Source organism: Methylibium sp. (assembly GCF_035762065.1).
Classification (GTDB): Bacteria; Pseudomonadota; Gammaproteobacteria; order Burkholderiales; family Burkholderiaceae_C; genus Methylibium.
On the sequence record NZ_DASTPW010000015.1, the window covers coordinates 1 to 56,541 of the forward strand.

The following is a 56,541-nucleotide window of genomic DNA, read 5'->3' on the forward strand; positions in this document are numbered from 1 at the left end:
GCGCACATGCACAAGGTCGTGGGCTACATCCACCGGCACCTGGCGCAGCGGCCGCACGAGGTGGAGCACAGCCGCTGGCGGTATTCGCTGATGAACTGGGGGCACGACCCGACGCGCACCTGAGGCGCCGGCCGTCGTGAACAGAGGCCGTACGGCACCGCCGCACGGCCGGGGCGAGCCTGCGGCGGTCGATCCCGCCGCAAGTCGGTCAGCGGACCCTGCCTTCCTTCCAGGCGCCCAGCAGCTTGTCGTAGTTGATGGTTTCGCCCTTGGGCTTCTCGTTGGCCAGCTTGGCCCAGGGCGCCGCCTTGTCGCTCAGGTACTTAGCCGGGTCGCCCTTGGGGTTCAGCTTGGGCGCGCACTTGGCCATGCCGGCGCGCTCGAGCCGCGCCATCACCTGGTCCATCTCCTCCGCCAGCGTGTCCATGGCCGCCTGTGGTGTCTTCTCCGCCGTCACCGCCTGGGCCACGTTCTTCCACCACAGCTGCGCGAGCTTGGGGTAGTCGGGCACGTTGGTGCCGGTCGGCGACCACGCCACCCGCGCCGGGCTGCGGTAGAACTCGACGAGGCCGCCGAGCTTGGGCGCCATGTCGGTCATGGCCTTGGACCGGATGTCCGATTCGCGGATCGGCGTCAGGCCCACCAGCGTCTTCTTCAGCGAGGTGGTCTTGGCGGTCACGAACTGCGCGTACAGCCAGGCGGCGGCGGTGCGGTTCTCGTCATGGTTGGCGAAGAAGGTCCACGAGCCCACGTCCTGGTAGCCGTTCTGCATGCCCTGCTTCCAGTACGGGCCGTTGGGGCCGGGGGCCATGCGCCACTTCGGCGTGCCGTCGGCGTTGACCACCGGCAGGCCCGGCTTGGTCATGTCGGCGGTGAACGCGGTGTACCAGAAGATCTGCTGCGCCACCTGGCCCTGGGCCGGCACCGGGCCGGCCTCGCCGAAGGTCATGCCAGTGGCCTCCTTGGGCGCGTACTTCTTCATCCAGTCGACGTACTTGGTGAGGGCATACACCGCCGCCGGCGAGTTGGTCGCGCCGCCGCGCGACACGCTCGCGCCCTGCGGGTTGCAGCCGTCGGCGCTGGCGCGGATGCCCCACTCGTCGACCGGCTTGCCGTTGGGAATGCCGATGTCGGCGGTGCCGGCCATCGACAGCCAGGCGTCGGTGAAGCGCCAGCCGAGCGACGGGTCCTTCTTGCCGTAGTCCATGTGGCCGTAGATCGGCTTGCCGTCGATCTGCTTCACGTCGTTCGTGAAGAACGCGGCGATGTCTTCGTAGGCGCTCCAGTTCAGCGGCACGCCGAGGTCGTAGCCGTACTTCTTCTTGAACTGCTCCTTGAGGTCCTCCCGGTCGAACCAGTCCTTGCGGAACCAGTAGAGGTTCGCGAACTGCTGGTCGGGCAACTGGTAGAGCTTGCCGTCGGGCGCGGTGGTGAAGCTGGTGCCGATGAAGTCCTTGAGGTCCAGCCCGGGGTTGGTGAACTCCTTGCCCGCACCGGCCATGTAGTCGGTGAGGTTCATGATCTTCCCGTAGCGGTAGTGCGTGCCGATCAGGTCGGAGTCGCTGATCCAGCCGTCGTAGATGCTCTTGCCCGATTGCATCGAGGTCTGCAGCTTCTCGACGACGTCGCCCTCCTGGATCAGGTCGTGCTTCACCGTGATGCCGGTGATTTCCGCGAAGGCTTTGGCGAGCGTCTTGCTCTCGTACTCGTGCGTCGTGATGGTCTCCGAGACCACGCTGATCTCCTTCACGCCCTTGGCCTGCAGCTTCTTCGCGGCTTCGATGAACCACTTCATCTCGGCGGCCTGCTGCTCCTTGCTCAGCGTGCTCGGCTGGAACTCGGCGTCGATCCACTTCTTGGCTTCGGCCTCGCCGGCCTGGGCGTTCGCGCCGAACAGCGCTGCGGTCGCGAGAGCGAGTGCCGTTTGCTTCGTCTTGTGCATGTCGTGTCTCCTTCGTCGTTGCTTCCCCTGCTCAAGCACCCGATGACTCGGCCCCGGGGAAACGACGGGCCGCATCTTGGAAAGTCTCTGGTCAGCCCTTGCGCATCACCAGCGCCAGCACCAGCATCGAAGCCACGAAGCTAATCCACACGCTGGGTTCGGCTTCGAGCGAGAACCACTGCGCCAATCGGCCCGAGAGGCCGACGAAGGCGAGATTGATGTAGGCCGCGAGCAGCAGGCCGACGAACAGCCGGTCGCCGCGCGTCGTGCTCATCGGCAAGAAGCCTTTGCGCTCGGTCGTCGGCGACTTCATCTCCCACACCGTCATGCCGGCGAGCATCAGGACGATGCAGCCGAAGAAGACGGCGACGGGGGTGGTCCAGACCATCCAGTCAAGCATGGGGGTGGGCCTTTCTGCTGCGCGCAACCGTGCGGAGGTTGGCGCCCGGGCCGGCGCCGCGGGGCGGCCCCCTCCGCGAATGTCCCCCGGCCCGGAGTACCGGGCCTCCTCCTTGACTTCGCGGGGGCCACCCCGCGTCACCGACCACAGCCACCACCGTCCCTTGCGGCGGCTCGACGAGCGCGGTGCCGGATCGAGTGGACGGGGTGCCCTGCGCAGCGAAATAAAGGGGGAGGAGGCCGAAGGCCGACGGAGGACATTCGCGGAGCAGGGCACCCCGTCCGCTCGCTCCCGTGCAGAAAGAAAACGAAGCCGCCGCAACCATCACACCCGCCCCATCGCGAAGCCTTTGGCGATGTAGTGCCGCACGAACCAGATGACGATCGCGCCGGGCACGATCGTCAGCGTGCCTGCTGCCGCGAGCACCGCCCAGTCCATGCCGCTCGCGCTCACCGTGCGCGTCATCGTCGCGACGATCGGCTTCGCGTTGACGCTCGTCAGCGTGCGGGCGAGCAGCAGCTCGACCCAGCTGAACATGAAGCAGAAGAAGCAGGCGACGCCCACGCCCGCCTTGATCAGCGGAATGAAGATCGTCAGGAAGAAGCGCGGGAAGGAATAGCCGTCGACGTAGGCCGTCTCGTCGATCTCGCGCGGCACGCCGCTCATGAAGCCTTCGAGGATCCACACGGCCAGCGGCACGTTGAACACCAGGTGCGCGAGCGCGACCGCGAGGTGCGTGTCCATCAGCCCGAGCGTCGAGTAGAGCTGGAAGAACGGCAGCAGGAACACCGCCGGCGGCGTCATGCGGTTCGTCAGCAGCCAGAAGAAGACGTGCTTGTCGCCGAGGAAGCGGTAGCGGCTGAACGCGTAGGCCGCGGGCAGCGCGACGGCGATGGAGATCACCGTGTTGATCGCGACGTACATCAGGCTGTTGACGTAGCCCGAGTACCAGGACGCGTCGGTGAAGATCGTCTTGTAGTTCGCCCAGGTGAACTGCTGCGGGAAGAAGCTGAAGCTCGAGAGGATCTCGTTGTTCGTCTTGAACGACATGTTGACCATCCAGTAGATGGGCAACAGCGCGAAGAGGATGTAGACGATCAGGAAGACCGTGCGCTTCCGGAAGCGGGCCGCGTTCATTCGACCGCTCCCTTGTCGACCGTGCCGACCCGCTGCATCCAGCTGTAGAGCACGAAGCACAGCAACAGGATGATGAGGAAGTAGATCAGCGAGAAGGCCGCGGCCGGGCCGAGGTCGAACTGGCCGACGGCCTTCTGCGTCAGGTACTGCGACAGGAAGGTCGTCGCGTTGCCGGGGCCGCCGCCGGTGAGGACGAAGGGCTCGGTGTAGATCATGAAGCTGTCCATGAAGCGCAGCAGCACCGCGATCATCAGCACGCCGCGCAGCTTGGGCAGCTGGATGTAGCGGAACACCGCGAGCTTGCTGGCGCCGTCGATCTGCGCGGCCTGGTAGTAGGCGTCGGGGATCGCGCGCAGGCCGGCGTAGCACAGCAGCGCGACCAGCGGCGTCCAGTGCCAGACGTCCATCACCAGCACCGTGATCCACGCGTGGTTGGCGTTGCCGGTGTAGCTGTAGTCGAAGCCGAAGCGCTGCAGCGCTGCGCCGAGCAGGCCGATGTCGGCGCGGCCGTAGATCTGCCAGATCGTGCCGACGACGTTCCAGGGAATCAGCAGCGACAGCGCGACGATCACCAGCACCGCCGAGGCCTTCCAGCCGGTGGCCGGCATGCTGAGCGCGAGCGCGATGCCCAGCGGGATCTCGACCGCCAGCACCGCGAGCGAGAAGCCGAGCTGCCGCAGCAGCGCGCCGTGCAGTTCCTCGTCGCGCATCACCGCGGCGAACCACTCGGTGCCGACGAAGACGCGGCGCTCGGGCGAAATGATGTCCTGCACCGAGTAGTTCACCACCGTCATCAGCGGCAGGATCGCGGAGAACGCGACGCAGACGATCACCGGCAGCACCAGCAGCCAGGCCTTCTGGTTGAGCGGCTTCACGGTGCTCATGCGATCAAGACCTCGTCGCGGTAGTAGCAGGTGTGCGTGCCGGCGATCGAGAGCCAAACGCTCTCGCCGACCGTGGGGATCGCCTGCCCCGTGCCGAGCCGCGCGCGCACGATCGCGGCGCCGACCTTCGCGGCGACGAGCCAGTAGGTGCCGATGTCCTGCGCCTGCGTCACCGTGCCCTGCACCGCGCCGGCGGCGCCGGCCGCCGCGAGCGTCACGTACTCGGGCCGCACACCGAGCAGCGTCGCGCCGGCCGGTGCGCCGGGCGCGAGCGCGGCCGGCAGGAAGTTCATTCCCGGCGAGCCGATGAAGTGGCCGACGAAGCTGTGCGCCGGCCGTTCGAACAGCTCGCCGGCGCTGCCGATCTGCACCGCGCGGCCGCGCGTCATCACCACCACCTCGTCGGCGAAGGTGAGCGCCTCGACCTGATCGTGCGTCACGTAGACGAGCGTGAGCTTCAGCTCGTGGTGGATCTGCTTGAGCTTGCGCCGCAGCTGCCACTTCAGGTGCGGATCGATCACGGTCAGCGGCTCGTCGAACAGCACGGCCGACACGTCCGGCCGCACCAGGCCGCGGCCGAGCGAGATCTTCTGCTTCGCGTCGGCCGCCAGGCCCGCGGCGCGCTGATCGAGCTGGCCGGAGAGTTCGAGCATCTCGGCGATCTGGCCGACGCGCTGCCTGATCTCCCCATCCGCGAGCTTGCGCCCGCTCTTCCGTCGGTTCAGCAGCGGAAAGGCCAGGTTCTCCGCGACGGTCATCGTGTCGTAGACGACCGGGAACTGGAACACCTGCGCGATGTTGCGTTGCTGCGGGCTGGCCGCCGTCACGTCGCGGCCGTCGAACTTGACGCTGCCCTGCGAGGGCGTGACGAGGCCCGAGACGATGTTGAGCAGCGTCGTCTTGCCGCAGCCCGAAGGGCCGAGCAGCGCGTAGGCGCCGCCGTCCTCGAAGGTCATCTTCAGGGGCAGCAGCGCGTAGTCGCCGTCGGCCTTGGGATGGGGCCGGTAGGCGTGCGCGAGGTCGAGGTCGATGCGGGCCATGGCCGTCAGGCTCTCTTGATGCGCTCGGGCGCGACGAGCAGCGCGCCGTCGGCGCCGAACACGTAGGCCTGCGCCGGATCCGCATGCAGCACGACCGGCGCGCCGAGTTCGAAGTCGTGCACGCCGGTCAGCTGCGCGACCAGCTCGCCGACCGCGGTGCGCGCGTGCACGAAGGTGTCGGAGCCGGAGATCTCGGCGAGCTCGACGGTCGCGGGCAGCGCGATGTCGCCGTCGCGCGGCCGCACGCGGAGCGCGGCGGCGCGGATGCCGACGGTGAGTTCGCGCGAAGCGCTCGCCGGCAGCGTCATCCGCAGCGCCGGCGCCTCGCCGCCACCGGCCGGGCCTGCCGGGGCCGTGCGCGCCGCTTCGGCAGGCGCGGCTCCATCCGTCGGGGCGGCGCGCAAGCGGAGCCCGCCGCTCGTCGCCTCGGCCGCGATCAGGTTCATCGGCGGATCGCTGAACGCCCGCGCGACGCGCAGCGACGTCGGCGCGTGGAAGACCTCGGCGGTCCGGCCGTACTGCAGCAGCTCGCCGGCGTCGAGCACCGCGGTCCAGCCGCCGAGCAGCAGCGCCTCGCCGGGCTCGGTGGTCGCGTAGACGACCGTCGAGTCGCCCGCCGCGAACAGCTGCGTCAGTTCCTCGCGCAGTTCCTCGCGCAGCTTGTAGTCGAGGTTCACCAGCGGCTCGTCGAGCAGCATCAGCGGCGCGTCCTTCGCCAGCGCCCGCGCCAGCGCCACGCGCTGCTGCTGTCCGCCCGACAGCTCGGCCGGCAGCCGCGCGAGGAAGGGCTCGATGTGCAGCTTGCCGGCGAGCTGCCGCACGCGCGCGTCGATCGCCGCGCGATCCATCCCGCCGCGCAGCTTCAGCGGCGAGGCGATGTTGTCGGCCACGCTCATCGACGGGTAGTTGATGAACTGCTGGTAGACCATCGCCACGTTGCGCTCGCGCACCGGCATGCCGGTCACGTCGGCGCCGTCCACCGTCACGCGGCCGGCGGTGGGCTTGTCGAGCCCGGCCATCACGCGCATCAGCGAGGTCTTGCCGGCCTGCGTGGCACCGAGCAGCACCGTCACCGCGCCCGGCTGCAAGGCGAGGTCGAGCGGGTACAGGTGCTGCACCGCACCGACCTTCTGCGCCACCTGTTCGAGCAGCAGCCGCATCAGGCCACCTCGCTGCGCGGTGCCGGCGCCGCTGCGGCTCGCGGGGTGGCGAACCACGCGGCGACGCGCTCGCGCGCGGCGGCGTCGAGATGCAAGCCGAGCTTGGAGCGGCGCCAGAGCACGTCGTCGGCGCTCGCGGCCCATTCGTCGCGCTGCAGGTGGCGCAGCTCGGCGTCGTACAGGCCCGGCGCGACTTCGACGCCGAGGTCGAACAGCGACTGCGCATCGCCGAGCACCCGATCGATGCGCGAGCCGTAGGCGCGCGCGAGCCGGCGCGCGAGCGCCGCGGGCAGCCAGCGATGGCGCCGGCCGAGTTCGGCGACGAAGCGCTCGAAGTCGAGGTCGGGGCGCCGGCCGAGCTCGGCGCCCGCGCCGATCCAACGCGAGAGATCGCCGCCCGGCAGCAGCGCGCCGTGCGTCCACGCCCGCCGCGCCTTGCCGACCGCGCTGCCGCCGAGCATGCGGCCCAGGTCGTCGGCCGCGTCCTCGGCGAGCTTGCGGAAGGTGGTGATCTTGCCGCCCCAGATGCTCAGCAGGGGCGCAGCCTCGGTCTGGGCTTCGAGCAGGTAGTCGCGGGTCACCGCGCTCGGATCGCCGTCTTGCTTGTTGTCCTCGTCGGCCAACAGGGGCCGCACGCCGGAGTAGGTCCACACCACGTCGGCCGCCTGCACCGGCTTGCGGAAGTAGCGGTTGGCCTGCGCGCAGAGGTAGTCGATCTCGGCGGCGTCGATGCGCGCGGCGGCGGGATCGCCGCCGTGCAGCTCGACGTCGGTCGTGCCGATCAGCGTGAACGCGCCTTCGTAGGGGATGGCGAAGATGATCCGGCGGTCGGGGTTCTGGAAGATGTAGGCGTGGTCGTGCTCGAACAGCCGCGGCACGACGATGTGGCTGCCCTTGACGAGCCGCAGGCTGCGCGTCGCGAGCGCTTCGCCGGCGGCCGGCTTCGCGACGCCGCGCAGGAAGCTCTCGGCCCACGGTCCGGCGGCATTGACCAGCGCGCGCGCGCGCACCGTGCTGCGCTCGCCGCGCGGGCCTTCGAGCTGCGCGGTCCAGGCGTCCTTCGTGCGCTGGGCGGCGACGCAGCGGGTGCGCGTCAGCACGGTCGCGCCGCGCTCGCGGGCATCGACGGCGTTGAGCACCACGAGCCGCGCGTCGTCGACCCAGCCGTCGCTGTAGACGAAGCCGCGGGCGAACGCCGGCTTCAGCGGCGCGCCCGCCGGATGGCGATGGAGGTCGACGCCGCGCGAGCCGGGCAGCACCTCGCGCCGGGCCATGTGGTCGTACAGGAACAGGCCGAGGCGCACCATCCACGCCGGCCGCATGGCCGCGTCGTGCGGCATCACGAAGCGCAGCGGCCACATGATGTGCGGCGCGCTGCGCAGCAGGCCCTCGCGCTCCTGCAGCGCCTTGCGCACCAGCGAGAACTCGTAGTACTCCAGGTAGCGCAGGCCGCCGTGGATCAGCTTGGTCGAGGCCGACGAGGTGTGCGCGGCCAGGTCGTCGCGCTCGCACAGCACGACGCGCCAGCCGCGGCCGGCGAGGTCGCGCGCGATGCCGCAGCCGTTGATGCCGCCGCCGACGACGAGCACGTCGCAGTCGGTCACCGCGGGCACGGCAGGCTGGGAAGCGAAGGCGGGCGAGGACACGGTTCAGGGGGATCGGGGCTGCCCGCGTCGGCCGCTCGGCGAGCCGCCGACACCACGGGCAGGCCGTGGTTGTAGTTCGCAACGCGCCGAATCGCACCCGCGATAACCCGCGTTTCTTTTCGTTTGTGCGCGCTTAGGCTCCAGCCGCGTTTCGATCCCGCGCGTCGCCGGCGCGACAAGCCCCTCACGATCCGCTCCTCCAATGACGCCGAACCCCCGCCAAGCCCAGCTGATCGACGCGGTGCGCAGCGAGGGTTCGCTGTCGGTCGAGGCGCTGGCCACGCGCTTCGGCGTCACGCTGCAGACCGTGCGGCGCGACGTGCAGCGCCTCGCCGAGGCCGGCCTGATCGCGCGCTTCCACGGCGGCGCGCGGGTGCCGAGCTCGACCACCGAGAACATCGCCTACCGCCAGCGCCAGGCGCTCCACGCCGACGGCAAGACGCGCATCGCGAAGGCGGTGGCCCGGCGCGTGCCCGACGGCTCGTCGCTGATCCTGAACATCGGCACGACCACCGAGGCCGTCGCGCGCGAACTCGCGGGCAAGCGCGGGCTGCGGGTGCTGACCAACAACCTCAACGTCGCGGCGATCCTCGGCGACCAGGCCGACATCGAGGTGATCGTCGCCGGCGGCGTGCTGCGCGGGCGCGACCGCGGCATCGTCGGCGAGGCGACGGTCGAGTTCATCCGGCGCTTCAAGGTGGACGTGGGCCTGATCGGCATCTCCGGCATCGAGGCCGACGGCACGCTGCGCGACTACGACGTGCGCGAGGTGAGCGTGGCGCGCGCGATCGTCGAGCACTCGCGCGAGGTCTGGCTGTGCGCCGACCACAGCAAATTCAACCGGCCGGCGATGGTCGAGCTGGCGCGCTTCGAGCAGATCGACGCGCTGTTCACCGACGCGGAGCCGCCGGCGCCGTACCGGGAATTGCTCGCCGAAGCGGGTGTCGAATGCGTGGTCGCCGCGTGATGACGACCATCCCCATTGCGGCTTCGCCGCTCCCCTTCAAGGGGGCGACGCTGGCGGCCCGGCAGAGCCGGACCCGCGGCGTCCTCTCGCGAAAGAGGCGCTCCGTGCTGGACGCCTGCTTCAAGGAGACCCGTCGGTGACCTACCTGCTCGCCCTCGACCAGGGCACCTCCAGCTCGCGCAGCATCGTCTTCGACCGAGCCGGCCGCATCGTCGCGATGGCGCAGCGCGAGTTCCGGCAGATCTACCCGCAGCCGGGCTGGGTCGAGCACGATCCGCGCGAGCTGTGGGCCACGCAGCTCGCGACCGCGCGCGAAGCCCTGGCCGAGGCGAAGCTCTCGGCGCGCGCGATCGCGGCGATCGGCATCACCAACCAGCGCGAGACGACGCTGGTGTGGGAGCGCGCGAGCGGCGCGCCGATCCACCACGCGATCGTGTGGCAGGACCGCCGGGCCGAGCCGACCTGCGCCGCGCTGCGCGCCGCCGGCCACGAGCCGCTGGTGCGGCGCAAGACGGGGCTGATCATCGATGCCTACTTCTCGGGCACCAAGCTGAAGTGGATCCTCGACCACGTCGAGGGCTCGCGCGAACGCGCGCGGCGCGGCGAGCTGGCCTTCGGCACGGTGGACAGCTGGCTGCTGTGGCAGCTGACCAAGGGCCGCGTGCACGCGACCGACGTCAGCAACGCCGCGCGCACGATGCTGCTCGACGTGCACACGAACCAGTGGGACGACGAGCTGCTGGCGCTGCTCGACATCCCCCGCGAGCTGCTGCCGGACGTCAAGCCGTCCGCCTGCGAGTTCGGCGTGGCCGACGCCGAATGGCTGGGCGCGCCGCTGGTCGTCGGCGGCATCGCCGGCGATCAGCAGAGCGCGCTGTTCGGCCAGGCCTGCTTCACGCCCGGCCTCGCGAAGAACACCTACGGCACCGGCTGCTTCATGCTGATGCACACCGGAACGAGCTTCTTCAGTTCGTCGAACGGCCTCGTCACCACCTCGGCGGCGCAGCGCGAAGGACACGCGCCCGAGTTCGCCCTCGAGGGCAGCGTCTTCATCGGCGGTGCGGTCGTCCAGTGGCTGCGCGACGGCCTGCGCGCCATCAAGGGCAGCGCCGAGGTCGAGGCGCTCGCGCAGAGCGTGCCGGACGCCGGCGGCGTGGTGTTCGTGCCGGCCTTCACCGGCCTGGGCGCGCCCTACTGGCAAGCCGACGCGACCGGCGCGATCGTCGGCCTGACGCGCGGCACGACGGTCGGCCACATCGCGCGCGCGGCGCTGGAAAGCATCGCCTTCCAGAGCGCCGCGCTGCTGCAGGCGATGAGCCGCGACGCGGTTGCCGCCGGCGGGCATGCGGTGGCCGAGCTGCGCGTCGACGGCGGCGCCAGCGTCAACGACCTGCTGATGCAGTTCCAGGCCGATCTGCTCGGCATCCCGGTCGTGCGGCCCCGGTGCGTCGAGACCACCGCGCTCGGCGCGGCCTGGCTCGCCGGCCTCGCCGCCGGCGTGCACGCCGGCACCGAGGAGCTGGCCGCGCAGTGGCAGGTCGAGCGGCGCTTCACGCCGACGATGTCGCGCGACGAGGCCGCAGCGCGCATGGACCGCTGGGCCCGCGCGGTGCGCCAGACGCTGGCCCGCTGAGCCGGCGCGCTCGCGTCGCGGGAGCTTCTCCTGCGCGTTAGCCCCGAGGCCGCGGCCGGAACGCGCGGCGCGCGCGGCGGTCGCAGCCGCGGAGTGCGCCAGACGGCAACGGCGCACGCGCGCCGGATCGGGCCTCGCGGCCCCGCCCATACTGCCGGCCCCCGCCGCTTCTGCCCGCCACCCGCCCCACCGCAAGGACGTATGCCCACCGCCATGAACATGACGCTCTGCTCGCCTTCCCCTTCGCTGCGGCGGCTCGGCCTGCTGCTCGCCGTCGCGGCTGCGCCCGCGGTCGCGCCGGCGGCCGACGCCGGCCGTGCCTTCGTCACCAACGAGAAGGGCGGCGTCGCGGTCGTCGATCTCGCGACGATGCAGCTCAAGCGCGACTTCGCCACCGGCCTCGAGGGCGCGCGCGGCATCAGCCTCACCGGCGACGGCCGCTGGCTGCTGACGGCCAACCGGGGCAGCGGCGACGTCGCGGTGATCGACGCGAAGACCGGCGAGGTGACGCGCCGCATCAAGATCGGCGAGAACCCGGAGTTCATCCGCGTCCGCGGCGACTTCGCCTACGTGAGTTACGAGCCGGGCGAGCGCCCGGGCGGCCCGCCGCCGATGCCGGGCGCCTCGGCGCCGGCCGCGGCCCCCGACAGCGGCAAGCCGGAGGAGGACGACGAGGCGGAGGAGCCGGCCGAAGTCGCGGTGATCGACCTCAAGCGCTGGCAGGTGGTCAAGCGCATCAAGAGCGGCCGCGAGACCGAGGGCATCGAGTTCTCGCGCGACGGCCGGCACATGGTCGTCACCAACGAAGGCGACCAGACGGTCTCGATGTACGACCGCGCCAGCGGCAAGCTGCTGCGCAGCGTGAAGACCGCGAAGTGGGGCACGCGCCCGCGCGGCATCGCGCGCCTGCCCGACGGCAGCGGCTACCTGGTGACGCTGGAGTTCTCGGCCAAGCTGGTGCTGCTCGACAACCAGCTGCGCTTCAAGCGCGAGATCGCCACCGGCAACAGCCCCTACGGCGTCGCCTTCGATCCGAGCGGCCAGCGGCTGTACGTCGCCTCGGCGCGCTCGGACCGCGTCGACGTGTTCGACGCGAAGACCTACGCGCCGCTGATGCAGCTGCCGGTGGGCAAGCGCTGCTGGCACTTCAGCTTCACGCCGGCCGGCGACAAGCTGCTGGTCGCCTGCGGCCGCTCAGACGCGCTCTACACCTTCGACCTGCCGCAGCACACGCCGGCCGCGCGCATCGAGGGCCTGGCGATGCCCTGGGGCATCGTGACCTCGCCGAAGGCCGTCGGCAGCATCGACACCTACTGAGCCGCCGGGCCGGCGCCGCCCACGCAGGCGGCGCGGCCCTGCTTCGCATCCCCGTCGCCGGCTTCGCCGGGGGCGACGGCCGGCCCGCCGGATTCCGCTGCAATGGCGGGCCGTCCTGCCCGACCGCACTCCGATGCATCCGCCCCCGCGCTTTTTCCGTGCACCGACTTACCGGCGAGCGCGGCCCGGCCGATGATTCCCCGCCTTCGCCATTGGTTCGAAGGGGCCGGCTGGTCGCGCACCGGCCTCGAGCATCCGTTCGGCAGCCGGCTCGAAACGCGGCACCAGACCGCCCGCAGCGTCGAGACCGAGCCGCTGCTGGCGCGGCGCCCGCCGCCGGACGAGCTGCCGGATCCCAACATCGCCGTGGTCCGGCCGCACGCATCGGCCGTGCCGCGCGCCTTCGGGTTGACGCCAGGCGCCGCAGGGGCCGGGCCGGCCGGCCCGGCCGAGCGGCGAGCGGCCTGCGAATGGCTCGTCGCCCGCGCGTTCGCCGGCCCTTTCGAGCCGCAGCCCGCCGACCGCGCACCGGGCGCGGTGCCACCCTCGCCGGCCGCGCAGATGCGGATCGCCGCCACCCAGCGTGACGACGCCGGCCGGCTCGCCGAGCGGCTCGGCACCCTGTTCGCGGCCGACCCGGCGCTCGACGGCGTGGTGCCCGAAGCGGCGCTGCTCGTCGAGGCACTGGCCCACCTCGCGGGCCCGCGCGATCCGAGCCGGGCGCTGCGGGCGCTGCAGGCGCTGGAGGCGCTCGACCCGCTCGCGGCCTTCCGGGCGCCACCGGCCGCCGCGGGACCGTCGGCCGGCGCGGGCGAGGACGTCTGGCGTCTGGTGGCGGACCTCGCCACGGTGCCCAGCGGCGCGGCGCTGCTGCAGAGGCTGGTGCGCACGCCGGTGCCCGCGCCGCTGGAGCGCGACTTCATGCTGCTGTTCAAGGCCGCCGCCGCGCTGCCCGACGCGGACGCGCGCGCGCCGACGCCCGCGGCCCTGCGGCGCATCGACGGCGCCGGACGCAGCCTCGCGCGCCAAGCCGTCGTCTGCGCCGCCGCGCGGCTCGCCGGCACCGCGTCGGTGGCGACCGAGCAGCATGCGTGGGCGCTCAACGCGGTGCGCAACGACCTCTACGACACCGCGGCAGGCAGCCCGTTCGCGCAGATCGAATCGCGGCTGAAGAAGGTCGGCGTGTGGATCGAGCGCGTCGGCGGCGACCACGGCCTCAAGCCGCGCCAGCCGTTCTTCGGCAAGTCGCCGTTTCGCGCCCTGCAACGCTACGGCCTGGAACAGGTCGAGCGGGGCGACGATGCGGCGCAGCGGCGCAGCCTCGGCGCGGCGACGCGCACCGCGGTGGCGGCGCTCGGCAACGCCTACGCGAACGCGCTGGCCAACCCGCCGGCGGCGGCACCGCGCGGCGAGGCCGCGCAGGTGCGGCTGCAGTTGCGCCGCGCGGCGCTCGAGCACTGCCTCGCGCAGCCCGGGCCGATGGTGCTGGAAGGGCGCAGGCTCGGCCCGGGGGCGATCGACGACATCGTGGCGCGGCTCGCGGCCGGCGTGCGGGCGCACGGCCCGGCGGCCATCGCGCAGGCCACCGTGGCGGCGACCGAGCAGGCCCTGCGGGCGTGGCCCGAGGTGCAGGCCTGGACCCAGAACCCGCCGCGGCTGTCGCCGGAGCGGCTGGCCCGCTGGGCGGAGCAGGACCTGACGCCGGCCGGCGCGGCGCCGTATCGCGCGGCGCTGGCGCCGGTGAACGACGCCCGGCACGGGCGCGACACCCGGCGCCCGGCCATCGACATCGAATCGGTGCGCGGCGCCTTGCACGAGGTGGTGCGCGACATCCAGGGTTCGTCGCGGCTGCGCTGGACCAGCGGCGGCGTGGCCGGCGTCGGCACCAAGGGACTGACCGGCCTGATCTCGAACATCGCCAGCGCGCTGACCGTGCGAGCCCGCGTCGACGCCCGGGTCAACGGTGCGACGCAGGCGGTGTTCGAGATCGCGATGCCGCCCTACGACATGGAGATCCTGGTCGGCACGCAGCGCCAGACGAGCTGGCAGGTCGGCGGCGGTATCGCGGCCGGGAGCGATCTCGGCGCGGTGAAGATGGTGGCCGGCCCGGACGTGGTGCTGCACGGCCGCGACGACGCGGACCTTCGTGGCGTGTCGCTGCGGCTGCCGCGCCAGCGCGGCCGCGAAGCGCCGCTGCGCGCCGATTTCGCCCGGCTGGTGGACGCGCTCCTCGACCGCGATCCGGGCGCCGACGCCGCCGGCCGCACCCTGCTCAAGCGCCTGCTGCAGGACTTCCCGGAGCTGGCGGTCAACCGCATCGGCCAGGCCGGCGAGCAGCGGCGACGGCGCGGCGGCGGCCTGGAAGCGGTCGCCCGCGCCGAGTTCGGTCCGGTGCGCCTGAGCGGCGGCGTCGGCAGCGGCTACGAGCACGCGTCGCAGCAGCGCACCTACCGCGACGACACCGGCGCGCTGCGCGTGCACCGGGAAGTGCATGGTGACGCCAGCCGGCTGTTCGTCGGCGCGACGGCTGCGCTCGGCGCCGGGGGCAGCGTCGCCAAAGGCTTCCGCGGCGCCAACTCCGAGGCCTCGATCGCGCATCCGTTCGCCACCCTGGCCCCGCAGTTCGACGTCAACGCGCAGGGGCGCAGCTGCCGCGCCGAGTACGTGCTGCGCGACGGCGGCGTCGACCCGGCCTCCTTCATCGAGGTCGAGCACCGCACGCTGGCGAACATGCGTCGCTCGGTCGAGGCCGAGCTCGAGCGCTGGATCGACGCCAAGACGGCCCGTGATCTCCAAACCCGCGCGCCGCCGAACCTCGCGCCCGACGCGATGGCGGCATGGCGCGCCGCGCAGCGCGACGCGGTCCGCGACGAAGTGCGCGACGGCTTCGAGCGTTTCTTCGCGGGGCTGGCGCACAAGGCGTCCGCGGCGCAGAGCTACGCCGAGCGCCTGCAGCTGCGGCCCGAAGCGGCCCGGCAGATCAACCAGCTCGAATCGGCGGCCCTGCTGGCCGGACGCAGCGCCGCGCCCGACGCGCCGGCGCGGGCGCAGGTCTTCCACGCCGAGGCCGAGACGTTGCGCCGCACGACGACCGCCTGGGTGCCCGCGTCGCTGCGCTCCTACGAGCGGCTGGCGCACCAGGACCAGTGGGGGCTGCAAGCGGGCTTGCTGATCACATCGATCCACACCGCCGACGGTTCGCACATCCGCAGCCGTATCGACTGACATCGCGCTGATACGCTGCACGGCGCGCCGGGCCAGCCCCGAGCGCACCGCCCATGACCGCCCTCGTCTACTTCGTCGCGCAAAGCCTCGACGGCTTCATCGCCGGCCCCGAGGGCCAGCTCGACTGGCTGCAGGCCTACGACCGCGCCGACGACGACCACGGCTATGCCGACTTCATCGCCGGGATCGACGGCCTGGTGATGGGCCGCGCCACCTTCGAGGCGGTGCGCGCCTTCGGCCTGTGGCCGTACGGCGAGCGGCCCTGCTGGGTGCTGAGCCGCAGCGAGCCGTCCAGCCTCGGCGCGCTGCCGCCCGGCGTGCAGCCCACGCACCAGCGGCCGAGCCTGATCGCCGCGCGCTGGGAGGCGATGGGGCTCCGGCGCGTCTGGCTCGTCGGCGGCGGCCAGACCGCGGCGCTGTTCATGCGCTGCGGCCTGCTCGACGAGCTGATCGTCGCGACGGTGCCGACCTGGCTCGGCGCGGGCCGGGCGCTGTTCGCCGCCGGCGACTTCGCGCCGCAGCGCTACACGCTGCGGCACAGCGAGCGCCACCCCAGCGGCATCGTCGTCTCGACGCTCGTGCGCGAAGCGGCGGCCGAGGCGCCGCCCGGCGAGGACGCGCCGCCCGCCGGCATCGACATCGACGAGCGCCTCGGCCGGATGCGCCGCGACCCGCTGACGCAGCACGACACCGAGCCGATCGACCTGTAGGCGCCGCGCACCGGCCGGGCCGCGGCGATGCGCGGCGCGCATCGCCGGGCGCACCGATCTCATCGGCCGCGCGCCGAACCCGCGGCGACACTCGGCCGATGCCGCTTTCGCACCTGCTGCTCGCGCTCGCCGTGGTGTTCGTCTGGGGCACCAACTTCGTTGTGATCAAGTGGGGCCTGGCCGAGCTGCCGCCCTACCTGTTCGCGACGCTGCGCTTCGCGCTGTCGGCCTTCCCGCTGGTGTTCTTCATCGCGCGGCCGGCGGTGCCGTGGCGCACGCTCGCGGCCTTCGGCGTGCTGCTCGGCGCCGGCCAGTTCGGGCTCCTGTTCCATGCGATGCAAGCCGACATCTCGCCCGGGCTCGCCTCGCTGGTGATCCAGGCGCAGGTGTTCTTCACGATCGGCCTGGCGATGGCGCTGCGCAGCGAGCGCCCGCGCGCGGTGCAGGCGGTGGCGCTCGCGCTGGCGGTCGCCGGCATGGCCTGGATCGGCGCGCACACCGACAGCGGCGCGCTCAGCGTCACCGGCCTCGCGCTGGTGCTCTGCGCGGCCTTCGCCTGGGCGCTGGCGAACACCGTCGCGCGCAGCGCCGGGCGCGTGGACATGCTGGCCTTCATGGTGTGGAGCAGCCTGTTCGCGACCGCGGCGCTGGCGGCGATCAGCGTCGTCGTCGAAGGCCCGCAGCGCGGCCTCGCCGCGGTGGCCGCGACGAGCTGGGCCGGCTGGGGCGCCGTCGCCTGGCAGGCGCTCGGCAACACGCTGTTCGGCTACGGCGCGTGGAACTGGCTGCTCGCGCGCCACCCGGCCGCCACCGTCGCACCGGCCGCGCTGCTGGTGCCGGTGTTCGGGCTCGGCGCCTCGGCGCTGCTGCTCGGCGAGGCGCTGCCCGGCTGGAAGCTCGGCGCGACCGCGCTGGTGATCGCCGGGCTCGCGCTCAACACGCTGGCGAGCCGGCCCCGGCCCGCGCCGGCCCGCCCCGCACTCGCCCCGGAGGACCCGCGATGACGACGACGATCGAACTGCACCACGCCCCGAGCAGCGCCGCCATGGCGCCGCACATCCTGCTGACCGAGATCGGCCGGCCGTTCGCGCTGGTGCCGGTGGACCTCGACGCCGGCGCCCAGCGCGACGCCGACTACCTGCGCCTCAACCCGAACGGCGTCGTGCCGACCTACGTCGAACGCGGGCCGCAGGCCGAGCCGCTGGTGCTGTTCGAAAGCGCCGCGATCGGCCTGCACCTGGCCGACGCGCACCCGCAGGCGCAACTCGCCCCGCCGGTCGGCAGCCGCGAGCGCGCGCACTACACGAAGTGGATGCTGTGGCTCGCCGGCACGCTGCACGCCAACCTGATCCCGTACTTCTATCCGCAGCGCTGGGCCGCCGAGGGCAACGCGGCCGGCGCGGCCGAAGTCAAGGCCTGCGCCGAGGCGCGCGTCGGGCCGCTGCTCGACCGGCTCGACGCCGAACTCGCACGCCACGGCGCGCCCTGGCTGCTCGGCGAGCACTACCGCGCGGTCGACGCGCACGCGCTGATGCTGTGCCGCTGGACGCGCCGCTTCGCGCACCCGGCGCGCGAGCGGCCGGCGCTCGGCGCCTACCTGGGCCGCGTGCTCGAACGACCGGCGGTGCGCACGGTGTTCGAACGCGAAGCGATCGCGGACCGCTGGGTGTGAGGCGCGGCGGGTTCAGCCCGCCATCACCTTCGCGATCGCATCGGCCGCGCGCACGACGTTGCCGGTGTTGAGCCCGGCCACGCAGATGCGCCCCGAGCGCACGAGGTAGACGCCGTGCCGCTCGCGCAGCGCGTCGACCTGCTCGGGCGCCAGCCCGGTGTAGCTGAACATGCCGCGCTGGCTCAGCAGGTAGCCGAAGTCGCGTTGGGGCAGGCGCGCGACGAGCGCGTCGTGCAGCGCGCGGCGCATCGCGGCGATGCGCCCGCGCATCGCGGCAAGCTCGGCTTCCCACTGCGCGCGCAGCGCCGGCTCGCCGAGCACGGCGGCGACGATGCCGCCGGCGTGGATCGGCGGGCTCGAGTAGTTCGCACGGATCGTCGCCTTCAGCTGGCCCAGCACGCGCTCGGCTTCGGCCGCGCTCGGGCAGACGACGCTCAAGGCGCCGCAGCGCTCGCCGTAGACGCTCATGCTCTTGCTGAAGGAGTTGGCGACGAAGAAGCTCAGGCCCGCGTCGGCCAGCATGCGCACCGCATGGGCGTCGGCATCGAGCCCGTCGCCGAAGCCCTGGTAGGCGAGGTCGAGGTAGGGCAGCAGGCGCCGCTCCTCCAGCAGCGGGATCAGGCGCTGCCACTGCTCGCGCGAAAGATCGACGCCGGTGGGGTTGTGGCAGCAGGCGTGCAGCAGCACGACGCTTCCGGCCGGCAGCTGCGCGAGCGTGGCGAGCATCGCGTCGAAGCGCAGTCCGTCCGGCGCGTAGTACGGATAGCTGTGCGTCGCGAGGCCGGCGCCCTGGAACATCGCCCGGTGGTTGTCCCAGGTCGGGTCGCTGACCCAGACCTCGGCCCGCGGAAACCAGCGCTTGAGGAATTCCGCGCCGACCTTGAGCCCGCCGCTCGAGCCGACCGCCTGGATCGTCGCGACGCGCCCCTCGGCAACCGCGCGGTGGCCCGCGCCGAACAGCAGCGCCTGCACCTGCGCGCGGCAGGCGGCGTCGCCTTCGATCGGCAGGTAGGGCTTGGGCTGCGCGCGCTCGAGCATCAGCGCCTCGGCCTTGCGCACCGAAGCCAGCACCGGGATGCGCCCGGCATCGTCGAAGTAGATGCCGATCGAAAGATTGACCTTGTCGGCGCGCGGATCTTTCTGGAAGGCTTCGTTGAGGCCGAGGATGGGATCGCCGGGGTAGGCGTCGAGGTGCTCGAACATGCGCGCGCTCCTTGGGAAGGCGGCGATTATCGAAGTGCGCCGAGCGAGCGACCGGGCCGTCGCGGGCACCTGACGCGCCGCGTCTGCTGCACCGCCGCGTGAACGGCGCGGGCGCGCGAAGCGTCGCCCGTTTGCGTCGCGCGCGGCACACCGGCGTGACGGGTTGCGCAATCGCCGCGACCCGCGACGCCGGCCTTCGCGCGATGCTTCGCGGCACCACGTTTGCTTACCGCGACGCGTCGCAACGACGAACGAGCAGGCCGGCCGCACGCGGCGCCAGGCCCGCCGCGCAGGAGACGAGCCCCATGACCGGAGTCGACAAGACCTTGCTTCGCCACCTGCTGTGGATCGACGGCAGCTGGGAGATCGAGGATTACCAGATCGATCTGCGCCGCCGGCGCTGCGACGTGTGGATCGGCCCGCAGGTCGAGCGCGGCTGGTTCGGCCGGCCGAAGGCGAAGTCGGCCGCGGGCCAGCAGCAGCACGTGTGGCAGCACGTCGCGCTCGGCGAGATCCGCTTCCACCTGCACGTGACGGTGCCCGAGGGCCGCTCGATCCAGGGCCTGCACTGGACCGGCACGGTCGGCGAGCCCTTCACCGCCTCGCTCGCGCAGCAGGTCTTCACGCTGTTCAACGAGGGGCTGACGCTGCAGGCGATCTGCAGCACGCTGAAGCTGTCGCTCAACGACGTCTGGCGCTACCGCTACGCGCTCGACCACGGGCGCGCGCGCGTGCAGAAGGCCGCTGCCTTGGCCGCGGCCGCGGCCGCCGCCCCGACGGCGCGCCGCACGGGCGATGTCGCCGCCGCGTCGCTCACGACGAGCGAACGCCCGGACAACGTGCCCGACGTGGCCGATCCCGTCTGGCTGCGGCTGGCCAGCGGCGAGCTGCAGATCGACATCCGCGTGCTCAGCCTGAAGCTGATGCTGACCAAGGTGCGCTCGCACCTGGAGATGATTTCCGACGACGAGGTCAAGCTGCTGAAGCTGCGCGATCTGCATCGCTACTTCGTCAAGAACGAGCGCGTGCTCGCGCATGAACTCCAACAACTACGCACGGCATGACGCCATGAACGCACGCCCTTCAACGCTGCGGCCGGCCACCGGCGCGCTGATGTCCGTCGAGGAAGCCTCGGTGCTGCTCAAGAGCGGCGGCTGCTTCTCGGTGGCGGCCGAGGAAGCGCTGCTCAGGAAGCTGCCGCGCGGCCGCTGGATCGGCGGCAGCATCCCCTACTTCATGGGCCAGGACGGCGGGCGCACGACGCGCGAGCTGGTCTTCGTCACGCCGCTGCCCGCCTTCGCCGGCATGACGCCGAAGATCACCGTCCACGACGCCGATGCGCTCGCGCGGGTGTGCGTCGAGGCGCCGGCCAACGGCTGGTCGCTCATCGTGATGCCGGCCTTCACGACGGTGCATTCGCGCTTCGCGCGGGAGGCGCCGCAGTACGAGGACATGTACCTGAAGCCGCTGGCCGGCTGGGTCGCGGGCATCCACCTCGACGATCTCGGCCAGAAGGTGCCGGTGGTCGTCAACGGCGAGACCGGCGGGTTCGAGACCGAGCGCGCGGTGGTCATGCACGTGCCGCTGCCCGACGACCACGTCGCGCGGCTCGACATCGTCAACCTGTTCCGCCAGGGCGAGGGCGACCGCATCCGCTTCGGCGAATCGGGCTTCCATGCGCAGGGCTGCCTGGTCAACGGCCGGCCGATGAACTTCGCCGACTACGTGACGAGCCGCAAGATCGACTCGCGCCTGCCGCTGGTGGCCGACTACTCGGGCGCGATGATCAACGTCGCGATCAAGGCGATCGACGTCGCCGGGCAGCGCGTCGACTTCTACGCGCCGGTGTTCGACGACATCGAGTACCGCTTCGCCGCGCCGATCGGCGACTACGAGCGCGCGCTCGCGAAGGCGCTGCCGCACGAAGACGGCAGCGGCCTCGCGTGGAGCTGCAACTGCGTGCTGAACTACCTCTACTGCGGGCTGGAGGGCAAGCGCTCGGCGCAGATCACCGGGCCGATGACCTTCGGCGAGGTCGCCTACCAGCTGCTGAACCAGACGATGGTGGTGCTGACGATCGACAAGCACTGAGCTTGCTCGGTGCTTGCGTCGAGGCTGGCTTGGCGCAGCCAAGTCGAGGGCCGCAGGCCCGGCCGGAGACACCGGCACGGAGCGGCTCAGGCCGGCGCGGCCAGCGCGGCCTCGATGTCCTTCTTCAGGGCCTCGGGCTTGTCGTTCGAGCCGTAGCGCTCGATCACCTTGCCGTCGCGGCCGACCAGGAACTTGGTGAAGTTCCACTTGATCGACTGCGTGCCCAGCACGCCGCGCGCTTCCTTCGTGAGCCACTGGTACAGCGGGTGCGCGCCGCGGCCGTTGACCTCCACCTTGGCCATCATCGGGAAGCTCACGCCGTAATTGACCTGGCAGAAGCTGGCGATCTCGTCGTTGCTGCCCGGGTCCTGGCCGCCGAACTCGTTGCTCGGGAAGCCCAGCACCGTCAGGCCGCGCGCTTCGTAGGTCTTCCAGAGTTCCTCGAGCCCGGCGAACTGCGGCGTGAAGCCGCAGGCGCTGGCGGTGTTGACGATCAGCAGCACGCGGCCGCGGTAGTCGGCCAGCGGCACCGTCTTGCCGGCGATGCTCTGGGCTTCGAAGTCGTAGACGCTGGTGCTCATCGGGGGCTCCTTCCAGGGGGGCCGAGGGATGCTAGTTCGCTTGCCACGGCGCACGGGTGCGCCGTATCCCTAGGGCGCACGCGGTCGCTTCGCGCGGATCGGGATTGACGCCTCCCCCGCCGGCGTCACAGGATGTTGCAGACGGGTGCAACAGACGGGCGCGGGGAGCGCCGGCGGACCGGCCGCACCGGCCGGCTCTTCGGGGGGACGGGATGAACACGCGGTACCGCGTCGCGCTGCAGGGCTTCGGCCCTTTCGAGCGCCGGGCGCTGGAAAGTTGTCTGCGGCTGACGAGCCGGGCGCCGGCGCGCTTCGAGCCCGCCGAGTCGCTCGACGCGGCCGACCTCTGCGTCGTCGACGGCGATCGTCCGCAGGCGGTGGACGAGGTCCGCCGGGCCGGCCGCATGGAGCGCGCGGTCTTCGTCGGCGCGGAGCCGCCGAGCGGCGCGATCGTCCACCTCGGCCGGCCGATCAACCCCCAGCAGGTCGTGCGTGCGCTCGAGACGCTGCTGCTGGCGGCCAGCACGGTCGCCGACCCCTATGCGCCGGCCAGTGCGCCGGCCGCTGCGCCCGACAAGCCGCGCGCGCCGGCGCGCGAACCCGCGCCGCGCCCGCCGCCGGTCGTGCACTTCCCCTTCGACGTCCTGGTGCTCGAAGGCCGCCACACCGCGAGCAGCCCGCTGATCGCGCAGCTCGACCGCGTCGGTTGCCGCGTCAGCGTCGCGCGCGACGACGACGAGGCGCTGCAACTCATCGCGCAGACGCCGGTGCGCATCGTCTTTTCCGACACGCAGATGCGCGGCGTCGACGGCATGGCGCTGTGCCAGCAGATCAAGTCGGCGCGCAAGGGCGCGCCCAGCGTGGTGCTGATGGCGCCGAAGGTCACCGCCAGCGACCGCGTGCGCGCGCAGCTGGCCGGTGCCGACGCGCTGATGGGCAAGCCGATCCCGGCCGACGACCTGCTCGAAGTGCTGCGCACCGCGAGCAACCGCCGGCGCCGCGCCCGGTAGCCCGGCGGGCACCGCCGACCATCGGGCTGCAGGCGCCGCCGACAATCGCGCCGCGGCCGCCACCCGGGCCGCGCCCGAGCCGCGCGACCCGCCGCGTCCGCCCTTGCGAAGTCCGACGCCATGAGCACCGTCCTGCCCTCCGCCGGCCCGCGCGCCGCGCGCTCCGCCCCGCCTGCGGCCCCGCGCTGGGCCTGGCTGCCGCCGATCGGCACGTGGAAGTACTACGCGCTGCTCGCCGCGCTGGGCATCTTCGTGCTCGGGCCGCTGGGCGGGGTGACGGCCTCGTACATGAACTTCGCGATCGGCTTCTTCGTCGGCGGCCAGGTCGTCGCCGGGATCCTCGGCTCGACGGTCACCTTCGGCTACGGCCCCGAAGGCAAGCACGGCGCGAACTACATGCAGACGGCCGCCGCTTCGGTGGCCGGCATGAGCGCGATGGGCGTGCTGATCCAGGCGATGGTCTGGATGGGCCTGCCGCAGCCGCCGGTGTGGCAGCTGATGCTGTTCATGGGCTCGATCGGCATGTTCGGCGCCGGCGTCGGCATGCTCTACACGCCGATCCTGGTCGATCGGCTGCAGCTGACCTTCCCCTCGGGCTTCGCGGTCGCGAACATCCTGCGCGCACTGACCGATCCGGCGCTGCTGAAGCGCTCGGTCGCGCGGCTGGGCGGCGGCATCGCCTCGGGCATCGCGGGCGGGCTTGCGACCGCGAAGGTCGCCGCACTCGGCGTGCTGGAGCTTTCCACCTCGACGCTCGGCGCCGGCATGCTGGTCGGCCCGCGCATCGGCCTCGCGGCGCTGACGGCCGGCTTGACCGGCTCGCTGCTGATCCCGACCTTCGTCTCGATCGGCTGGCTGCAGGCCGGCGATCCCTTCCGCAAGATCACCTTCCTGATCGGCCTCGGGCTGATCATGGGCGCGGCGATGCTCGACATCGGCGAGCTGCTCACCGAGGCCTGGCGGCGCTGGCGCGCCTCCGCCCCGCCGGCGGCGCAAGCGCCGGAAGACGCGTGGAAGCGCATGAGCTACCCGCGGCTCGCGGCGTGGATCGCCTTCTGGGGCGCGATGGTCGTGACGCTGGGCGCGACGGTGCTGCAGCAGCCGGTCGGCTTCCTGCTGCTGGCCGTCGCGCTGGTGATGGTGTTCTCGCTGATCGTCGGCATCTCGCTGGGCATCAGCGATTCGGCGCCGATCTCGGCGGCCTTCGTCGCCGCGATCGTGCTGATGGCCGCACTCGGCCTGAAGGACCCGACTGTCGGCCTGATGGCCGGCGGCATCCTGCTCGTCGCCTGCAGCGTGGGCAGCGACATGCAGCAGGACCGCTCGACCGGCTGGCGCCTGGGCACGCCGCGCACGCTGCAGTTCCGCTTCCAGGTGCTGGGGCTGGTGGTCGGTGCGGTCGCGTCGGTCGGCTTCGCGAAGCTCTTCATGAGCGCCTACCCGGTGCTTGCGCTCGACCAGACCGCGATGTCCGCCGCCGAGGCACCGGCGCAATGGCAGTCGGCGATGACCTACAAGTTCGTGGGCGCGCTGCGCAGCCTCACCGACGACAAGCCCTACCAGCGCCACGCGATCCTGCTGGGCATCGCGCTCGGCTTCGCGATCCAGCTGCTGCGCAAGACGCTGTTCGCGACGGCCGCCTACCGGCGCTTCAAGCAAGGCCGCCGCGGCGCGGCGGCCGACTTCGTGCTCGACGCGGTCGTGCTGCCCTCCCCCTATGCCTATTCGTTCGGCAGCTTCTTCGGCATCGCGACCTCGGCCTGGCTCGCAGTCGGCGGCGTGGTGAGCGGCACCGCCGGCTGGATCGCCGCACGGCGCGGGCGGCGTGCCGAGGATGCCGCGCTGCCCGCCGACATGAGCACCACCTCGCTGGTCGGCGGCGGGCTGATCGCCGGCGATGCGCTGGCCGCGCTGGGGCTGGGGGCGGCGGGCCTGCTCGCGACGCTGGCGGGCTAAGGTCCGCGCAGGGCGAACAAGGCCTGCTGCAGGTCGATCAGCGTCGTCGCGCGCACGCCCCTGGCGATCGGGAAACTTTCGCTGCCCGAATGCACGACGTGCTGCTGCGTCGCGCCGATGTCTTCACACGCGATGTGAAAGTCCTTGCCGACCGTGGGCGCGGTCGAGCGCTTGATCTCGACGGCCCAGCGTTCGCGGCCCGGCAGTTCGAGCACCAGGTCCAGCTCGGCGCCGGCCGAGGTCCGGTAGAAGCAGGGCCGCGTGCCCGCGGGCGCGACGGCGAGCAGGTTCTCGATCACCCCAGCCTTCCCAGCTTCCGCCGGCCACCGGATGGCCGATCACGTCGTCGCCGAAGCCGCCCGCGCCGAGGTGGCATTCGCGGATGCGTCGAAGCCGGGCCTACGCTTGCGCGATCGCCATCACGGGCCCGTTCCATGAAGCCGACCGCACCGCCACCGCTTTCGCGCCTGCCCTCGCCGCTCGCCGAGGAACTGCCTGTCGTGCAGGCGCATCTGCGCACGCTCGACGGCGCGCTGGACTGGGCCGAGGCCCAGGCGATCGCGCAGCCCTGGGTGCAGGCGGTGCGCGACGAGCCGGCGCCGTTCTGGGCGATGGAATCGCTGCTGCGCGAGTACCCGATCTCGAGCGCCGAAGGCCTCGCGCTGATGCGGCTCGCCGAGGCGCTGCTGCGCGTGCCGGATGCGCAGACCGCGATCGCGCTGACCGCCGATCAACTCGGCCGCGCCGACTTCGAAGCCGCCACCGAGGGCGACGGCCCGCACCCGATGCTCGCGAGCCTCTCGGCCAGCGCGATCGGGTTGTCCAAGCGCTTCCTGCCGCAAGGCGAGCAGCCGCCGGGCCTGTTCAAGCGCCTCGGCGCGCACACCGTCGTCGCGGCCACGGTGCGCGCCATCCAGTTGCTGGGGCGGCAGTTCGTACTGGGCCAGTCGATCGCCGAGGCGCTGGGCGAGGCGCGCGGCCGGCGCAAGGCCGAGCCGGCGCTGCGCTACTCCTTCGACATGCTCGGCGAAGGCGCGCGCACCGAGCGCGATGCGCTGCGCTACCTCGCGGCCTACCGCGACGCGATCGCGGCGATCGGCGCCGCCGCGAACCGCGGCGCCGGGCCGGAGGCGAACGACGGCATCTCGATCAAGCTGTCCGCGCTGTTCCCGCGCTACGAGGAGCACCAGCGCGAGCGCGTCTTCGCCGAGCTGCTGCCGCGGCTGCTGACGCTGATCGACGCCGCGGCGGCGGCCGACCTCAACCTCACCGTCGACGCCGAGGAGAGCGAGCGGCTCGAGCTTTCGCTCGACCTGATCGACGCCTGCGCCGCGCACATCGCCGCCCGGCACTCGAGTTGGCGCGGCTTCGGCCTGGCGATCCAGGCCTACCAGACGCGCGCGGTGGCCTGCGTGCACGAGGTGGCGCGCATCGCCCGTCTCCACAACCGCCCGCACGGCCTGCGCTTGATGGTCCGCCTCGTCAAGGGCGCCTACTGGGACGGCGAGATCAAGCGCGCGCAGGAGCTGGGCCTCGCGGACTATCCGGTGTTCACGCACAAGCACCACACCGACATCGCCTACCTCGCCTGCGCGCAGGCGCTGCTCGACCACGCGGAGGTGATCTATCCGCAGTTCGCGACGCACAACGCCGGCACGATCGCTGCGATCGCGGCGATGGCCGAGCGGCAGCCGGCGAAGTTCGAGCTGCAGCGCCTGCACGGCATGGGCGAGGCGGTGTACCGCGAGGTGATGAAGTCGCGGCCCCTGCCCCTGCGCATCTACGCGCCGGTCGGCGAGCACCGCGACCTGCTCGCCTACCTGGTGCGCCGGCTGCTGGAGAACGGCGCGAACTCCTCGTTCGTGCATCAGCTCGCCGATCCACGGATCGACGTGGCGCAGCTGCTCGCGTCGCCGCTGCACGCGGCCGGCAAGCCGGGGCAGCCGGCGCCGCGCGCGATGTTCGGCGCCGAGCGGCGCAACTCGGCCGGCGTCGATCTCAGCGTGCCGGCCGAGCGCGCGCCGCTGCTCGCAGCGATCGAGGCGCGCCGCGCGACCGGCGTGCCGGCGGTCCGCGAAGCGAGCGCGATCGACGCGACGATGCAGCGCCTGCACGCCGGCCACCTGGCCTGGAACGCGCGGCCGGTCGCCGAACGCGCCGCGGTGCTCGAGCGCGCGGCCGATCGGCTCGAAGCCGCGCTGGCCACGTACTGCGGGTTGCTCGTGGCCGAAGCGCACAAGACGCTCGGCGACGGCGTGGCCGAGGTGCGCGAGGCGGTCGACTTCTGCCGCTACTACGCGCAGCAGGCGCGCGAGCAGCTCGCACCGCGCGAACTGCCCGGCCCGACCGGCGAGCGCAACACGCTGCACCTGCACGGCCGCGGCGTGTTCGTCTGCATCAGCCCCTGGAACTTCCCGCTGGCGATCTTCGCGGGGCAGGTGGTGGCCGCGCTGGTCGCGGGCAACGCGGTCGCGGCGAAGCCGGCCGAGCAGACGCCCGCGGTCGCGCAGGCCTTCGTCGAGCTGCTGTTCGACGCCGGCGTGCCTCGCTCCGCCCTCGCACTGCTGCACGGCCCCGGCGAGACGGTCGGCGCACAGCTCGTCGCGCACCCGCTCGCGGCCGGCGTGTGCTTCACCGGATCGACGCAGGTCGCCAAGCTGATCCAGCGTGCGCTCGCCGCGAAGGACGGCCCGATCGTCCCCTTGATCGCCGAGACCGGCGGCCTCAACGCGATGCTCGTGGACAGCAGCGCGCTGCCCGAGCAGGTGAGCGACGCGGTCGTGCAGAGCGCCTTCCGCTCGGCCGGGCAGCGCTGCTCGGCGCTGCGACTGCTGTGCGTGCACCAAGGCATCGCGGACGGCGTGGTGGAGATGGTCGCGGGCGCCCTGCACGAGCTGCGGCTCGGCGACCCGGCCGAACTCGCGACCGACGTCGGCCCGGTGATCGACGCCGAGGCCCACGCGGCGCTGAGCCGCCACGTCGAGCGCCTCGAACGCGAAGCGCGCCGGCTCGCGCGCCGCGAACTGCCCGACGGCATCGAACGGCTCGCGAACGGGCGCTTCATCGCGCCGTGCGCGTACGAGATCGGGCGCGTGGCCGATCTGAAGCAGGAGGTCTTCGGCCCGGTGCTGCACGTCGTGCGCTGGGGCCCGGGCACCGCGGCGCCGGAGCTCGACGCGCTCGTCGCGCAGATCAATGCGCTGGGCTATGGCCTGACGCTGGGCATCCAGACGCGCATCGACTCGCGCGCCGAGCGCATCGCCCAGCTTGCGCGGGTCGGCAACGTCTACGTGAACCGCAACATGATCGGCGCGGTGGTGGGCGTGCAGCCCTTCGGCGGCGAAGGCCTGAGCGGCACCGGCCCGAAGGCCGGCGGCCCGCTCTACCTGCCGCGCTTCTGCGGCGAGCGGACGCTGACGGTCAACACCGCGGCAGCCGGCGGCAATGCGCAACTGCTGGCGGGCGACGAGGCCGTGGCCGTCGGCGCCGGCATGCACTGATTCGCGGCGGCGCGCGGACGCAGTTCACGCGCCCGCTCGCTTCGCGCGCGGCGACCCGGCCGGGCGGTCGGGCTTCACGGCGCCCGCGCCGCGCGCCGCGGCGAATCGGCGCACGATGCCCCGCAAGCCCGCGGCACGCCGTGTGCCGGCGCCTTGCCATCGGAGCGAACCATGGAACCGCTGCCCTTTCGCGTCCTGCTCTACCGCTACGTGTTCTTCGCGTGGCTGTTCAAGGACGTGGCGCGGCCGATGAACGTCTTCGAGCGCGCCGCCGCGCGGCGGCACAACAAGGAGCAGTCGCGCTGGTTGCCGCTGTACATGCGCCGCTACGCGGTGCTCGGCTTCGTGCTGTTCGGCTTCGGCATGCTCTGCGAAACGCTGGCGAGCCCGCTGCTGTCGGCCTTCTTTTACGTGCCGGGAACGATGACGGTGCCGATGCTGGCGGTCGCCGGGGTGGCGTGGACGGGCTTGCGGGCGATGGAGTGAGCGGCCCGTGAACAGCGGGCGGCCGCCGCGGTGGCCCGTGGACAATCGACCGACGCGCGACGCGGCGGCACTCGGGCTGCCGCGCGCATGAATGACGGCATCGGCGGCGTCGGCGGCCAAAGCGGCTGAACAGGTCGCCGAGGCGATGACCGCCACAGAGCCGCATCGGTCGGCCTTGCGCCTGCAGCCTGCGGCGTGTGCCGAGCGAAGCGGTTCGAAGGAGTGAGCAGGATGGACGACATCGCCTTCATCGGCGGCGGCAACATGGCCGGCGCCCTGATCGGCGGGCTGCGCGCGGCCGGCGTCGCGGCCGAGCGCATCCTCGTCGTGGAGCCGTGGGCCGAGGCGCGGGCGAAGCTGGCGGCGGATCACGGCGTCGTCGCGGGCGAGCAGGCCGGGGCGGCGCTCGCGCAGGCGCGGCTCGTCGTCTGGGCGGTGAAGCCACAGGCCTTCGCCGAGGCGGCGGCGCCGTGCAAGCCGCATGTGCGCCACGCGACGCAGCTCAGCGTGATGGCCGGGATCCGCAGCGACGCGATCGCGCGCGCGACCGGCAGCGAGCGGGTGATCCGCGCGATGCCGAACACGCCGGCGCTGATCGGCCGCGGCATCGCCGGGCTCTATGCGCGGCCGTCCGTCGGCGCGGACGAACGCGCCCAGGCCGAAGCGCTGCTCGCGCCGACCGGCCAGACGCTGTGGCTGGACGACGAGGCGGCGCTCGACGCGGTGACCGCGGTCTCGGGCTCGGGCCCCGCCTACGTCTTCCTGTTCATCGAGGCGCTGGTCGATGCGGGCCGCGCGGTCGGCCTCGATGCCGCGGCCGCGCGCGCGCTGGCGCTCGCGACGCTCGCCGGCGCGACCGAGCTGGCGCAGCGCTCGAGCGAGCCGCCGTCGCTGCTGCGCGAGCGCGTCACCTCGAAGGGCGGCACGACGGCCGCGGCGCTCGCGGTGCTGGAAGCGCGCGGCCTGAAGCCGGCGCTGATCGAGGCCGTCGCTGCGGCGCAGCGACGCGCGCGCGAGCTGGGCGCCGAGTTCGCGGCGGGCTAGCGCCACCGCGGCCGCAGGGCTGATACCCAAGCCGATGCCGAAGCCGCATCGGCGCATGCCGACGCAGCGCCCCGGCATGCAAAGCATGCATGGCAAGCCGCGGGCGGCCGCCTAAAGTGCCGGAGCTGCGCCCGCGAGCGCAGCGCCTCGGCGCACCCTGCGGCCCTCTTGAGCCGCGCCGGCCTTTGCCCGAGGCCGCCTCAGCGCCTCCATCCACAAGGAAGATTCCATGAGCTCCACGAGCAGCGCGGCCCACGAGGCCTCGGTCCTGTCCTACGTTTCTCCGTCGCCGACCAGTCCCTGGGGCACCTACCTCTCGCAGGTCGATCGCGTCGTGCCCTACCTCGGCGCGCTGGGCCGCTGGGCCGAGACGCTCAAGCGCCCGAAGCGCGCGCTGATCGTCGACGTGCCGATCGAGATGGACGACGGCAGCGTCCGCCACTACGAAGGCTTTCGCGTGCAGCACAACCTGAGCCGCGGCCCCGGCAAGGGCGGCGTGCGCTACCACCCCGACGTGACGCTCGAGGAAGTGATGGCGCTGTCGGCGTGGATGACGGTCAAGTGCGCCGCGGTCAACCTGCCCTACGGCGGCGCGAAGGGCGGCATCCGCGTCGATCCGAAGCAGCTGTCGCTGAAGGAGCTGGAGAAGCTCACCCGCCGCTACACCAGCGAGATCGGCATCATCATCGGCCCGCAGCGTGACATCCCCGCGCCCGACGTGAACACCAACGGCCAGATCATGGCCTGGATGATGGACACGTACTCGATGAACACCGGCGCCACCGCCACCGGCGTCGTCACCGGCAAGCCGATCCACCTCGGCGGCTCGCTCGGCCGCGTCAAGGCCACCGGGCGCGGCGTGTTCGTCACCGGCCGGGAAGCCGCCCGGCGCATCGGCCTGAAGCTCGACCAGGCGCGCGTCGCGGTGCAGGGGCTGGGCAACGTCGGCGGCTCGGCGGCCGAGCTGTTCGGCCAGGCCGGCAGCAAGATCGTCGCCGCCCAGGACCACACCGGCACGATCGTCAACATGAACGGCCTCGACCTCGCCGAGCTGATGCCCTGGGTGCGCGAGCGCGGCGGCGTCGGCGGCTTCAAGGGCGCCGAGACCATCGAGCCGGAAACGTTCTGGGACATCGACTGCGACATCCTGATCCCCGCCGCGCTCGAAGGCCAGATCAGCGCGACGCGCGCCAAGCGCGTCAAGGCCAAGCTGGTGCTCGAGGGCGCGAACGGCCCGACGGTGCCCGAGGCCGACGACATCCTCGCCGAACGCGGCGTGCTGGTCGTGCCGGACGTCATCTGCAACGCCGGCGGCGTGACGGTCAGCTACTTCGAGTGGGTGCAGGACTTCAGCTCCTTCTTCTGGAGCGAAGACGAGATCAACCTGCGGCTCGACAAGATCATGGTCGATGCGCTGAAGAAGATCTGGGACACCGCCGACCGCCACAGGATCAGCCTGCGCACCGCGACTTTCGCGGTGGCCTGCGAGCGCATCCTGATCGCGCGGGAGGAGCGCGGGCTCTACCCCTGATCCGCCGCGCGGGGCGCGCGGCCTTTCAGCGGTGCGCGCCGCGGTCGCGCGGCCTTTCAGCGGTGTTCGCCGCGGTCGCGCGGCCTGTCAACGGTGCGCGCCGCGGTCACGCACGTGCACGATCGCTTCGGCCCGGCTGTGCAGGCCGAGCTTGTCGAGGATGCTCGACACCTGGTTGCGCACCGTCTTCTCGCTCTTGCCGAGCTCGGCGGCGATCGCGCGGTTGTCGAGGCCGCGCGCGACGCGCGTGAGCACCTCGCGTTCGGCGGGCGTGAGGCCGTCGTCTGCCGCGGTCGGCGGCGGCGCGCCGAGGAAGTCGCCCACCTCCGCGAGGAAGTGCCCCCAGGCCGGCTCGGTGCTGAGCAGCACGTGGTTGTCGGTGTCGAGCGTGACGAAGCGCGCGCCGGGGATCAGCGAGGCGAGCAGCCGGCCTTCCTCGAAAGGCACCGCGGCGTCGCCGCGCGCGTGCAGCACGAGCGTCGGCACGCGCACCTGCCGCGCGAGCTCGGTCACGTCGACCTGGTGGAAGGCTTCGAGCAGCCGCGCCGCCGCGTCGGCGCTGGAGGTGATGCGCATCAGCTCGGTCCACCACTGCAGCTGCTCGGGCGTGCCGTGCTTGATGAAGCGGCGGGTGAAGACCTCGCGGAACGCCGGGTTGTCGCTGCCCCAGCCGACGCGGATCAGGTTGACCAGCGTGTGCGCTTCGAGCTGCTGGGCGGGGCTCGGGTCGCGCCGCAGGCTGCCGCGCGCGTAGGCGCCGGCCAGCACCAGGTGCGAGACCCGCTCCGGGTGCGCGACCGCGTACGCGATCGCGACCGCGCCGCCTTGCGACATGCCGAGGATCGGCACGCGCGGCAGCTGCAGCGCGTCGATCACCGCGCTCAGGTCGCCGACCCACGAGGGCAGCGAATAGTCGGCGACTTCGCGGTCGGAGAGGCCGCAGCCGCGCTGGTCGTAGCGGATGTAGGTGTGGTGCTTCGACAGCGCGTCGAGCCAGGGGCGCCAGACGGGGCTCGCATGGTCGTGCTCGACGTGCGTGAGCCAGTGCGCCGCGCGCAGCAGCGGCGCTCCGCGGCCGATCGTCGCGACGGCGATGCGCACGCCGTCGGGCGCGGTGCAGAAGCGCAGCTGTTGGCGGTCCATGGCGAAACGATTGTGGGCGCGCGGGACATCCGGCCCATCCCCAAGCGCATCGAGATCGCCGGCACGGGACAGGCGCCTCATGCAAAGGGCGGTGCGGCTCGCGACGATGACGCACGTCGATCCGACGCCCAACCCTTCGCGATGGAGCCAGCGATGCAAGCCTCCCCCACCCTCACCACGAACCCCGCCGAAACCGCCCGCTACGCCAGGACCATCGAGGCGTCCAAGCGCGTGCGCTGGGACATCGACCGCGACGTGATCCGCGGCCGCGCCTTCGACCTCGGCCACGTCTTCCTGCCCGACGGCCTCTCGCTCGCCGACGAGCTGCCCTTCCTCAAAGCCGCGCAGCGCCGCTTCTGGAGCCAGGTGCAGGGGCGTACGTATGCGCGCATGTTCGCGCTGGTCGAGCGCACCATCGGCGCGAAGATGCTCGACGTGAGCCGCGGGCACGCGCTCGGCGACCAGGTCGCCTTCGAGGCGCTGGTGCGGCTGACCGACGAGGAGCTCAAGCACCAGGAGCTGTTCCGCCGCATCGAGGCGCTGGCGGCCGCCGGCATGCCCGCCGGCTACCGCTTCGACATCGATGCGAACGCGGTCGCGGCCTTCGTGCTCGGCCGCTGCGACTGGGCGGTGCTCGCGCTCACCTGCCATATCGAGCTGTTCTCGCAGGCGCACTACCGCGCGAGCATCGGCGCCGAAGTCGAGCGAGCGGCCGAGCTCTCGCCGCTGTTCAAGGACGTGTTCCTCTTCCACTGGCGCGAGGAGTCGCAGCACGCGGTGCTCGACGAGCTCGAATGGATCCGCGCCGACCGGCGCCTCGCCGACGACGCCGAGCGCGACGCGGCCGTCGGCGACCTGATCGCGCTGGTCGGCGGCGTCGACGGCATCGTGCAGACCCAGGCCGCCGCGGACGCCGCCTACTTTCTCGCGCAGACCGGCATCGACGACGCGGCCCGCGCCGACGCGGTGAGGGCGACGATGCTGAAGGCCTATCGCTGGCAGTACATCGTCTCGGGCGCGCTGCATCCGCAATTCCGGACGCTGCTCGGAAGCTTCGTCAGCGAAGCGCAGCTGCAGCGCATCCAGCAGGCGCTCGCACCGCTCGCCTATGCGGTGCCGTGCCGCGCCGAGGCCGCCATCGCGATGACGCACTGAGCCGCGCGGCCGCCGGACTGCGCCACACTGGGCCGATGGGCCCGCTGCATGCGCTGACCGCGATCGAAATGCTCGACGCGTACCGAAGCGGCGCGGTCTCGCCGGTGGAGGTGACGCGCGACGTGCTCGCGCGCATCGAGCGTTGGGAGCCGCTGATCGCCGCGACCTGGGCGCTCGACGCTGACGCGGCGCTCGACGCGGCGCGCGCGAGCGAGGCGCGCTGGCGGCGCGGCGAGCCGCTGGCACTGGACGGCGTGCCGGTGACGATCAAGGAGAACATCGCGACGCGCGGCGTGCCGGTGCCGCTGGGCACCGCGGCCAGCGAGCTGGTGCCCGCGACGGCCGACGCGCCGCCCGCCGCGCGGCTGCGCGAGGCCGGCGCGGTGATCCTCGCGAAGACCACCATGCCCGACTACGGGATGCTGACCTCGGGGCTGTCAAGCTTCCACAAGCTCGCGCGCAATCCCTGGAACCTGGCGCTGAACCCGGGCGGCTCCAGCGCCGGCGCCGGTGCGGCGGGCGCGGCCGGCTACGGGCCGATCCACCTCGGCACCGACATCGGCGGCTCGATCCGGCTGCCCGCGTGCTGGTGCGGCCTCGTGGGCTTCAAGCCGAGCTTCGGCCGCGTGCCGATCCAGCCGACGACGCTCGGCCGCGTCGCCGGCCCGATGACGCGCACGGTGCGCGACGCGGCGCTCGCGATGCGCGTGCTCGCGCAGCCCGACGGGCGCGACCCGATGAGCCTGCCGGCGCAGCCGCTCGCCTGGCTCGACGACGACGCGCCGCTCGCGCTGAAGGGCCTGCGCCTGGGCGTGCTGCTCGACGGCGGCTGGGGCCTGCCGCTCGATGCCGAGGTGCGCGCGGTCGTCGAGGCCGCGGCGCGCCGCTTCGAGGCGGCCGGCGCGATCGTCGAGCCGCTGGCCCCGTTCACCACGCCGACGATGGCGGCAGGCATCGACCGCTGGTTCCGGCTGCGCACGCTGGTCGATCTGCGCGCGCTGCCGGCCGGGCGCCGCTCCCGCGTGCTGCCGTTCATCGCCGCATGGGCCGAGGGCGCGGCCGGCGTCTCGGCCGAGGACGCCTACCGCGCGTTCGCCCAATGGCAGGCGCTGCGCGAGGCCGGCGTCGCGGCTTGCGGCGGCTTCGACTTCGTGCTGTCGCCGGTGAGCCCGACGAGCGGCTTCCCGGCCGAGTGGGCGATGCCCAGCAACGACCCGGCGCGCTCGCTCGACCACATCGCGTTCACGCTGCCGTTCAACGTCGGCGAGCAGCCGGCGATCTCGGTCGACGCGGGGCATGCGGCGAACGGCCTGCCGGTCGGGCTGCAGATCGCGGGGCGGCGCTTCGACGACCTCGGCGTGCTCAGGATGGCCGCGGCCTGGGAGGCGCTGCGGCCGGCGCCGCGGCCCTGGCCGCAACCGCCGGGCTGAGCCGCGCGGCTACTGCGAGGCGGCCGGCGCGGGCAGCGGAGGCGCCGGCGTCGCGGCCGACGGCGGCGTGCCCATCGTCGGCATGTCGAGCTCGGTCTGCACCCGGGTGACGAAGTGGCGCGTCTCGCCGAAGCAGCTGGTCGGCAGGCCCACCTTCTCCTCGTAGTGCAGGCTCACGCGCCGGCCCATCACCTTCTCGATCTCCCTCGCGACCGCTTCCTCGCGCACCGTGAAGAAGAACTTCTCCGGCGTGCTGCCGGGCAGCGAGACCATCGCCATCTCGCCCTCCCAGGTCTTGCACAGCCAGCCCTTGTTGGAGAACTTCTGGACCCAGCCGGCACGGTCGCCGGTCGAGTAGTTCCAGTTCAGCGCGATCAGGAACCAGCCGACCGCGAGCGCGACCAGCACGACGAGGGCGATGAGAAGGCGTCCGATCATGGCGGGCAAGGGCGAGTGGCTGCGGCGCGCGACTGTGGCACGAAGCGGCGGCTCAGCGCCACGCGAGATCGAGGGCAATCCCCGCGAACACCGCGAAGCCGAGCCAGTGGTTCTGCTTGAAGGCGACGAAGCAGGGGTCGCGCGCGCGGTCGCGGATCAGGCGCCAGTGCCACAGCGCCTGCGCCGCGGCCGCCGCCAGCCCGAGCGCGAACGGCCAGCCCAGCCCGCGCGCGAAGCCGACCGCGGCCCAGATCGCGAGATGGATCGCGTAGCAGGCCATCACCGCTGCCACGTCGAAGCGGCCGAAGGTGATCGCCGAGGTCTTGATGCCGATCTTCAGGTCGTCGTCGCGGTCGACCATCGCGTACTCGGTGTCGTAGGCCAGCACCCAGAACAGGTTGCCGACGAACAGCGCCCAGCCCCACACGGGCAGGGCGTCCATGACGGCGGTGAAGGCCATCGGGATGCCGAAGCTGAACGCGACGCCGAGCACCGCCTGCGGCATCGAGACGAAGCGCTTCGCGTACGGATAGCCGATCGCGACCGCGAGCGCGGCGAACGACATCGCGATCGTGAGCGCGTTGGTCGTCAGCACCAGCGCGAACGCGAGAAGCGCAAGCGCCGCGCCGAGCAGCAGCGCCTCGCGGATCGGCAGGGCGCCGCTCGTCACCGGCCGGCGCGCGGTGCGCTTCACGTGGCGGTCGAATTCGCGGTCCGCCACGTCGTTGACGCAGCAGCCGGCGCTGCGCATCAGCACCGTGCCGAGCGTGAACACCGCGAGCAGGTGCCAGCCCGGAAAGCCGCCGGCCGCGAGCCATAGCGCGCCCAGCGTCGGCCACAGCAGCAGCAGCCAGCCGGCGGGGCGGTCCCAGCGGATCAGGTCGAGGTAGAGCGCGGGGCGCGACGGCGGTGCGGTGGTGGTGTCCATCGGTGATCCATCGAACGAAAGGTCCCTCGGCCAAGCCCGACGGGACGATGTTCACGGTGCGTCGCAAGGGTACGTCGATGCCGCCTCGAAGCCGGACAGGGGCACGCGGCTTGCCCCTTCGCGCTGCTCGGCATGCATGCCGCCGCTCGGGTCGACTACTGTAAATTCATCCAGTCTTCCGAAGTCCCGCGATGAACCTGCAGTCCAAGCTCGCGATCCTGGCCGATGCCGCCAAATACGACGCCTCGTGCGCCAGCAGCGGCGCCGACAAGCGCAACGCCGTCGGGGCGCCGAAGGGCGCCATCGGCTCGACCGAGGGCATGGGCATCTGCCACAGCTACGCGCCCGACGGCCGCTGCATCTCGCTGCTCAAGCTGCTGCTCACCAACTATTGCCAGTTCGATTGCCTCTACTGCGTCAACCGCGTCAGCAGCAACGTGCCGCGCGCGCGCTTCACGGTGCAGGAGGTGGTCGACCTGACGCTCGACTTCTACCGGCGCAACTGCATCGAAGGCCTGTTCCTCAGCTCCGGGATCATCCGGAGCCCCGACCACACGATGGAGCAGATCGTCGAGGTCGCGCGCCGGCTGCGCGAGGAGCACCACTTCCGCGGCTACATCCACTTGAAGACGATCCCCGACGCGAGCGCCGAGCTGCTCGCCGCCGCGGGCCGCCACGCCGACCGGCTGAGCATCAACATCGAGCTGCCGACGCCGGCCGGCCTCGCGGCGCTGGCGCCGCAGAAGGACAACGCGGCGATCAAGCGCTCGATGGCGCGCATGCGCATCCACATCGAGGACGCCCGCGCGGCCCGCGCGCCGCGTGCCGCCACGTCGCAGCCGAAGCTCGCGCCCAAGCGCGCGAAGCCGCCGCCGTTCGCGGCCGCGGGCCAGAGCACGCAGATGATCGTCGGCGCCGACGACGCGAACGACCGCGCGATCCTCGACACCAGCGCCGCGCTCTACGCGAGCTACGGCCTGAAGCGCGTCTACTTCTCGGCCTTCAGCCCGATCCCCGACGCGCCGATCGCGCTGCCGTCGAAGCCCGCGCCGCTGGTGCGCGAGCACCGGCTCTACCAGGCCGACTGGCTGATGCGCTTCTACGGTTTCGACAAGGACGAGATCGTCACCGGCGACACCGGCCTGCTGCGCCTCGACGTCGACCCGAAGCTCGCCTGGGCGCTGGCGCATCGCCAGCACTTCCCGGTCGACCTGAACCGCGCGCCGCGCGAGCTGCTGCTGCGCGTGCCCGGCCTGGGCGTCAAGGCGGTGCAGCGCGTGCTCGCCTCGCGCCGCCTGCGGCGGCTGCGCACCGACGATCTCCAGCGCCTGCGCGTGCCGCTGCGCAAGGTGCTGCCCTTCGTGCAGACCGACGACCACCGCCCGGCGCGCGAAGCCGACTCCGCCGCGCTCACGCGCCAGCTTGCGCCGCTGTCCGAGCAGGCCGAGCTGTTCGAGGCCTAAGGCGATGCCCGCGCGCCCTGCTCCCGCCGATGCGCCGTTGACGATCACGCTGGCGGGCGAGACGGACTTCGAAGGCTTCCGCGGCGCGGCGCGCCGGCTGATCGCGCGCGGCGTCGCGCCCGATGCGGTCGCCTGGGCCGTCGCCGAACGCGACGAGCCCGGCCTGTTCGGCGCCGAAGCCGGCGCGAACGAGGCGGCCTCGAACGACGAGACGCCGGTGCCCAGCGCCTTGCGCGTCAGCCCGGCCTTCGTCGCGCTGTGCCGCGAAGTGGCCCTGCACCGCGACCCGGCCCGCTTCGCGCTGATGTACCGGCTGCTGTGGCGCTGGCAGCGCGAGCCCGGCCTGCGCGACGACCCGCTCGACGCCGACATGGCCCGTGCGAACGCGATGGCCCAGGTGGTGCGCCGCGACCTGCACAAGATGAAGGCCTTCGTGCGCTTTCGCGAGGTGCAGCAGGAAGGCGGCGAGACGCTGCACGTGGCCTGGTTCGAGCCGGAGCACCACATCGTCGAGGCAGTCGCCGGCTTCTTCATGCGCCGCTTCACCGGCATGCGCTGGGCGATCCTGACGCCCGAGCGCTGTGTGCGCTGGAACGGCGAGGCGCTCGAGTTCACGCCCGGCGCGAAGAAGGAGGACGCGCCCGCGGCCGACGCCGGCGAAGCGCTGTGGCTCACCTACTACCGCGCGATCTTCAACCCCGCGCGGCTCAAGCTGCGCGCGATGGAGAAGGAGATGCCGCGCCGCTACTGGCCGAACTTGCCCGAGGCCGAGCTGATCGGCGGGCTCGCCGCGCACGCCTACGAGCGCAGCGCCGGCATGGTCGAGCAGCCCCCGACGACGCCGAAGCGGCGGCTCCCCGATGCATCGCCGAGGCGCCGCATCCCGATCGCGGCGCCGTTCGCCGCGTCCACGCTGGACCCCGACGATGCCGACGGGGCGCTCGAAGCCCAGCGGGACGCCGCCGCCGGCTGCCGCGAATGCCCGCTCGGCGCGCTGGCGACGCAAACCGTCTGGGGCGAAGGCCCGGCCGGGTCGCGGCTGATGCTGGTCGGCGAGCAACCGGGCGACCAGGAAGACCTGCAGGGCCGCCCCTTCGTCGGCCCCGCCGGCCAGCTGCTGATGCGCGCGATGACCGAGCTCGGCTGGCCGCGCGACGCGGTCTACATCACCAACGCGGTCAAGCATTTCAAGTACGAGATGCGCGGGCGCCGCCGCATCCACAAGACGCCGGCGCAGAAGGAGGCCGACGCCTGCCTGCACTGGCTCGAAAGCGAGATCGCGCTGGTCCGGCCGAGCGCGATCGTCGCGCTCGGCGCCACCGCGGCGCGGCAGTTGATGGGCCGGCCGGTCGCGGTGACCCGCGAGCGCGGCCAGTGGCTCGTGCGCGGCGACGGCACGAAGGTGCTGATCACGCTGCATCCGTCGGCGCTGCTGCGGATGGAGCCGGATCAGAAAGAGGCGGCCTACGAGGCCTGGCTGAACGACCTGCGGCGTGCGGAATAGGCCCACTCCCGTTGCGGCTTCGTCGCTCCCCCTCCAGGGGCGACGCTGGCGGATCGGCCAAGCCGGATCCGCGGCGTCTGCTCGTGGAGCCCATGTCTTGAGCCAAGCACTGGGCCGGCTGGCATTGCTGCTCGCCGTCGTCCTCGGCAGCGCCTGCACCGCGCTGCCGCCACGGCCGCCGCTCGCGCCGCAAACCGCCCTCCCCGCCGCAACCCAGGGTGCGCTCGCCGCGCGCTTCGAGCCGCTGGCGCGCGCGCATCCCGGCGTCTCCGGCTTCGTGCCGCTCGAAAGCGGCGCCGACGCCTTCGCCGCGCGGCTGTGGCTGGCCGATCGCGCCGCGGCCTCGCTCGACGTGCAGTGCTACATCTGGCGCGACGACCGCTCGGGCCGCTGGCTGCTCGCACGCCTGGCCGCGGCGGCCGAGCGCGGCGTGCGCGTGCGCCTGCTGCTCGACGACAACCACGGCAGCCCGGCGCTCGACGAGGCGCTCGCGCAACTCGATGCGCATCCGGCTGCCGAGGTGCGGCTGTTCAACCCGTTCCGCTCGCGCGGCTTCGGCCGTCGCGTCGAGCTGATCGCCGACCTGCCGCGGCTGAACCGCCGCATGCACAACAAGAGCTTCACCGCCGACGGCCGCGCCACCATCCTCGGCGGCCGCAATGTCGGCGACGAATACTTCGGCATCGCCGACCCGATGCAGTTCGCCGACCTCGACGTGCTCGGCATCGGGCCGATCGCCCCGCAGGTTGCGAAAGCCTTCGACGCCTACTGGAACAGCGAGTCGGCCTGGCCGCTGGCCGTACTGCGCGAGCCGGGCCGGCCGGCGCCCCCGAACGCCGGCCGGCTCGCCGAGGACGAGCGCTATGCGCGCGCGATCGTCGGGCGCCCGCAGGTCGAGCGCTGGCGCGCCGACGGGCCGCGCGACGACGACATCGCCTGGGCCCGCGCGACGCTGCTGGTCGATCCGCCCGACAAGGCGCTCGGCGAAGCCGGCGCGCACGAGCTGGTGATGCCAAAGCTCGAACGCGCGCTCGGCCGGGCCGAGCGCAGCATCGATCTGGTCTCGCCCTACTTCGTGCCGAGCGCCGACGCAATCGACGCCTACCGCGCGCTGCACGAGCGCGGCGTGCGCCTGCGCGTGCTGACCAATTCGCTCGCGGCGACCGACGTCGCCGCGGTCCACGCCGGCTATGCCGACCGGCGCGTCGCGCTGCTCGAAGCCGGCGTCGAGCTCTACGAGCTGAAGCCGACGCCGGGCAGCTCGCGCTCGGGCCGGCTGCTGCGCGCCGGCTCGTCGCGCGAGGCGAGCCTGCACGCGAAGACCTTCGCGGTGGATGGCGAGCGCATCTACATCGGCTCGCTCAACTTCGATCCGCGCTCGGCCTGGCTCAACACCGAGATCGGCGTGCTGCTCGAGCACGCCGGGCTCGCGAGGCGCATCGGCCTGGCCTTCGACCAGGAGGTGCCGCGCGATGCCTGGCGGGTGAGCCTGCAGGACGGCCGGCTGCGCTGGAGCGAAGCGACGCCCGAAGGTCCGGCCGAAGCGCCGCAGGCCGAACCCGGCGCGAGCTGGCCGCTGCGCTGGTGGACCTGGATGCTGTCGTGGCTGCCCATCGACGGCTTGCTTTGACCCACCCCCGTTGCGGCTTCGCCGCTCCCCCTCAAGGGGGCGCCGCTGGCGGACCGGCGAAGCCGGATCCGCGGCGGCCACTCGTGCTTCCTGCGTTATTCCTCGAGCAGTGACCGAAGCATCCACGCCGACTGCTCGTGGATCGCCAGGCGCTGGGTCAGCAGGTCGGCGGTCGGCTCGTCGCCGGCCTTGTCGGCGACCGGGAAGACGCCGCGCGCGGTGCGCGCGACCGCCTCGTGGCCCTCGACCAGGATGCGCACCATCTCCATCGCCTTCGGCGGCTCGGCCGGCACGTCGGGGATCGAGCTGCGCTTGCCGAACTGGCCGTAGGAGCCTTCGGCCGGGAAGCCGAGCGCGCGGATGCGCTCGGCCACCGGATCGACCGCGTTCCACAGCTCGGTGTACTGCTCCATGAACATCGCATGCAGCGTGTTGAACATCGGGCCGGTGACGTTCCAGTGGAAGTTGTGGGTGGTGAGGTAGAGCGTGTAGGTGTCGGCGAGCAGCGCGTTCAGCCCCTTCGCGATCGCGGCGCGGTCCTTCTCGGCGATGCCGATGTTGATCGCCGGGACGGCAGTGGACGGGGCGGCGGACTTGAGCTTGGCCATGGCAGGGCACCTCGAAAAGAAGAAGACCGCGGGACTCTAGCGAGGCCCGCGGTCGTCGAGCGGAGCTGACGGCGTGCCCGTGCACGCCGCCGGGGATCACATCAGGTCGTAGCGGTCGAGGTTCATCACCTTGGTCCAGGCGTTGACGAAGTCGCGCACGAGGATCGCCTGGCCGTCGGACGCGCCATACACCTCAGCCAGCGCGCGCAGTTGCGCGTTCGAGCCGAACACCAGGTCGGCGACGGTGCCGGTCCACTTCGGCGCGCCGGTCTTGCGGTCGCGGCCCTGCAGCACGCCGGAGGCGTCGGCCGGGTCCCACTTCGTGTTCATGTCGAGCAGGTTCACGAAGAAGTCGTTGGTCAGCGTCTCCGGCCGGGTGGTGAACACGCCGTGCTTCGTCTGCTTGTAGTTCGCGCCGAGCACCCGCAGGCCGCCGATCAGCACGGTGAGCTCGGGCGCGGAAAGCGTCAGCAGCTGCGCCTTGTCGACCAGCAGATCGGCCACCGAAGCCTCGAGCCCCGGCTTCACGTAGTTGCGGAAGGCGTCGGCCTGCGGCTCGAGCACCGCGAACGCGTCGACATCGGTCTGGTCCTGCGAGGCATCGGTGCGCCCGCCGAAGAAGGGCACGGTGACGTCGTGGCCGGCCTTCTTCGCCGCCGCCTCGACCGCCGCGTTGCCGCCGAGCACGATCAGATCGGCCAGCGAGATCTTCTTGCCGCCGGCAGCCGTCGCGTTGAACTCCTTCTGGATCGCTTCGAGCTTCGCCAGGATCTTCGAAAGCTCGGCCGGCTGGTTGACCGCCCACTCCTTCTGCGGCGCGAGCCGGATGCGCGCACCGTTGGCGCCGCCGCGCTTGTCGCCGCCGCGGAAGGTGGAGGCCGAGGCCCAGGCGGTGCTCACGAGCTGCGAGATCGAAAGGCCCGAAGCGAGCAGCTTGGCCTTCAGCGCGGCGACGTCCGCCTCGTCGACCAGCGGGTGATCGACCGGCGGCACCGGGTCCTGCCACAGCAGCACTTCCTTCGGCACCAGCGGGCCGTGGTAGCGCGAAAGCGGGCCCATGTCGCGGTGCGTCAGCTTGTACCAGGCGCGGGCGAAGGCGTCGGCGAACTCGGCCGGGTTGTCCTTGAAGCGGCGCGAGATCTTCTCGTAGGCCGGATCGAAGCGCAGCGCGAGGTCGGCGGTGGTCATCATCGGCGCGTGGCGCTTGTTCGGGTCGTGCGCGTCCTGCACGGTGTCGGCGCCGGCGCCGCCCTTGGGATGCCACTGCCAGGCGCCGGCCGGGCTCTTGCCCTTCTCCCATTCGTACTTGAACAGCGTCTCGAAGTAGCCGTTGTCCCAGGTGGTGGGGTTCGGCTTCCACGCGCCTTCGATGCCGCTGGTGATGATGTGGCCCGCCACCCCGCTTTCGTAGCCGTTCCGCCAGCCGAGGCCCTGCTCCTCGATGCCGGCGGCTTCGGGCTCGCGGCCGAGGTGGCTCTCGGGGCCGGCGCCGTGCGCCTTGCCGAAGGTGTGGCCGCCGGCGACCAGCGCCACCGTCTCTTCGTCGTTCATCGCCATGCGCGCGAAGGTCTCGCGGATGTCGCGCGCCGAAGCGATCGGGTCGGGGTTGCCGTCGGGGCCCTGCGGGTTGACGTAGATCAGGCCCATCTGCACCGCAGCCAGCGGGTTCGCGAGCATGCGGTCGCCCGAGTAGCGGCTGTTCTCCCTCTCGCTGGTCGCGAGCCATTCGGCTTCGGCGCCCCAGTTGATGTCCTGCTCGGGCTCCCAGATGTCGGCGCGGCCGCCGGCGAAGCCGAAGGTCTTGAAGCCCATCGATTCGAGCGCGACGTTGCCGGTGAGCACGATGAGATCGGCCCACGACAGCTTGCGGCCGTACTTCTGCTTGATCGGCCACAGCAGCCGGCGCGCCTTGTCGAGGTTGCCGTTGTCGGGCCAGCTGTTCAGCGGCGCGAAGCGCTGCGCGCCGGTACCTGCGCCGCCGCGGCCGTCGTGGATGCGGTAGGTGCCGGCCGCGTGCCAGGTCATGCGGATGAAGAAGGGACCGTAGTGGCCGTAGTCGGCCGGCCACCAGTCCTGCGAATCGGTCATCAGCGCGTGCAGGTCCTTGATGACGGCGTCGAGGTCGAGCGTCTTGAACTCCTCGACGTACTTGAACTCCTCGCCCATCGGGTCGGCGGTGGGCGAATGCAGGTGCAGCAGCGACAGGTTCAGCGCCTCGGGCCACCAGTCGCGGTTGCCGCGCGGGCCGGCCGGCTTCTTCGCCGCTTGCTTCGTGTCACCGCCCGAGAACGGGCATTGCGCTTGGTCTGCCATGGGAGCCTCCTGAGCTGGCTTTGAAGATCGGACGGGCCAGTCTAGAAGTCGCCCCGGGGCCGATCAATGAAACCGCGGCAATGGCCTCGATAGAAACGCAGCAGCCTCGGGTTTCCCCGCGGCGCGTTCCCGGCTCAGGTGCTCAGCCGCTTCACGCCGTCGAGCTTGCAGGCGTAGACGGCGTTGCGCAGCGCCGCGATCGCCTCGTAGCGCGTGAAGGTGCGCCGCCAGGCGAGCACCACGCGGCGCGTGGGCACCGGGTCGGCGAAGGGCACGTAGCGCACGTGCTGGTTCTGCGGCGCGAGCGGCTCGGCCGGCACGCTCAGCTGCGGCAGCACCGTCAGGCCCATGCCCGAGGCGACCATGTGCTTGATGGTCTCCAGCGAGCTGCCCTCGAAGCTCTTGCGGATGCCTTCCGCATGGCTCGAGAAGCGCGCGTACTCGGGGCAGACCTCGAGCACGTGGTCGCGAAAGCAGTGCCCGGTGCCGAGCAGCAGCATCGTCTCTTCCTTCAGCTCCTCGGACGAGATGCGCTCGCGCCGGGACAGCGGGTGCGTCGCCGGCGCGGCGACGACGAAGGGCTCGTCGTACAGCGGCGCCACCGCGAGGCCGGTGTCGGGAAAGGGCTCGGCCATGATCGCCGCGTCGAGGTCGCCGGTGCGCAGCATGTCCAGCAGCTTGGTGGTGAAGTGCTCCTGCAGCATCAGCGGCATCTGCGAAAACATCTCGATCGCGTGGCGCACCAGGTCGGGCAGCAGGTAGGGCCCGATCGTGTAGATGATCCCCAGGCGCAGCGGCCCCGAAAGCGGATCCTTGCCGCGCTTGGCGATCTCCTTGATCGACGCCGCCTGCTCGATCACCGCCTGCGCCTGGCGCACGATCTCCTCGCCGAGCGGCGTGACGCTGATCTCCGTGCTGCCGCGCTCGAACAGCTTCACGTCGAGCTCGTCCTCGAGCTTCTTCACCGCGACGCTGAGCGTCGGCTGCGAGACGAAGCAGGCTTCGGCGGCACGGCCGAAATGCTTCTCGCGGGCGACCGCGACGATGTAGCGAAGTTCGGTGAGCGTCATGACGATCGAGGATAGCCCAGCGTCTTGAGCACGATCACGCGCAAGCCCACCAGCGGCCGCCGCGACCGGCTCTGCCGGTCCGCCAGCGGCGCCCCCCTGAGGAGAGCGGCGAAGCCGCAACCGCGGTGGTCCCTTCAGGCCTTGAGGTAATCGGCCTTGCCGCCGACCCAGCGATCGATCCAAGCGCGCGCTGCGTCCGGCCGCTCGGCCCACAGCGTCGGCGCGAGCGCGCGGGCCCGTTCGAGCAGCGCAGCGTCGGCCTCCAGATCGGCGAAGCGAAGCAGCGCCTCGCCGCTTTGCCGCGCACCCATGAACTCGCCGGGGCCACGGATCGCGAGGTCGCGGCGTGCGATCTCGAAGCCGTCGGTCGTCTCGGCCATCGCGCGCAGCCGCTCCTTGCCCGCCGCCGACAGCGGCGCGGCGTAGAGCAGCACGCACACGCTCGCGACCGTACCGCGGCCGACGCGCCCGCGCAGCTGGTGCAGCTGCGCGAGGCCGAAGCGCTCGGCATGCTCGACGACCATCAGGCTCGCGTTCGGCACGTCGACGCCGACTTCGATGACCGTCGTCGCGACCAGCACCGACATCGCGCCGCCGGTGAAGAGCGACATCACCGCCGCCTTCTCCGCCGCCGGCATGCGGCCGTGCAGCAGCCCGACCATCGCGCTGGGCAGCGCGTCGGCGAGCTGCGCGTGCGTCGCGATGGCATCGCGCAGCTCGACGTGCTCCGACTCCTCGACCAGCGGACAGACCCAATACACCTGCCGCCCCTGCCCGACGGCCTCGCGGATGCGCTCGATCACCAGCGCGCGCTTCGCGTCGGCGAACAGCTTGGTCACCACCGGCGTGCGCCCGGGGGGCAGCGCGTCGATCGTGCTGACGTCGAGGTCGGCGAGGTAGCTCATCGCGAGCGTCCGCGGGATCGGCGTCGCGCTCATCATCAGCAGGTGCGGCTCCAGCGCCGAGGCCGCCCGCTTGCCGCGCAGCGCGAGCCGCTGCGCGACGCCGAAGCGATGCTGCTCGTCGATCACCGCGAGGCCCAGCCGCGCGAAGGCGACGCCCTCCTCGATCACCGCATGCGTGCCGACGACCAGCTGCGCCGCGCCGCTCGCGGCCTGCTCGAGCATCGCCTGCCGCGCCCGGCCCTTGCGGCTGCCGGCGAGCCACGCGATGCCGATGCCCAGCGGCTCGAGCCAGCCGACCAGCTTGCGGAAATGCTGCTCGGCGAGGATCTCGGTCGGCGCCATCAGCGCGCACTGCCAGCCGGCGTCGATCGCGCGGCAGGCGGCGAGCGCGGCGACCACCGTCTTGCCCGAGCCGACGTCGCCCTGCAGCAGACGGTGCATCGGCTGCGGCTTGGCCAGGTCAGCGGCGATCTCGGCTTCGACGCGCCGCTGCGCCTGCGTCAGCGTGAACGGCAGCGCGGCGAGCAGGCCGCGGTGCAGCGGGCCCGGCGTGGCGGCGAACCGCGGCGCGCCGAGCTGCGCGCGCGCCCGGCGCGCCTCCAGCTGCGACAGCTGCTGCGCGAGCAGCTCGTCGAACTTGAGCCGCTGCCAGGCCGGGTGCCTGCGGTCGTCGAGCGCGCGCGCATCGAAGCCGGCCGGCGGCTCGTGCAGCAGCCGCAGCGCATCGACGAGCGTCGGCAGGCCGGGCGGCAGCGCCTCGGGCGGCAGCAGCTCGGCCAGCGCGCCGCGTTCGATCGCGCGCGCCAGCGCGGCCGCGACGGCCTTGCGCAGGTAGGGCTGGGGCAGCGCCGCGGTGGCCGGATAGACCGGCGTCCATGCCGCGGCCAGCGGCGCGCCTTCGTCGACCACGCGGAACGCCGGATGCACCATCTCGCGCCCGAGAAAGCCGCCGCGCACTTCGCCGCGCGCGCGCACCCGCGCGCCGGGCGCAAGCGACTTCGCATGCGACGGATAGAAGTGCAGGAAGCGCAGCACCAGCTCGCCGCTGCCGTCGTCCAGGTGCGCGACGAACTGCCGGCGCGCGCGCTGCTCGATGCGGCTCGCCCGCACCACGCCTTCGACCTGCGCCGACTCGCCTTCGCGCAACGCGCCGATCGCCACGATGCGCGTCTCGTCCTCGTAGCGCAGCGGGAGGTGCAGCGCAAGGTCGAGGTCGCGCAGCAGGCCGAGCTTGTGGAGTGCGCGTTGCGGGCCGGAAAGCTTCGCGGCCGGCTTCGCGTCGGGCGTGCCCGCGGCCGGGCGGATCGCGCTCGTCATGCGACGATTCTGGCCTTCATGCCTGCGCCTTCCTGCCTGCCTTCGCTGCACGTCGACGACTTCGACTTCGCGCTGCCCGCCGAGCTGATCGCCCAGCACCCGCTCGCCGAGCGCAGCGACTCGCGGCTGCTCGACGGGTGCGGCGACGCGCCGGTCGATCGCCGCTTCACCGAGCTGCCCGCCCTGCTCGACGCCCGCGACCTGCTGGTCTTCAACGACACGCAGGTGATCAAGGCGCGGCTCTACGGCCGCAAGGCGAGCGGCGGCGCGGTCGAGCTGCTGGTCGAGCGGGTGATCGCGAGCGCGGGCGAGGCTCGGCACGAGGTCTGGGCGCACCTGCGCGCGAGCAAGTCGCCGAAGGCCGGCGCGGTGCTGCGGCTCGCCGAGAGCTTCGACGCCGAAGTGCTGGGCCGCGCCGGGCCGGACGATGCGCTGTTCCGACTGCGCTTTCCCGACGATCCCTTCGTGCTGCTCGCCCGCCACGGGCACGTGCCGCTGCCGCCGTACATCACGCACGACGCCGACGCGAGCGACGAGCGCCGCTACCAGACGGTCTTCGCGAAGCACCCCGGCGCGGTCGCGGCGCCGACCGCGGCACTGCACTTCGACGCGGCGCTGCTCGGCGCGCTCGATGCGCGCGGCATCGCGCGCGCGAGCGTCACGCTGCACGTCGGCGCCGGCACCTTCCAGCCGGTGCGCGTCGCCTCGCTCGCCGACCACCGGATGCACAGCGAATGGTTCGAGGTGCCGGCGGCCACGGTCGCGGCGATCGAGGCCGCGCGCGCGCGCGGCGGCCGCGTCGTCGCGATCGGCACCACCACGCTGCGCGCGCTGGAATCAGCTGCGCTTGGCGGCGGCTTGCGAGCCGGCGCGCGCGAGACCGACCTCTTCGTCACGCCGGGCTTCGAGTTCCGCGTGGTCGACGCGCTGCTCACCAACTTCCACCTGCCGAAGAGCACGCTGCTGATGCTCGTCAGCGCCTTCGCGGGCTTCGAGCGCATCCGCTCGCTCTACGCGCATGCGATTTCGCAGCGCTACCGCTTCTTCAGCTACGGCGACGCGATGCTGCTCGCGAGGGCGGTCACTTCTTCTGCAGCGTCATGACCGACACCAGCCAGCCCAGCAGCGCCACCGGGTAGAGCACGCCGATCAGCGCCTCCAGCATCGCCAGCGCGCGCGCGACCGGATGCAGCGGCGTGATGTCGCCGTAGCCGAGCGAGGTGAGCGTGACGAACGAGTAGTAGCCGAGCTTGGTGACGATCGTGCTGTAGTCGGCCGGCTGACCGAGCAGCAGGTAGGCGTGCTCGGTGTTCATCGCGACCAGCCGGTGCAGCTGCGCGAACATGAGCCCGATCAGCAGGAAGGCCGCGACCGCGCCGAGCACGCGGTGCACGTTGATGCGCCCTGGCGCCAGCGTGTAGGCCAGCGTGAGCCATCCCAGCACGCCGAGATTGATCGCGGCGAAGCTTGCATCGGCCTGCCGCACGTCGGCATCGGGCAGCCACACGTTGGCCAGGCGCAGGCCCGCGGTGACGGCCGCGGTGCCGATGAACAGCCGCCCGGGCAGCGTCTCGTCGGCGAGGATCCACACGCCCACCGACAGCCCGGCGACGAAGACGATGTCGGCGACATGGCGGCCGACCCAGCCGATCTCCACCAGCGGCGGCATCAGCACGATCTCGGCGAGCAGCAACAGCGTCAGCACGGTGAGGCTGCGGTCGGTGACCTGCTGCTGCGTGATGCGCCGCCAGACGGCGGCGGGCGTGGCGGCGAGCGGGTTCAGCGGTGGCGGCACGCAGCGAGGATAGCGGCGCGGTCGTGCCGATCGGGGCGCCCCTCGAGCGGAGCAGCGAAGCTGCAACGGGGCGGTTCATGTCTCCGCCCACATGCGCAGGAGGTTGTGGTACGTGCCGGTCAGGCCGACGATGGTCTCGGTGTCGCCATGCGCCTCGCGCAACGCGAGGATCTGCATGTCGAGTTCGTAGAGCAGCCGCCGCTGGTCGTCGCGGCGCACCATGCTTTCGATCCAGAAGAAGCTCGCGAGCCGCGAGCCGCGCGTCACCGGCTCGACGCGGTGGACGGTGCTCGCCGGGTACAGCAGCAGGTCGCCGGCCGGCAGCTTGACGCGCTGGCTGCCGACCGAAGGCTCGGGCGATTCGATCACCAGCTCGCCGCCGTCGTAGCTGTCGGGCTCGGCGAGAAACAGCGTGCAGGAGATGTCGGTGCGCACCCGGCCGCCACGCATCGCGCCGTGCTGCACCAGGCGCACCGCGTTGTCGATGTGGTTGCCGAACTGGTTGGCCGCGTCGGCGTAGCGGTTGAACATCGGCGGGAAGACCTTCTTCGGCAGCGCGGCGGTGAAGAACAACAGGCTGGCTGCCAGCGCATCGATCACGATCTGCTGAAGCTGCTGCGTGGCCGGGTGGCCCTCGGGCAACTGCTCGTTGTGCTTCACCTGCGCCGATTGCGTGCCCGCGGTGACGCGGCCATCGCTCCAGGGCGCCTCGGCCAGCAGCGAGCGCGCTCGCGCGAGCTGAGCGGCGTCGAGCACCTCGGGGATGTGCAGCAGCATGGTGCGGGCGCGGGCGCGGTCAGAACTTGAAGTTGCCGGTCACCGCCACGGTACGCCCGGGACCGGGCACGTAGTGGACGCGGTACACGCCATCGGCGTAGAGCTTGTCGGTCACGTTGCTGACGTTGAGCTTGTAGGTGAGCTGGTCGTTGGCCTTGAACTCGGCCATCACGTCGCCGGTGACGTAGCGCGGCACGTCGAAGGGCACCATCGCGCCGACCGGCGAGACGCCCGAGCGGGCATTCACGCCGGCGCCGGCGCGCCACTTCGGCGAGAACTGGTAGGTGGTCCAGATCGTTCCCGAATGCCGCGGCGTGAGCGCCGGCCGCGCGCCCTGCGGCTCGGCGTTCGCGACGGCCACGTCGATCGTCGCGTTCGGGATCCAGGCATAGGAGCCGAAGACCTCCCAGTTCGGCGTGATGCGCCCGGTCAGGTCCAACTCGAAACCGGATGCGTGCCGCTTGCCCGACAGCGTGGTCAGGTTGATCAGCGGGTCGGTGTTGCGCTCGTTGAGCTTGGTGGTGCGGAAGATCGCGGCGCGCGCGGTGAAGTTGCCGTCGGCCGAGTTGGCCCGTGCGCCCAGCTCGACGTTGATCGACTGCTCCGGCGGCGTGTCCACGTTGCTGGCCGACAAGGCATAGGCGTCGCCGGAGGTGTTGAACGACGTCGCGCCCGAGAGGTGGAAGGACAGCCGCTCGCTCGGCTGGAACAGCAGCGCGAGCCGACGGCTCACCTCACTGACGTTCATGCGGTAGCTGGTGCGCGTGTCGGGCGTGGCCGAGCCGGTGAAGGCGTAGCTGTCGTAGTCGCCGGTCAGGTAGTCGTAGCGCAGGCCGGCGAGCAGCTTCCAGTTCGGGATGAACTCGATCAGGTCCTGCACGTAGACGCCGCCGGCGCGGCTTTCGTACTCGTTGCCCAGGCGGAACGAACGCAGCGACTCGTTCACCGAGGCGCCGTCGTCGGGTGTGCCGACGGTGGTGTTGGGTTTGGGCGGCACGACGCCGCCCTGCGCCGCATTGCGCGCCTGGTAGACCTGCTTGCGCTCGCGCGTCAGGTCGATGCCGGCTTGCAGCTCATGCGTCATGCCGAGAAGTTTGAACGCGCCGCTGTAGTCGCTCTGCACGATCAGCGTCTGCATGTCCTGCACCTTGGGCTGGAAGCCGCGGGTGAACACGGTGTTCGGGCCGAAGGTCTCCAGGCTCGCCGGCACACCGCCAGGCTGCGCCGTGGCGGCGGCGAAGCGCACGGTGCTGGCGCGCTGGTCGCGCGTGAAGTCGCCGTAGCGGACCTTGGTGGTGATCTCCTGCCCGCGCGCCAGCCGCCAGGTGTGCGAGAGCGAGACGATGCCGGCCGTGCCGTCGTTGCGGTCGCTCGCCAGGCCGTAGTAGGCGTCGGGCTCGAGCGGCAGCAACCGACTCGCAGGCGGGCGCACGCCGTTCGGCAAGCTCGCTTCGGCGGTGCTGCGGAAGGCGTACGGCAGTCCGTAATTGATGCCGTTGTCGTTGTCCAGGTAGTACAGCGTCGCGGCGAACTCGTGGCGCTCGCCGATGCCGGTGCGCCAGGCCAGCGCGACGCCGCGCTTGTTCAGCGAGGAGCCGGCGCCGTTGTTGTCGGCCTTGGTGAACATCGTGCCCACGCGCACCGCGCTCGATTCCCCGAGCTTCACGTTGAAGTCGCCGACGGTGCGCACGTAGCTGCCGCTGCCGACCGTGACATCGACCTGCTTCTCGGTCATCAGGTAGGGCTGCTTGGTCACCTGGTTCACCGCGCCGCCGGTCGAGCCGCGGCCGAACAGCAGGCCGGCCGATCCGCGCAGCAGCTCGATGCGATCGAGGAAGAAAGTGTCGCGGTCGTAGAAGGCCGGGTCGCGCAGGCCGTCGATGAAGACGTCGCCGGTGGTCTGCAGCGCGAAACCCCGCAGGCGGATGTCTTCCTCGCCGCCTTCGGCCGCCTGGAAGGTGATGCCGGCGGTGTTGCGCAGCACGTCCTTCATCGTGTCGAGGTTGCGGTCGTCGATCAGCTTCTCGGTCACGACGGTGATCGACTGCGGGATGTCGCGCAGCTCCTGCTCGCCCTTGCCGATGCGGGTGCGCTTGGTCTGGTAGTCGTCCTTGCCCTGCCGCTCGACCTCGGCCTTCGCCCTGACGACCGGCATCACCGGCGCCGCGTCGCCGGAAGCTTCGGCGGCAGGTGCGGCTGCGGCAGCCGAGGCAGCCGCCGCCGGCGCCGACACCTTGGCCGGCGCCACGGCCTGCGCCGAAGCCAGCCCCTGCGCGAGGCCGAAGCCCGCGGCCAGCGCGCCGAGCGGCGCGAGCTTGAAACGCCGCGCGCGCGCGGCCGGGGTCGATGGGGCGTATGTCATGCCAGGTCCTCGAGTGATAAGCGGGAAGACGGCCGGTCCGTGGCTGGCATGACAAGCGCCGCTTCGAAGCGGCCGGCGCGCGATGGAAGCGCGCTGCTGGCGGGAGCAGTCCGGGAGGAACGAAGAAAGGAGGAAAGCGGGGCGAGCGAGGCGCACGCCGCCGCGGCGATCAATTCGCCTCCGGCTCGCTGACGAAGCCGAGCTTGTGCAGCCCGGCCTTCGAGGCGTCGGCGATCGTCTCGGCGACGAAGCGGTAGGCGACCGACTGGTCGGCCTTCAGGTGCACCTCGGGCTGCGGCTCGCGCCGGCCCTCGGCGAGGAAACGTTCGGCCGCGGCCTCGCGCGTGATCGGCTCGCCGTTCCAGAAGCGCTCGCCGGCCGCGTCGATCGCGAGCTCGATCTTGTCGGGCTTGAGCTCGTTGACCTGGCTGCTGGCCTTCGGCAGCTCGAGCTTGACCGCATGCGTGAGCAGCGGCGCGGTGACGATGAAGATCACCAGCAGCACCAGCATCACGTCGATCAGCGGGACCATGTTGATGTCGGAGACCGGCTGCGCGGTGCTCTTGCGGTCGAAGGAGGCGAAGGCCATCGGCGCCCCTTCGCTCAGGCCGCCGCCGGCTTGGCCGCGGCGAGCGGGCGGACGTTGGCGCCGTCCCTGCGCGAGCCCGCCTCGCCCATCGTGCTGCCCATCGACAGGAAGGTCATCAGCTCGAAGGCGAAGGCGTCGAGCTTGGCGTTAAGCACGCGGTTGCTGCGGGTGAAGGCGTTGTAGGCCACCACCGCGGGGATCGCGACCGCGAGGCCGATGCCGGTCATGATCAGCGCCTCGCCGACGGGGCCGGCAACCTTGTCGAGCGTGCCGCTGCCGCTCATGCCGATGGCGACGAGCGCGTGGTAGACCCCCCAGACGGTGCCGAACAGGCCGACGAAGGGCGCGGTCGCGCCGATGGTGGCGAGCCAGGTGAGGCCGTTCTCCATCTTGGTGGTCTCCTCGTCGAGCACCTTCTTGATCGTGCGGGTGACGAAGTCCTGCGCGCTGCCGGCTTCGCTCAGCTTGGCCGCGCCGTACTTGGCGTGGTGCACCTGCGCGTTCATCGCGTGCGCGGTCAGGTGCGCGAAGGGCTCGTGCACGCCGTGGGTGGTGATCTCGGCGCCCACCTCGTCGAGCGAGCGCGCGTTCCAGAAGAAGCCGAGGAACTTCTCGCTGCGCTGCTTGCGCACGAGGTGCGTGAGGCCCTTGACGGCGATCAGCACCCACGAGATGGCCGACATCGCCACCAGGATCGCGAGCAGCGTCTTGCCAACCACGTCGCTCTGCGCGATGAAGTGGGCGAAGCCCAGGGAGGTGGATGCGTCGGGCATGGCTATCTCTCCAGTTCGAAGACGAGGGGCATCACGACCCAGAACGGCTGCGGCACGCCGTTCTCGGTGTAAGGCTTGAAGCGGGTCGCGCGCACGGTGGCGAGCGCGGAGTCGTCGAGGCGCGCGTGGCCCGACGACTGGGCGAGCGTCAGCTGGCGCGGCTGGCCTTCGCCGTCGACCAGCACGCGCACCAGCACGCGGCCGGATTCGCCGAGGCGCTTGGAGGTGCTCGGGTACACGAGCACCGGCGGCGTCAGGTAGGCGACCGAGGTGATCGCGATCGTCTTCGGCTGCGGCGGCGGGGCCGGCGGCGCGGGGGGCGCCGGCAGCGGCTCGATCACCACCGCCGGCGCCGGCGGCTCGGCCGGCGGGGGCGGCGCCTCGAACACCGGCGGCGCCGGCGTCGGCGCCGCGGTGACGATCGGCGGCGGTTTCTGCAGCTTGGGCTGCACGCGGGGCAGGGGCGGCGGTGGCGGTGGCGGCAGGGGCACCGGCGGCGCCGGCGGCGCGATCAGCTCGACCATCAAGGGCGCCATCTGCCCGACCGCGGTGCGCACCGACTCCACCTGCATCAGCCCCCAGCCGGCCGCCAGGTGCGCGGCGATCACGCCCAGCACCGCCAGCCGACGCGCGGCGGGCGGGAGCTCGTCGGCCAACACGGCCGGCAGCGGCGGTGCGGCGAACGCCCGCGTGGGCAAAACAGGAGAAGTCATCGGGACGATTGCGATCGAGGCGGACGGCACTGTAACGCTAATGCGAACGGTTCTTATTGACAGCAAGGACGTGAACGCGGCCGCACGCGCGGCGCGACGTAGCGGCGTGGCGCCGAGCGACTGCCCGCCGCGGAGCTGCTGGCGACAATCCCGCGATGCTTCGCTTTGAACTGCTCGCCACCGCAGGCCGCGCGCGCCGCGGCCGCCTGACGCTGAACCACGGCGTGGTCGAGACGCCGGTGTTCATGCCGGTCGGCACCTACGGCACGGTCAAGGGCGTGATGCCGCAGTCGCTGGAGGCGATGGGTGCCGAGATCATCCTGGGCAACACCTTCCACCTGTGGCTGCGCCCGGGGCTCGACGTGATGCGCCAGTTCGGCGGGCTGCACCGCTTCGAGGGCTGGCGCCGGCCCATCCTCACCGACAGCGGCGGCTTCCAGGTCTGGTCGCTCGGCGGCGCCGACGGCCGGGGCCGCAGGATCAGCGAGGAAGGCGTGCGCTTCGCCTCACCCGTCAACGGCGACAAGCTGCTGCTCACTCCCGAGGTGAGCATGCAGATCCAGACGGTGCTGAACAGCGACATCGTGATGCAGTTCGACGAATGCACGCCCTATTTCGTGACGTCGCACGCCGCCGGCGCCGACGGCGGCCACCTCACCACCGAGGCGGAAGCCCGCGCCTCGATGGAACTGAGCCTGCGCTGGGCGGCGCGCTGCCGCGACGAATTCGCGCGGCTCGACAACCCGAATGCGCTGTTCGGGATCGTGCAAGGCGGCATGTTCGAGAACCTGCGCGAGGCCTCGCTGGAGGGACTGGTCGGGCTCGACTTCCCCGGCTACGCGATCGGCGGCGTCAGCGTCGGCGAGCCGAAGGCCGAGATGCAGCGCATCGTCGAGCACACGCCGCACCGGCTGCCCGCGCACAAGCCGCGCTACCTGATGGGCGTCGGCACCCCGGAAGACCTGGTGCACGGCGTCGCGAACGGCGTCGATCTTTTCGACTGCGTGATGCCCACCCGCAACGCGCGCAACGGCCACCTCTTCACCCGCTACGGCGACCTGAAGATCCGCAACGCCCGCTTCAAGACCGACGAGCGGCCGATCGACGAGAGCTGCGCCTGCGCCGCCTGCGGCGCTGCAGGAACGTCCACCGGCTTCAGCCGCGCCTACCTGCATCACCTCGACCGCTGCGAAGAGATGCTCGGGCCGATGCTCGCGAGCATCCACAACCTGCACTACTACGTGAACCTGATGCGCGAGGTGCGCGAAGCGCTGGACGCGGGGCGGTTCGAGGCGTGGCGCGGGCAGTTCGCCCGCGACCGGGCGCGCGGGGTGTGAGCGCCCGAACGCACGCTCGCTAGCCGCCCAGCATCGCCGCCACCCGCGCCTGCAGGGCCTGCGGCGTCACCTGCGACGCCGGGATCGGCGCACCGGCCGTCATGCCGACCGGATTCCACAGCCCGCGCCGGAACGGCCGGGTCATCGCCGCGCCGCCGATGCGCGAGAAGAACGAGCCCCACAGCCCGTGCAGCGCGAGCGGCACCACCGGCACCGGGTGCGTCTCGAGGACCTTCATCACGCCGCCCTTGAAGGGCTGCAGCCGGCCGTCCTGGGTGATGCCGCCTTCGGGAAAGATGCACAGCAGCTCGCCCTCGTCGAGCACCTTGCGCGCTTCGGCGAAGGCGCGCTCGTAGGTCGCCGGGCTGTCCTTCTGCGGGGCGATCGGGATCGCCTTCGCGAGGCGGAAGATGGCGCCGAGCACCGGCGTCGCGAAGATGCGGTGGTCCATGATGAAGCGGATCGGCCGCGGGCTCGCCGCCATCAGCAGCAGCGCGTCGACGAAGCTGACGTGGTTGCACACGAGGATCGCGGCGCCTTCGGTCGGGATGTGCTCGTCGCCCTCGATGCGGAAGCGGTACATCAGCCGCGAGACGATCACCGAGAGGAAGCGCAGCAGGTACTCGGGCACCAGCAGGAAGATGTAGGCGGCGACGACCGCGTTCAGCAGCCCGGTCACCAGGAAGATCTGCGGGATCGTGAGGCCCGCGCCGAGCAGCGCGCCGGCCATCAGGCTGCTCGCGATCATGAACAGCGCGTTGAGGATGTTGTTGGCCGCGATGATCCGCGCGCGATGCGTCGGCGCGCTGCGCAGCTGGATCAGGGCGTACATCGGCACGCTGTAGAGCCCGGCGAACAGCGACAGGGCGAACAGGTCGGCCATCACGCGCCAGTGCCACGCGCCGCGGATGAACTCGCCGACGCCCGCTGTCGCGCCGGTGGGCGCGTGCCCGCGCGTCGCGAAGAACAGGTCGATCGCGAACACGCTCATGCCGATCGCGCCGAACGGCACCAGGCCGATCTCCACGTGCCTGCGGCTCAGCACCTCGCACAGCAGCGAGCCGATGCCGATGCCCACCGAGAACACCACCAGCAGCAAGGACGCGACGCGCTCGTCGCCGCCGAGCACGTCTTTCGCGAACGACGGGAACTGGCT

Annotated in this window: 47 protein-coding genes (1 of these 47 only partly in view); 23 read left to right on the forward strand and 24 right to left on the reverse strand. The window is 72.0% G+C overall.

Annotated features, from left to right (window positions below):
- Positions 1–6 precede the first annotated feature (6 nt).
- Entirely contained in the window at positions 7–123 is a 117-nt protein-coding gene (locus VFR90_RS04985; RefSeq protein ID WP_326405048.1) for a DUF3140 domain-containing protein, read from the forward strand.
- An 85-nt stretch (positions 124–208) separates the two neighbouring features.
- On the opposite strand, the gene VFR90_RS04990 is transcribed toward VFR90_RS04985, so the two are convergent.
- The 7 genes from VFR90_RS04990 to glpD form a co-directional block, all read right to left on the reverse strand.
- Positions 209–1,942 carry an ABC transporter substrate-binding protein gene (locus tag VFR90_RS04990; protein ID WP_326404962.1) on the reverse strand — a complete coding sequence of 578 codons (1,734 nt, stop codon included), beginning with the start codon at positions 1,940–1,942 and terminating at the stop codon, positions 209–211.
- A 91-nt stretch (positions 1,943–2,033) separates the two neighbouring features.
- The gene (locus VFR90_RS04995; protein WP_326404964.1) at positions 2,034–2,342 is read right to left on the reverse strand and encodes a DUF2160 domain-containing protein; all 309 of its coding nucleotides are present in this window, start codon (positions 2,340–2,342) and stop codon (positions 2,034–2,036) included.
- 324 nt (positions 2,343–2,666) lie between these two features.
- The gene (locus VFR90_RS05000) at positions 2,667–3,479 is read right to left on the reverse strand and encodes a carbohydrate ABC transporter permease (protein WP_326404965.1); all 813 of its coding nucleotides are present in this window, start codon (positions 3,477–3,479) and stop codon (positions 2,667–2,669) included.
- Positions 3,476–4,363, reverse strand: a complete 888-nt coding sequence (locus VFR90_RS05005; protein ID WP_326404967.1) for a carbohydrate ABC transporter permease — start codon at positions 4,361–4,363, stop codon at positions 3,476–3,478. Before VFR90_RS05005 ends, VFR90_RS05000 begins: the two co-directional genes overlap by 4 nt.
- The gene (locus tag VFR90_RS05010) at positions 4,360–5,403 is read right to left on the reverse strand and encodes an ABC transporter ATP-binding protein (protein WP_326404969.1); all 1,044 of its coding nucleotides are present in this window, start codon (positions 5,401–5,403) and stop codon (positions 4,360–4,362) included. Before VFR90_RS05010 ends, VFR90_RS05005 begins: the two co-directional genes overlap by 4 nt.
- A 5-nt stretch (positions 5,404–5,408) precedes the next feature.
- Positions 5,409–6,563, reverse strand: coding sequence for an ABC transporter ATP-binding protein (locus VFR90_RS05015; RefSeq protein ID WP_326404970.1), 1,155 nt, complete (start codon positions 6,561–6,563; stop codon positions 5,409–5,411).
- Positions 6,563–8,209: a glycerol-3-phosphate dehydrogenase gene (glpD, locus tag VFR90_RS05020; RefSeq protein ID WP_326404971.1), complete on the reverse strand. Its 1,647-nt coding sequence runs from the start codon at positions 8,207–8,209 to the stop codon at positions 6,563–6,565. The genes VFR90_RS05015 and glpD overlap by 1 nt, the downstream gene beginning before the upstream one ends.
- Positions 8,210–8,411: 202 nt before the next feature.
- Here glpD and VFR90_RS05025 point away from each other — a divergent pair, with 202 nt between their 5' ends.
- The 7 genes from VFR90_RS05025 to VFR90_RS05055 all read left to right on the forward strand — a co-directional run bounded on the left by VFR90_RS05025 (position 8,412) and on the right by VFR90_RS05055 (position 17,733).
- A complete protein-coding gene (locus VFR90_RS05025; RefSeq protein WP_326404972.1) occupies positions 8,412–9,176 on the forward strand; it encodes a DeoR/GlpR family DNA-binding transcription regulator in 765 nt (254 codons plus the stop codon).
- 136 nt (positions 9,177–9,312) lie between these two features.
- The gene (gene glpK / locus VFR90_RS05030) at positions 9,313–10,809 is read left to right on the forward strand and encodes a glycerol kinase GlpK (RefSeq protein ID WP_326404973.1); all 1,497 of its coding nucleotides are present in this window, start codon (positions 9,313–9,315) and stop codon (positions 10,807–10,809) included.
- Positions 10,810–11,022: 213 nt separating this feature from the next.
- Complete coding sequence (locus VFR90_RS05035; protein ID WP_326404974.1) at positions 11,023–12,126, forward strand: cytochrome D1 domain-containing protein; 1,104 nt, start codon at positions 11,023–11,025, stop codon at positions 12,124–12,126.
- A 192-nt stretch (positions 12,127–12,318) separates the two neighbouring features.
- Positions 12,319–15,351: a hypothetical protein gene (locus VFR90_RS05040; protein WP_326404975.1), complete on the forward strand. Its 3,033-nt coding sequence runs from the start codon at positions 12,319–12,321 to the stop codon at positions 15,349–15,351.
- 53 nt (positions 15,352–15,404) lie between these two features.
- Positions 15,405–16,061 (forward strand): dihydrofolate reductase family protein, encoded by a 657-nt coding sequence (locus VFR90_RS05045; RefSeq protein WP_326404976.1) that lies wholly within the window; start codon positions 15,405–15,407, stop codon positions 16,059–16,061.
- A 98-nt stretch (positions 16,062–16,159) separates the two neighbouring features.
- Positions 16,160–17,065: an EamA family transporter gene (locus VFR90_RS05050; protein ID WP_326404977.1), complete on the forward strand. Its 906-nt coding sequence runs from the start codon at positions 16,160–16,162 to the stop codon at positions 17,063–17,065.
- Positions 17,062–17,733: a glutathione S-transferase family protein gene (locus tag VFR90_RS05055; protein ID WP_326404979.1), complete on the forward strand. Its 672-nt coding sequence runs from the start codon at positions 17,062–17,064 to the stop codon at positions 17,731–17,733. Before VFR90_RS05050 ends, VFR90_RS05055 begins: the two co-directional genes overlap by 4 nt.
- 12 nt (positions 17,734–17,745) lie before the next feature.
- Here VFR90_RS05055 and VFR90_RS05060 read toward each other — a convergent pair whose 3' ends face one another.
- Positions 17,746–18,936: an amino acid aminotransferase gene (locus VFR90_RS05060; protein WP_326404981.1), complete on the reverse strand. Its 1,191-nt coding sequence runs from the start codon at positions 18,934–18,936 to the stop codon at positions 17,746–17,748.
- Positions 18,937–19,241: 305 nt separating this feature from the next.
- On the opposite strand from VFR90_RS05060, the gene VFR90_RS05065 reads away from it, so the two are divergent.
- Positions 19,242–20,000 (forward strand): hypothetical protein, encoded by a 759-nt coding sequence (locus VFR90_RS05065; RefSeq protein ID WP_326404982.1) that lies wholly within the window; start codon positions 19,242–19,244, stop codon positions 19,998–20,000.
- A gap of 4 nt (positions 20,001–20,004) precedes the next feature.
- Positions 20,005–21,027, forward strand: coding sequence for a DUF6976 family protein (locus VFR90_RS05070; protein WP_326404983.1), 1,023 nt, complete (start codon positions 20,005–20,007; stop codon positions 21,025–21,027).
- 86 nt (positions 21,028–21,113) lie between these two features.
- Here the strand turns inward: VFR90_RS05070 and VFR90_RS05075 are convergent, their stop codons facing one another.
- Positions 21,114–21,608, reverse strand: a complete 495-nt coding sequence (locus VFR90_RS05075) for a glutathione peroxidase (protein ID WP_326404984.1) — start codon at positions 21,606–21,608, stop codon at positions 21,114–21,116.
- Positions 21,609–21,820: 212 nt separating this feature from the next.
- On the opposite strand from VFR90_RS05075, the gene VFR90_RS05080 reads away from it, so the two are divergent.
- A complete protein-coding gene (locus tag VFR90_RS05080; protein ID WP_326404986.1) occupies positions 21,821–22,618 on the forward strand; it encodes a response regulator in 798 nt (265 codons plus the stop codon).
- 120 nt (positions 22,619–22,738) lie between these two features.
- Positions 22,739–24,574, forward strand: a complete 1,836-nt coding sequence (locus VFR90_RS05085; RefSeq protein WP_326404988.1) for an OPT/YSL family transporter — start codon at positions 22,739–22,741, stop codon at positions 24,572–24,574.
- Here the strand turns inward: VFR90_RS05085 and VFR90_RS05090 are convergent.
- On the reverse strand, positions 24,571–24,873 hold the full coding sequence (locus VFR90_RS05090; protein ID WP_326404989.1) for a DUF4143 domain-containing protein: 303 nt from the start codon (positions 24,871–24,873) through the stop codon (positions 24,571–24,573). The two genes, VFR90_RS05085 and VFR90_RS05090, sit on opposite strands and share 4 nt — an antisense overlap.
- Positions 24,874–25,008: 135 nt before the next feature.
- On the opposite strand from VFR90_RS05090, the gene VFR90_RS05095 reads away from it, so the two are divergent.
- From VFR90_RS05095 to VFR90_RS05110, 4 genes are all read left to right on the forward strand, one after another.
- The gene (locus VFR90_RS05095) at positions 25,009–28,074 is read left to right on the forward strand and encodes an L-glutamate gamma-semialdehyde dehydrogenase (RefSeq protein WP_326404990.1); all 3,066 of its coding nucleotides are present in this window, start codon (positions 25,009–25,011) and stop codon (positions 28,072–28,074) included.
- Between the two features lie 171 nt (positions 28,075–28,245).
- On the forward strand, positions 28,246–28,560 hold the full coding sequence (locus tag VFR90_RS05100) for a hypothetical protein (RefSeq protein ID WP_326404991.1): 315 nt from the start codon (positions 28,246–28,248) through the stop codon (positions 28,558–28,560).
- A gap of 231 nt (positions 28,561–28,791) precedes the next feature.
- The gene (proC, locus tag VFR90_RS05105) at positions 28,792–29,604 is read left to right on the forward strand and encodes a pyrroline-5-carboxylate reductase (RefSeq protein ID WP_326404992.1); all 813 of its coding nucleotides are present in this window, start codon (positions 28,792–28,794) and stop codon (positions 29,602–29,604) included.
- Between the two features lie 229 nt (positions 29,605–29,833).
- Complete coding sequence (locus VFR90_RS05110; RefSeq protein WP_326404993.1) at positions 29,834–31,135, forward strand: Glu/Leu/Phe/Val family dehydrogenase; 1,302 nt, start codon at positions 29,834–29,836, stop codon at positions 31,133–31,135.
- 87 nt (positions 31,136–31,222) lie between these two features.
- Here VFR90_RS05110 and VFR90_RS05115 read toward each other — a convergent pair whose 3' ends face one another.
- A complete protein-coding gene (locus tag VFR90_RS05115) occupies positions 31,223–32,278 on the reverse strand; it encodes an alpha/beta fold hydrolase (protein WP_326404995.1) in 1,056 nt (351 codons plus the stop codon).
- Positions 32,279–32,431: 153 nt separating this feature from the next.
- Here VFR90_RS05115 and VFR90_RS05120 point away from each other — a divergent pair, with 153 nt between their 5' ends.
- Positions 32,432–33,433 (forward strand): hypothetical protein, encoded by a 1,002-nt coding sequence (locus VFR90_RS05120; RefSeq protein ID WP_326404996.1) that lies wholly within the window; start codon positions 32,432–32,434, stop codon positions 33,431–33,433.
- A gap of 35 nt (positions 33,434–33,468) precedes the next feature.
- The gene (locus VFR90_RS05125) at positions 33,469–34,863 is read left to right on the forward strand and encodes an amidase (RefSeq protein WP_326404998.1); all 1,395 of its coding nucleotides are present in this window, start codon (positions 33,469–33,471) and stop codon (positions 34,861–34,863) included.
- Positions 34,864–34,872: 9 nt separating this feature from the next.
- On the opposite strand, the gene VFR90_RS05130 is transcribed toward VFR90_RS05125, so the two are convergent.
- Positions 34,873–35,301 (reverse strand): hypothetical protein, encoded by a 429-nt coding sequence (locus VFR90_RS05130; RefSeq protein WP_326404999.1) that lies wholly within the window; start codon positions 35,299–35,301, stop codon positions 34,873–34,875.
- A 52-nt stretch (positions 35,302–35,353) separates the two neighbouring features.
- Positions 35,354–36,229: a 4-hydroxybenzoate octaprenyltransferase gene (gene ubiA / locus VFR90_RS05135; protein WP_326405000.1), complete on the reverse strand. Its 876-nt coding sequence runs from the start codon at positions 36,227–36,229 to the stop codon at positions 35,354–35,356.
- A gap of 191 nt (positions 36,230–36,420) precedes the next feature.
- Between ubiA and VFR90_RS05140 the strand changes: the two genes are divergently transcribed.
- The 3 genes from VFR90_RS05140 (at position 36,421) to VFR90_RS05150 (ending at position 40,826) form a co-directional block, all read left to right on the forward strand.
- Complete coding sequence (locus VFR90_RS05140; RefSeq protein ID WP_326405001.1) at positions 36,421–37,692, forward strand: putative DNA modification/repair radical SAM protein; 1,272 nt, start codon at positions 36,421–36,423, stop codon at positions 37,690–37,692.
- A 4-nt stretch (positions 37,693–37,696) separates the two neighbouring features.
- Positions 37,697–39,196: a UdgX family uracil-DNA binding protein gene (locus VFR90_RS05145; protein ID WP_326405002.1), complete on the forward strand. Its 1,500-nt coding sequence runs from the start codon at positions 37,697–37,699 to the stop codon at positions 39,194–39,196.
- Between the two features lie 97 nt (positions 39,197–39,293).
- A complete protein-coding gene (locus tag VFR90_RS05150; RefSeq protein WP_326405003.1) occupies positions 39,294–40,826 on the forward strand; it encodes a phospholipase D family protein in 1,533 nt (510 codons plus the stop codon).
- 95 nt (positions 40,827–40,921) lie between these two features.
- Here the strand turns inward: VFR90_RS05150 and VFR90_RS05155 are convergent, their stop codons facing one another.
- From VFR90_RS05155 to recG, 4 genes are all read right to left on the reverse strand, one after another.
- Positions 40,922–41,434, reverse strand: coding sequence for a Dps family protein (locus VFR90_RS05155; RefSeq protein ID WP_326405005.1), 513 nt, complete (start codon positions 41,432–41,434; stop codon positions 40,922–40,924).
- A 96-nt stretch (positions 41,435–41,530) separates the two neighbouring features.
- A complete protein-coding gene (gene katG, locus VFR90_RS05160; RefSeq protein ID WP_326405006.1) occupies positions 41,531–43,747 on the reverse strand; it encodes a catalase/peroxidase HPI in 2,217 nt (738 codons plus the stop codon).
- Positions 43,748–43,881: 134 nt separating this feature from the next.
- Entirely contained in the window at positions 43,882–44,817 is a 936-nt protein-coding gene (locus VFR90_RS05165) for a LysR substrate-binding domain-containing protein (RefSeq protein ID WP_326405008.1), read from the reverse strand.
- 134 nt (positions 44,818–44,951) lie between these two features.
- Positions 44,952–47,039 (reverse strand): ATP-dependent DNA helicase RecG, encoded by a 2,088-nt coding sequence (gene recG, locus VFR90_RS05170; RefSeq protein ID WP_326405009.1) that lies wholly within the window; start codon positions 47,037–47,039, stop codon positions 44,952–44,954.
- A gap of 18 nt (positions 47,040–47,057) precedes the next feature.
- On the opposite strand from recG, the gene queA reads away from it, so the two are divergent.
- Complete coding sequence (gene queA / locus VFR90_RS05175) at positions 47,058–48,143, forward strand: tRNA preQ1(34) S-adenosylmethionine ribosyltransferase-isomerase QueA (protein ID WP_326405010.1); 1,086 nt, start codon at positions 47,058–47,060, stop codon at positions 48,141–48,143.
- Here the strand turns inward: queA and VFR90_RS05180 are convergent.
- From VFR90_RS05180 to VFR90_RS05205, 6 genes are all read right to left on the reverse strand, one after another.
- On the reverse strand, positions 48,121–48,834 hold the full coding sequence (locus tag VFR90_RS05180) for a potassium channel family protein (protein ID WP_326405011.1): 714 nt from the start codon (positions 48,832–48,834) through the stop codon (positions 48,121–48,123). The two genes, queA and VFR90_RS05180, sit on opposite strands and share 23 nt — an antisense overlap.
- Positions 48,835–48,909: 75 nt before the next feature.
- On the reverse strand, positions 48,910–49,611 hold the full coding sequence (locus VFR90_RS05185; protein WP_326405013.1) for a Fe2+-dependent dioxygenase: 702 nt from the start codon (positions 49,609–49,611) through the stop codon (positions 48,910–48,912).
- A 19-nt stretch (positions 49,612–49,630) separates the two neighbouring features.
- Entirely contained in the window at positions 49,631–51,973 is a 2,343-nt protein-coding gene (locus VFR90_RS05190; protein ID WP_326405014.1) for a TonB-dependent receptor, read from the reverse strand.
- Positions 51,974–52,142: 169 nt separating this feature from the next.
- Positions 52,143–52,562 carry an ExbD/TolR family protein gene (locus tag VFR90_RS05195; RefSeq protein ID WP_326405015.1) on the reverse strand — a complete coding sequence of 140 codons (420 nt, stop codon included), beginning with the start codon at positions 52,560–52,562 and terminating at the stop codon, positions 52,143–52,145.
- Between the two features lie 14 nt (positions 52,563–52,576).
- The gene (locus VFR90_RS05200; protein WP_326405016.1) at positions 52,577–53,335 is read right to left on the reverse strand and encodes a MotA/TolQ/ExbB proton channel family protein; all 759 of its coding nucleotides are present in this window, start codon (positions 53,333–53,335) and stop codon (positions 52,577–52,579) included.
- A gap of 2 nt (positions 53,336–53,337) precedes the next feature.
- Complete coding sequence (locus tag VFR90_RS05205; RefSeq protein WP_326405017.1) at positions 53,338–54,048, reverse strand: energy transducer TonB; 711 nt, start codon at positions 54,046–54,048, stop codon at positions 53,338–53,340.
- A 155-nt stretch (positions 54,049–54,203) separates the two neighbouring features.
- On the opposite strand from VFR90_RS05205, the gene tgt reads away from it, so the two are divergent.
- Positions 54,204–55,385: a tRNA guanosine(34) transglycosylase Tgt gene (gene tgt / locus VFR90_RS05210; protein ID WP_326405019.1), complete on the forward strand. Its 1,182-nt coding sequence runs from the start codon at positions 54,204–54,206 to the stop codon at positions 55,383–55,385.
- A 19-nt stretch (positions 55,386–55,404) separates the two neighbouring features.
- Here tgt and VFR90_RS05215 read toward each other — a convergent pair whose 3' ends face one another.
- Positions 55,405–56,541, reverse strand: the 3' portion of a protein-coding gene (locus VFR90_RS05215) for an MFS transporter (RefSeq protein ID WP_326405020.1). It continues 804 nt past the right edge of the window; only the last 1,137 of its 1,941 coding nucleotides appear in the window; its start codon lies off the right edge, out of view; it ends in the stop codon at positions 55,405–55,407.

Bases quoted from the DNA above. Each gene is read 5' to 3' on its own strand.
- VFR90_RS04985 (WP_326405048.1), top strand. From the start codon at position 7: ATGCACAAGGTCGTGGGCTACATCCACCGGCACCTGGCGCAGCGGCCG.
- VFR90_RS04990 (WP_326404962.1), bottom strand. From the start codon at position 1,942: ATGCACAAGACGAAGCAAACGGCACTCGCTCTCGCGACCGCAGCGCTG.
- VFR90_RS04995 (WP_326404964.1), bottom strand. From the start codon at position 2,342: ATGCTTGACTGGATGGTCTGGACCACCCCCGTCGCCGTCTTCTTCGGC.
- VFR90_RS05000 (WP_326404965.1), bottom strand. From the start codon at position 3,479: ATGAACGCGGCCCGCTTCCGGAAGCGCACGGTCTTCCTGATCGTCTAC.
- VFR90_RS05005 (WP_326404967.1), bottom strand. From the start codon at position 4,363: ATGAGCACCGTGAAGCCGCTCAACCAGAAGGCCTGGCTGCTGGTGCTG.
- VFR90_RS05010 (WP_326404969.1), bottom strand. From the start codon at position 5,403: ATGGCCCGCATCGACCTCGACCTCGCGCACGCCTACCGGCCCCATCCC.
- VFR90_RS05015 (WP_326404970.1), bottom strand. From the start codon at position 6,563: ATGCGGCTGCTGCTCGAACAGGTGGCGCAGAAGGTCGGTGCGGTGCAG.
- VFR90_RS05025 (WP_326404972.1), top strand. From the start codon at position 8,412: ATGACGCCGAACCCCCGCCAAGCCCAGCTGATCGACGCGGTGCGCAGC.
- VFR90_RS05035 (WP_326404974.1), top strand. From the start codon at position 11,023: ATGAACATGACGCTCTGCTCGCCTTCCCCTTCGCTGCGGCGGCTCGGC.
- VFR90_RS05040 (WP_326404975.1), top strand. From the start codon at position 12,319: ATGATTCCCCGCCTTCGCCATTGGTTCGAAGGGGCCGGCTGGTCGCGC.
- VFR90_RS05045 (WP_326404976.1), top strand. From the start codon at position 15,405: ATGACCGCCCTCGTCTACTTCGTCGCGCAAAGCCTCGACGGCTTCATC.
- VFR90_RS05050 (WP_326404977.1), top strand. From the start codon at position 16,160: ATGCCGCTTTCGCACCTGCTGCTCGCGCTCGCCGTGGTGTTCGTCTGG.
- VFR90_RS05055 (WP_326404979.1), top strand. From the start codon at position 17,062: ATGACGACGACGATCGAACTGCACCACGCCCCGAGCAGCGCCGCCATG.
- VFR90_RS05060 (WP_326404981.1), bottom strand. From the start codon at position 18,936: ATGTTCGAGCACCTCGACGCCTACCCCGGCGATCCCATCCTCGGCCTC.
- VFR90_RS05065 (WP_326404982.1), top strand. From the start codon at position 19,242: ATGACCGGAGTCGACAAGACCTTGCTTCGCCACCTGCTGTGGATCGAC.
- VFR90_RS05070 (WP_326404983.1), top strand. From the start codon at position 20,005: ATGAACGCACGCCCTTCAACGCTGCGGCCGGCCACCGGCGCGCTGATG.
- VFR90_RS05075 (WP_326404984.1), bottom strand. From the start codon at position 21,608: ATGAGCACCAGCGTCTACGACTTCGAAGCCCAGAGCATCGCCGGCAAG.
- VFR90_RS05080 (WP_326404986.1), top strand. From the start codon at position 21,821: ATGAACACGCGGTACCGCGTCGCGCTGCAGGGCTTCGGCCCTTTCGAG.
- VFR90_RS05085 (WP_326404988.1), top strand. From the start codon at position 22,739: ATGAGCACCGTCCTGCCCTCCGCCGGCCCGCGCGCCGCGCGCTCCGCC.
- VFR90_RS05095 (WP_326404990.1), top strand. From the start codon at position 25,009: ATGAAGCCGACCGCACCGCCACCGCTTTCGCGCCTGCCCTCGCCGCTC.
- VFR90_RS05100 (WP_326404991.1), top strand. From the start codon at position 28,246: ATGGAACCGCTGCCCTTTCGCGTCCTGCTCTACCGCTACGTGTTCTTC.
- proC (WP_326404992.1), top strand. From the start codon at position 28,792: ATGGACGACATCGCCTTCATCGGCGGCGGCAACATGGCCGGCGCCCTG.
- VFR90_RS05110 (WP_326404993.1), top strand. From the start codon at position 29,834: ATGAGCTCCACGAGCAGCGCGGCCCACGAGGCCTCGGTCCTGTCCTAC.
- VFR90_RS05115 (WP_326404995.1), bottom strand. From the start codon at position 32,278: ATGGACCGCCAACAGCTGCGCTTCTGCACCGCGCCCGACGGCGTGCGC.
- VFR90_RS05120 (WP_326404996.1), top strand. From the start codon at position 32,432: ATGCAAGCCTCCCCCACCCTCACCACGAACCCCGCCGAAACCGCCCGC.
- VFR90_RS05125 (WP_326404998.1), top strand. From the start codon at position 33,469: ATGGGCCCGCTGCATGCGCTGACCGCGATCGAAATGCTCGACGCGTAC.
- VFR90_RS05130 (WP_326404999.1), bottom strand. From the start codon at position 35,301: ATGATCGGACGCCTTCTCATCGCCCTCGTCGTGCTGGTCGCGCTCGCG.
- ubiA (WP_326405000.1), bottom strand. From the start codon at position 36,229: ATGGACACCACCACCGCACCGCCGTCGCGCCCCGCGCTCTACCTCGAC.
- VFR90_RS05140 (WP_326405001.1), top strand. From the start codon at position 36,421: ATGAACCTGCAGTCCAAGCTCGCGATCCTGGCCGATGCCGCCAAATAC.
- VFR90_RS05145 (WP_326405002.1), top strand. From the start codon at position 37,697: ATGCCCGCGCGCCCTGCTCCCGCCGATGCGCCGTTGACGATCACGCTG.
- VFR90_RS05155 (WP_326405005.1), bottom strand. From the start codon at position 41,434: ATGGCCAAGCTCAAGTCCGCCGCCCCGTCCACTGCCGTCCCGGCGATC.
- katG (WP_326405006.1), bottom strand. From the start codon at position 43,747: ATGGCAGACCAAGCGCAATGCCCGTTCTCGGGCGGTGACACGAAGCAA.
- VFR90_RS05165 (WP_326405008.1), bottom strand. From the start codon at position 44,817: ATGACGCTCACCGAACTTCGCTACATCGTCGCGGTCGCCCGCGAGAAG.
- recG (WP_326405009.1), bottom strand. From the start codon at position 47,039: ATGACGAGCGCGATCCGCCCGGCCGCGGGCACGCCCGACGCGAAGCCG.
- queA (WP_326405010.1), top strand. From the start codon at position 47,058: ATGCCTGCGCCTTCCTGCCTGCCTTCGCTGCACGTCGACGACTTCGAC.
- VFR90_RS05185 (WP_326405013.1), bottom strand. From the start codon at position 49,611: ATGCTGCTGCACATCCCCGAGGTGCTCGACGCCGCTCAGCTCGCGCGA.
- VFR90_RS05190 (WP_326405014.1), bottom strand. From the start codon at position 51,973: ATGACATACGCCCCATCGACCCCGGCCGCGCGCGCGCGGCGTTTCAAG.
- VFR90_RS05195 (WP_326405015.1), bottom strand. From the start codon at position 52,562: ATGGCCTTCGCCTCCTTCGACCGCAAGAGCACCGCGCAGCCGGTCTCC.
- VFR90_RS05200 (WP_326405016.1), bottom strand. From the start codon at position 53,335: ATGCCCGACGCATCCACCTCCCTGGGCTTCGCCCACTTCATCGCGCAG.
- VFR90_RS05205 (WP_326405017.1), bottom strand. From the start codon at position 54,048: ATGACTTCTCCTGTTTTGCCCACGCGGGCGTTCGCCGCACCGCCGCTG.
- tgt (WP_326405019.1), top strand. From the start codon at position 54,204: ATGCTTCGCTTTGAACTGCTCGCCACCGCAGGCCGCGCGCGCCGCGGC.